Below are 55,975 nucleotides of genomic sequence, written 5' to 3'. Positions count from 1 at the left end.
CTCGGCTGCTGCGGACACTCGCCGGCGACCCCCCTCCCCAGAACAGGGAGGGTTCGTCGACCTCCACACGCGAGAGGGTCCGGGGGCCGCTGTGCGACCTCGGGTGAGGATCGCCGTGCGACGGGCGTCAGCCGTGGACCGCCACGGCGTTCCGGGTACCGCGCGCCGCACGCTCTGCGTCGCGTTTGGCGACCTCTTCCCTGACGATCGGGATCACGTACCGACCGAAGTCGATCGCGTCGTCCAGCAGGTCGTAGCCGCGGGCGGAGAGGATGTCGACGCCGAGGTCGTAGTAGTCCAGCAGGGCCCGGGCGACCGTCTCCGGGGTTCCGACCAGGGCATTGGAGTTGCCCGCGCCTCCGGTCGCGGCGGCGGTGGGGGTCCACAGGGCGCGGTCGTAGCGCTCCCCCGCCTCGGCGATGGCGATCAGCCGTTGCGAGCCGGTGTTCTGGGGCCGGCCACCGACGCTGTGCCGCCTGGTGAGCGGCTCGCCGTTCTCCTGCCGGGCCTTGATCGCACCGACCGTGCGGTGGGCCTTCTCCCAGGCCAGTTCCTCGGTCGGGGCGATGATCGGGCGGAACGCCACCTGGATGCGCGGGACTTCGGCGCGGCCCGCAGCCTTCGCGGCCGCTTTCACCGCCTCGATCTGCTCGGCGGTCTTCTCCAGCGGCTCGCCCCACAGGCAGTAGATGTCGGCCTCGGCGCCTCCGGCGGCGTACGCGGCGGGTGAGGAGCCGCCGAAGGACACGCCAGGACGCGGTTGTTGCACCGGGAACACGTCGCTCACGAAGTCGTGGAAGCGGTAGTGCTCGCCTTCGTGGTCGAAGGGCTCGTGGGTGGTCCAGATCTTCTTGACGATCCGGATGTACTCCCGTGTGCGGGCGTAGCGTTCGTCCTTGGTGAGGGTGTCGCCCTCACGACCCTGTTCGCGGTCGTTGCCGCCGGTGATGAAGTGCACGGTGAGCCGGCCCTCGCTGATCTGGTCGAGGGTGGCGAAGGTCTTCGCGGCGAAGGTCGGGTACGAGACGTTGGGCCGGTGGGCGAGCAGGATCTGGAGCCGGTCCAGCCTGCTCGCGATGTAGGCGGCGGCCGGGGCGGGATCCGGCGATCCGGAACCGTAGGCGAACAGCACCCGGTCCCAGCCGTTGTCCTCGTGCGCCCGCGCGAGCCGGAGCGTGTACTCCTTGTCGAAGGCGGCGCCGGAGCGCGGGGTGGTCTCGGAGCCGTCATGCGTGGCGGCGATGCCAAGGAACTCCACGGGCATGGGAAATGGCCTTTCTGCGGTCCTGTGGGTGTGCCCGGATCCGGGCTCGGGGCGCGTCGGGCGACGGGTGCGCGTGTCAGGTCGCGCGGACCGCCCGTACACGAAGGCGAAGACAAATAAGCAGGCGAAGACGAAGGAGGAACGAAAGGAAGGGCGGCGGGCGGGTTCAGCGCGTGCTCAGCACGCGCTCGCGGCTCGCGGCGATACCGCGAGGAACGAACTCCGCCCGGGACGGGTCACCGAGGGAGGGACGGCCGTTCGGGACGGGTCACCGAGGGAGGGACGGGCCGTTCGGGACGGCCCGCTGTCGCGTCAGGCGCAACAGGCGGCGGACCACACCCGACCGAAGTCGATGTGGTCGCGGGTGACCAGGCGATGCTCCGCGTTCATGCGACTCATTGAGCAATACATCTGGCGTCCCGTCAACTGCGGCCCGCATGCCGGACGACCGGCCTTGGCCGGTACCTTTCGGGCCCGTTCCACCGTCCGTGGGACCGCTCCCGCGGATTTCCTATCGATTTACTAGGAAACCATTGACCGCAGGTCCACGGGATGCGCAGGATGATGTACATGCCCCCCACGCAGCAGCGACTGGTTCGCCGTCGGCACGTCGACTTCGGTCACGTCGCCAGCGCCGTCTGTCGCGCCGCGTAGGACGCCTGGCGCACTCGTCGCGGGTGCCGCCGGGCCTTCGCTCCCCGCGGTGATCCCGCGACACCGCCGCCCGCCCGCCGTCCCGCCCCGACCCCGGGCAGGACCCGGGGGCCACCGCATCCCCGCCGTCCGGCGCACGGGCAACGTCCGCGTGGCGGCCCGGCAGGACATTCCCGACCAGGCGCCCGACCGCCGATTTGAGGACACCATCATCATGGCCGTTGCCACCGCACCGCCCGGAGCCGACTCCGCATCCGACCGGACCGGACCGGACCACGCGCACTGGCTGCGCGCGGCCCGCGAGACGGCCGACGACCTGGCCACGGACGCGGTGGCCAGGGAGCAGGCGGGCAAGACCCCCTTCGACGAGGTGTCCCGGCTGCGCGAGGCGGGACTTCTGACCCTGCTGGTACCGGCCGACGCGGGCGGAGGAGGGGCGGACTGGACGACGGCCTACGCCGTCGTCCGGGAGATCTCCGCCGCGGACGGCGCGATCGGCCAACTGCTGGGCTGTCACTACTTCTTGTCGTGGAGCGCGCTGTCCTTCGCCGACTCCGCCCGCGCCACCGAGGCCGTGCAGCGCTCGTCCAAGAAGCCCTATCTCTGGGGTGGCGGCTTCGCACGTCAGGAACCGTCGCTGAGGCTGGCCAGGAAGGGCGGCGGCTTCGTCCTGGACGGCCGGCAGAGCTATGCCACGGGAGTCCTGGTCGCCGACCGTCTTGCCGTGCGGGGCGAACGGACCGACACCGGTGAGCCCTTCGCCGTCATCGTGGATCCCGCCCATCCCGGCGTACGGATCGAGGGCGATGCGGACGCCTTCGGGCAGCGGCTCGCGGCCGGCGGCAGTGTGGACTTCCACGCCGTGCCGGTCGCCGCCGCCCACGTACTCGGATCGCTGTCCGCGGACGAGGACGTCCTGTCGCCGCTGACGGCCTTCACCTCGCCGGTCGGGCACCTTCTCTCCGTCCAGCTCCTGCTCGGCATCGCCGAGGGGGTGCTCACCGAGGTACGCGAGTACAGCAGGGCGGGCCACCGGCTCCGGAACCCCGCCTGGCCGGACGGCTCCGCCCCCGACCCGCGGACCCTGACCCTGCACGGGGAACTCACCGTCCTCACCCGCTCCGCCGCGGCACTCGCCGAACAGGCGGTACAAGCCGTGCACGACGGACTGGCACGAGGAGAAGACCTCGACTACGACGAGTACGCGGAGATCTCCGTCCTCGTGGCCATGGCCGAGGCCGCCGCGTCCAGGGCCGCGCAGGAGTCCACCACCCGGGCCCTCGACGTCATCGGCGCCCGCTCGGCGTCCACGCGGCTGGGATTCGACCGCTTCTGGCGCAACGCGCGCACCCACACCTTGTACGAGCCGGTCGGTCACCGTCTCCGTGACGTCGGGGACTACTTCCTCAACGGCGCGCACCCTCCGTTCGTCCTGCCCGTCTGAACCGGAGAGCGTGAAACCGAACCGAGCCGTACGGGATAATGCGCACATGCGGATTTCAGCCAGGGCGGACTACGCGGTACGGGCCGCGCTGCAGCTCGCAGCGTCACGGGACGAGCTGCCGTTGAAGGCGGAGGCCATCGCCGAGGCGCAGGACATTCCGCACAAGTTCCTCGAAGGCATCCTGAACGACATGCGCCGGGGCGGACTCGTGCTGAGCCAGCGCGGCGGCAACGGCGGCTATCGTCTGGCCGGACCCGCCGCGTCCATCACCATCGCCGACGTCATACGCGCCGTGGACGGGCCTCTCGTCTCGGTGCGCGGGGTGCGCCCTCCGGACCTGACCTACACCGGGCCCGCCCAGTCGCTGCTCCCCCTGTGGATCGCGCTGCGGTCCAACGTGCGCGAGATCCTCGAAGGCGTCTCGCTCGCCGACGTCGCGTCGGCCCAACTGCCCGCCGAAGTCTGCGCGTTGACCGAGCCCCCGGCAGCCTGGACCAACCCCTGACGCCGAGCGCACGCGTCACTCCCCTGACGTCACGCGCCCTCATGGCCCCCCTGACGCCACGCGCCCTCATGGCCCCCGCGAGGCATTCGGACCGCGCCCTCCTCTGGCCGGATCCGCCCGTGGCCGAAGCCGCCGGGTGGGCCGCACGGTTCAGGCCGACATCGCCGGCGGCGGAACGGCCGACGTTTCCTGGGTGAGTGCCCGGGCACCCGGGCTGCGCTGATCATTCGCCCGCGACTCCGCGCGCCTCCCGGACCCGAAGGAGACACATGCTCTTCCTCGTCGCCGCTTTCCTGCTCCTCGGAGTGGTGGTGGGTGCCGCCGCGCACCTGCCGCTGCCCGTCACCCTCGCCGCGTCCGCCGTCATCGGGTGCTGGCTGCTCGTCTACGGTCTGCGCAAACACCGTCCCGACGGTGACGCGGCACGCAAGGGTGCTTCCTACCGTGGCGAGGAGGCCCGGTGAGCCGGCTCATGACCGACACGGCCCACACGACTTCACGCCGCGACCCGTACGTCCTGGCCGCGGCGTCGTTCGTTCTCGGACTGATCGGACTCCTGGTCTTCAACCTGTTCCTGGGACCGACCGCCATCGTCCTCGGGCTGCTCGCGCTGCACCGCGGCACGACCCACCGTCACCGCGCCTACCTCGGGATACTGCTCGGCGCCGCCGACCTGATCGTCCTGGCCTTGGTCACCGCCGCGGACAACACCGTGACCTGGCACATCTGAGCACCCGGGCAGGCGCGGCGCACTGAGCGCGGGGCCGGGGTGGGGCAGTGGTCGTGAACCGGCTCCAGGCGCCGGCGCGGCGCCGGGCCCGGTTCTCCGCGAGGGCTTCCCCACGGCTCCCGGTCACTGGCACATCTGGCCCCCACACGTCGAAAGCACCAGGTCAGCCGGGCATCCGATGCTTCCTCAAGTGGCGCAACATTCCGGCAACACGGCTTTCCCCATCGGATCGGTAGGGTTCGATCCGTGCCTCCCACCGACCGCATCCGAGACCACGCCGGCCAGGGCGCGACCACCGTCGCCGCCCACCGTGCGCGGCGCCGGCTGCGCGCCGACCGGGCCCGGCAGCTCGCCGATCTCCTCCGCCACCAGCTCCTCACTGGCGGCTTTCCCACGGACACGTTGCCTCACGAGTCGATCCTCGCCGGCGACTACCGCGCCTCCCGCAACACCGTCCGTCAGGCCCTCGACCTGCTGCGCGCCGAAGGGCTCGTCGAACGCCAGCCGGGCGTCGGCACCGTGGTCGTCGCCCGGAAGTACCGTCACGGCCTCGACCGCCTGATGGGCCTCGCCGAAACCCTCCACGAGCACGGCCGCGTCACCAACGAGGTCCGTACGGCGGGCCCCGCGCCGGCGCCGGCCCCGGTCGCCGAACGCCTCCAGGTCCCGCCCGGCACCGACGTCCTCTACATCGAACGCCTGCGCCGCCTGGCCGGTCTCCCGCTCTCCCTCGACCTCACCTACATCCCCCTCGACATCGGCACCGCCCTGCTCGGCGCCGATCTGGAGAACACCGACGTCTTCCGCCTCCTGGAGACCATCACCGGCCGGCCCCTGGGCCACGCCGAGATCACCCTGGAGGCGGTCACCGCGGACGCGCACTCCGCCGCCGTGCTCGAAGCCCCGCGCGGCACCGCCGTCCTCATGCTGGAACGGCTCACGCACCTCGCCGACGGCCGCCCGGTCGACCTGGAGTTCATCCGGTTCCGCGGCGACCGCATCACCATGAGCGGCCTCCTGCACCGCTCGCGCTGAACACAACCACCTTCCTCCGCACGACCTTTCGGGAGACAGCCATGCCCTTGGCGCCCCAGCGGGCCGACGTGCCCGTGACCATCGACCAGTCGAAGTGCATCGACGGCTGCACGCTCTGCGTGGACATGTGCCCGCTGGACTCCCTCGCCATCGACGAGAGCAACGGCAAGGCGTACATGCACGTCGACGAGTGCTGGTACTGCGGCCCGTGCGCGGCCCGCTGTCCCACCGGAGCCGTCACGGTCAACATGCCCTACCTGCTCCGGTGACCGGTCCCGAAAGGTCTCGAACTCCCATGAAGCGCACAGCAGTCGGCGCGGCTCTCCTCCTGCTCCTCCCCCTGACGGCGTGCGGCGGAACCGCGGCGGGAGGTGACGGCTCCACCGTCACCGTCACGGTGGGCTACCAGTCCAAGACCATCAACACCGTCACGGCGGGCACCCTCCTGCGCTCGCTCGGCGACTTCGAGAAGGAGCTCGACGCCCTCCACGACGGCCACACCTACAAGGTCGACTGGCAGGACTACGCCACAGGCGCCCCCATCACCGCCCAGATGACCGCCGGCAAGATCGACATCGGCTCGATGGGCGACTTCCCCCTCCTGATCAACGCGGCCCGGGGCAAGCAGCTCAACCGCCCCACGCGCCTGGTGTCGGTCACCGGCTACAACCTCCGCGGCGGCCTCAACACCATCGTCACGGCCCCCGACTCCACGATCGGCTCGCTCGCGGGCCTCAAGGGCAAGAAGGTCTCGACGAGCATCGGCTCGGCCGCCGACGGCACCCTCATCCGGGCCCTGCGACGCGCCGGCATCGATCCCGACGAGGGCGTCCAGAAGCTCAACCAGCAGCCCGCGGTGGGGGCGTCCGCCCTCTCCGCGGGCAGCGTGGACGCGCTGTCCCAGTTCGTCGCCTGGCCGGGCCTGCTCGCCTACCAGGGCAAGGCGAAGGCCCTGTACGACGGCGCCGAGCTCGACCTGCCGACCTTCCACGGCGTCACCGCCCGCGAGGACTTCGCCGAGAAGCGGCCCGCCGTCCTGGAAGCCTTCCTCAGGGCCCAGGCGGAGGCCACGGACTATCTCGACGCCCACCCCGTCGCCGCGGCCGAGAAGGTGGCCGAGGCCACCGGGCTGCCCGCCGAGGTCGTCTACCTGTACAACGGCGCCCACGGCATCTCCACCTTCGACCCGGCGCTCAAGCCGCGGCTCGTCGACGCGCTGAAGCAGGACGTGACGATCCTCAAGGCCGCCAAGCTCACCGGCGACGTGGACGTCGACGCCTTCGTCGACGACCGGTACGTCAGGAAGGCCCTCGGAGCCGGCTACGCCGAGCACCTGGCCACCCGGCCCGCGGCCCCCGCCGGCGAGGTGTGGCTCAAGGGCGCCGAGCGGACCCGCACCTTCAAGTCCCCGGCCCAACTGCTGAGTTACGTCGCACGGCACAAGGCCACGATCCGCGCCGCGTACGTGCCCGACGCCACCACCGGCACCCTCTGGTTCGCCGACAAGGCGGTCTGGGTGGACGACGGCGGCCGGCTGCTCCCCTTCGTCGCACCGGCGACCGCGAAGGCGTACGTCGCCGGGCACACCGGCGCCCGTGTCATCACGTACGCCGACGCGCTGCGGCGGGCGTCATGAGCCGGGACGCGCCCCGGACGCACCGAGTCCCGCCCGGCGGCGCCGTACAGGGCGCCCCCGTCACGCCCCGGAAGGAACGACGAGACGGACGCCTCACGCTCCGCTATCCGCGCCGGGCGGGCCGGTTCGCCCTGCGGTTCGGCTCACTGGCCGGCGCCCTCGGCGTCTGGCAGGTGCTGACCGGCCTTGACGTCGACCTGTGGCTGCGCTTCTCGCAGTTCCCCACGGTCGCCGACGTGGCCCGCGCCTTCGCCGACCGGCTGTCCGGCCCCGACTACTGGACGGACCTCACCGACAGCCTCACCCGCATCCTCACCGGCTTCCTGCTGGCCGCCGTCCTGGGCGTGGCCACGGGCGTGCTCGTGGCCCGCTCCCGCCTCGCCGAGGACCTGCTCGGCCCGCTGCTCGAAGTCGTCCGGCCCATCCCGGCCATCGCCCTGGTACCCGTGGCGATCCTCCTGTTGCCCTCGAACGAACAGGGCATCGTCTTCATCACCTTCACCGCCGCCTTCTTCCCGGTGCTCGTCTCGACCCGGCACGCCGTGCGCGCCCTGACACCGGTGTGGGAGGAGGCGGTGCGGACGATGGGCGCCGGACGTCTGCGCGTCCTCGGCTCGGTCGTCCTGCCGGGCGCGCTGCCCGGCGTCTTCGGCGGTCTCTCGGTCGGCCTCGGAGTCTCGTGGATCTGTGTCATCTCCGCCGAGATGATCTCCGGCCAGTACGGCGTCGGCTATCGCACCTGGCAGGACTACACGATCGTCAACTACCCAGGCGTGTTCGTGGGGATGGTCACGATCGGCGTCCTCGGCTGGATCACGTCGACGGCCGTGGAGCTCCTGGGCCGTCGCCTCACGCACTGGCTGCCTCGTACGTCGTACGTCCCCGGCGCGCGGGTGCCGCGGGAGGCGCGCGGCGCCACCGTCCCCGTACGGGCCCTGCCCAGGACCGATAAGGACGTGCCCCATGACCAGTTCGTCTGACGTCCGTTCACCGTCGTACACCGGCGCTGCCCTCACCCTGCGCGAGGCCGTCCTCGGCCGGCCGGGAGCGCCCGTGCTGCACGGGGTGGACCTCCAGGTCGCCCCCGGCGGGATCCTCAGCATCGTCGGCCCCTCCGGCTGTGGCAAGTCGACGCTGCTGCGCACCCTCGCCGGGCTGCTGGCGCCCCTCTCCGGAGAGGTCACCCAGGACGGACGCCGGCTCACGGGCCCCTCCGCCGACCGCGCGCTGATCTTCCAGGAGGACGCCCTGCTGCCCTGGCGGTCCCTGCGCGCGAACGTCGAACTGCCCCTCGCCATCAAGGGATTGCCGCGCACCGAACGCCGCACCCGGGCCGAGTCCTGGCTCGCCCGGGTCGGACTCGCCGAGCGGTCCGGTCAGTTGCCCCACCGCGTGTCCGGCGGCCAGCGGCAGCGCGCCCAACTGGCCCGCGCGCTGGCGCCGGAGCCGCGCGCCGTCCTCATGGACGAACCCTTCGGCGCCCTCGACGCCCAGACCCGCGCCGGCATGCAGGATCTGCTGGTGGAGGTGCTGCGCGGGACGGGCGCGACCGTGGTGTTCGTGACCCACGACGTCGACGAGGCCCTGTTCCTCGGCGACCGTGTGGCCTTGTTCGGCTCCGGTCGGCCGGTCGCGCTGCACGACGTGCCCCGTCCACGCGACCGCGCGGCGCACGACGACCCGGCACGCGTGGCGCTGCGACGCGAAGTCCTCTCCTCGCTCGGTACCTGAAAGGCCCTTCGGTGACCACCTCCGTGCACACCCCCCTGGAGATCCCCGCCCTCGCCGACGCCGAGGAGCTGAGCTGCGACGTCCTCGTCATCGGAGGCGGCACCGCCGGCACCATGGCGGCGCTGACGGCGGCCGAACACGGGGCGGACGTCCTGCTGTTGGAGAAGGCCCACGTCCGCCACTCCGGCGCGCTCGCGATGGGCATGGACGGCGTCAACAACGCGGTCGTCCCGGGGCGCGCGGAGCCCGACGACTACGTCGCGGAGATCACCCGCGCCAACGACGGCATCGTCGACCAGTCCACCGTCCGCCAGACCGCCACCCGCGGTTTCGCGATGGTGCGGCGCCTGGAGTCGTACGGGGTGAAGTTCGAGAAGGACGAACACGGCGAGTACGCGGTCCGCCAGGTGCACCGGTCCGGCTCCTACGTGCTGCCGATGCCCGAGGGCAAGGACGTCAAGAAGGTGCTGTACCGGCAGTTGCGGCGGCGGGAGATGCGGGAGCGGATCCGCATCGAGAACCGGGTGATGCCGGTGCGCGTGCTGACGGCGGGCGGCAGGGCCGTTGGCGCGGCCGGGTTCAACACCCGTACGGGGCGGTTCGTCACCGTCCGCGCCGGCGCCGTGATCCTGGCGACCGGCGCCTGCGGCCGGCTCGGCCTGCCCGCCTCCGGGTACCTGTACGGCACGTACGAGAACCCGACCAACGCGGGCGACGGCTACGCGATGGCGTATCACGCGGGCGCCGAGCTCACCGGTATCGAGTGCTTCCAGATCAACCCGCTGATCAAGGACTACAACGGTCCGGCCTGCGCCTACGTGGCGAACCCCTTCGGCGGCTACCAGGTCAACCGGCACGGAGAGCGGTTCGTCGACTCCGACTACTGGTCCGGTCAGATGATGGCCGAGTTCGCCGCCGAGGTGGCGTCCGACCGCGGCCCGGTGTACCTGAAACTGAGCCATCTCCCGGAGGAGTCGGTCGCGGCCCTGGAGACCATCCTGCACTCGACCGAGCGCCCGACGCGGGGCGCCTTCCACTCCGGGCGCGGCCACGACTACCGTACGCACGACGTCGAGATGCACATCTCCGAAATCGGGCTGTGCGGCGGTCATTCGGCCTCCGGGGTCCGGGTGGACGACCACGCCCGTACGACGGTCCCGCGCCTGTACGCCGCCGGCGACCTGGCCTGCGTACCGCACAACTACATGATCGGCGCGTTCGTGTTCGGCGACCTGGCGGGCGCGGACGCCGCCCGGTTCACGCCGTACGAGGGCGAGTTGCCGTCCGGGCAACTGCGCGAGGCCCACGAACTGATCTACCGCCCGCTGCGCAACCCGGACGGCCCCCCGCAGCCCCAGGTCGAGTACAAACTGCGCCGTTTCGTGAACGACTACGTGGCGCCGCCGAAGTCCGGGGCCCGGCTGTCCCTCGCACTGGAGGCGTTCGAGCGGATGCGGGCCGACATCGCCTCGATGGGCGCGCGCACCGCGCACGAGCTGATGCGCTGCGCCGAGGTCACCTTCATCCGTGACTGCGCGGAGATGGCGGCGCGGGCCTCGCTGGCCCGTACGGAGTCCCGCTGGGGCCTCTACCACGACCGCCTCGACCACCCCCGGCGTGACGACGCGTCCTGGTTCCACCACCTGGACCTGTACAAGTCCCCTTCCGGGACGATGGAGTTCACGGCCCGGCCGGTGGCTCCGTACGCGGTGCCGGTTGACGGCTTCCGTCCGGTCGGCGGTCCTTCCCGCCGTCTCGGCGAGGTCCACCCGCAGCAGGTGGCGACGGCCGGGACCCGGGAAGCCGCGCCGGTGGCGAGGGGGTCCGAGCCCACGCCGAGGGATCCGGCCCACCCTCACGGTGCCGCCTCCGAGACGCCTGCCACACCTCGCCTCCTCCAGCTCCTCTCGCTCGCCGACGAGCAACCCGAACTCGCCGCCGTCTCGCCCTACTTGAACGACTCCGATCCCGTCGTCCGCAGGACCGCCGTCACCGTGTTGACGGAGACCGTGCCGACCGGCACCGGACCGGCGCTCGCCGCCGCGCTCGTCGACACGGACGCGGGTGTGCGCGAGGCCGCCGCGGGCTCGCTGCGCGAACTCGTCGAGACGCTGCCGCCCGAGGAAGCCCTGCGGGAGGGCCTCGCCTCCGCCCTGTCCTTCGACGACCCCGTCGTCCGCGCCGCCGCGCTCGACGTCCTGCGCGCCCTTCGCCTCGGTGACGCCGAACTGTTCCGCAGGTCCCTGTCCGACTCCGGCATCGCCGTCCGCATCGAGGCCGTACGGGCGCTCGTGTCGGTCGACGCCACCGAAGAGGTCGCCCGTGCGGCCGGGGACCCGTCCCGCGAGGTCCGCGTCACGATCGCCAGGGCGCTGGGCACCGCCGTCGCCGGGCGGCCCGGCGCCACGACGCCGGAGGCTTCCGGGCCGAGCCGGGCCCGTGCGGTCCTGACCGAGCTCGTGGCCGACCCGGACGCCCTGGTGCGAGCGGCCGCCTTCGAGGCGCTGGCGACCACCGGGTGCCCGGCACCGCTGGACGCCCTCGCCCTGGCCGCCCTGTCCGACCCGGCCTGGCAGGTCCGGGCCGGCGCCGCCAAGGCCCTGTCGGCCGCGGACCCCGGCACGGCGGTCCCCGCCCTCGCCAGGACCCTCGCCGACCCGAACGCCGACGTACGCAAGGCCGCCGTACTCGCGCTGACCCGCCACGGGACCCGCGAGGACGCCCGCGCGGCCCTGGCCGGCGCGACGACGGACCCGGACGCGGACGTACGGGCCTACGCGGCGCGAGCACGGTGAAGACGCCCCGGCTTGAGCAGTGCGGCATTCGCCCCGGATCGCACGAATTGAGCCATTCGTGTGACGATGGCTGAGGGGCAGGGGCCCGCCCCCTCGAGTGTCACGCGAGGTGTCCGCACGGAAGACCGAGGAGGTCCTGATGACGGACCTGACCACCCGCTCAGCGAGCACCAAGAACGAAACGGGCGAGGCCACGGGGATCCGGCGCTCCGGCACCGGTGATCCGGGAGGCAAGGGACGGACCACGATCGCCGACGGCGTGGTGGCCAAGATCGCGGCGGCGTCCGCACGCGAGGTGGTGGGCGTCCACGGCCTCGGCACGGGCATGACCCGGGCCCTCGGGTCCGTCCGCGACCGGGTGCCCGCCGGGCGCCCCGGCCAGACCCGCGGCGTGAGCGTCGAGGTCGGCGAACGGCAGACCGCCGTGGACCTCGACGTCGTCGTCGAGTACGGCTACCCCATCACGGACGTGGTCGCGGACATGCGCGTCGCCGTGATCACCGCCGTCGAGCGCATGACCGGTCTGGAGGTCGTGGAGGTGAACGTCGCCGTCGGCGACGTGCGCCTGCCGGACGAACCGGAAGAGGAACCGCAGGACGGCCCTCGCGTGACGTGATCCGCCGCCCCGGCACCGGAGGCTCGCATCCACGGGCCACCGTGGAAGAACGCTCAGGAGGTGCGTCGCCGTGGACGAGAAGGACCACGCGGACGGTGTCCGTCTCACAGCACGCGAACGAGCCGCGCTGGCGGAGATCGAGGAGGGGCTTCGACAGGACCACGAGCCGGACCACGAGCCGACGCCGCGTCGCCGGTCCGGTGGACGCCGCCTGCCGATAGCGGTCGTCCTGATGCTGATCTGCTCGGTGGTCCTCGCGGTGGTCGGTATCACGACGTCGCAGGCCGCACTCCTCTGGTGCTTCGCGGTGCTGTGGCCGCTGACCGTGCTGCAGCTCGTCCGGCTGCTGGGCCGCTGGATCAGAGCCACGGGCCCTTTCACTCCGTGGTTCTGACCGGTTCTCGGCCGCCGGGTCGGGCGCAGGTCGTCCCGGCTCCCCCGCGCGGACAGGTCGGCCACTCCGCCGTCACCGCCGCGCGGGGCACCGTGCTGCGGGCGGTGGCCCGGGTGAGCCGTGTCTCACAAGGGCGGCGGCGCTTGTCTATGCAACGAGTTGCATAGAAAGCTGTGCACCATGGCGCTCGAACACGCGATCCTCGTCTCCCTGCTGGAAAAGCCGGGGTCCGGCTATGAGCTGGCCCGGCGGTTCGAGCGGTCCATCGGATACTTCTGGACCGCCACGCACCAGCAGATCTACCGCGTGCTCAAGCGCATGGAGAGCGAGGGTGTCCTCGCCGTCCGGGAGGTGCCGCAGCAGGGGCGGCCGGACAAGAAGGTGTACTCCGTCGCCGGCCCCGGGCGTACCGCGCTGTCCCAGTGGCTGCACGAGCCGATCGAACCGGAGAGCATCCGTCACGAACTCGCGGTGAAGATCCGCGGGGCCGCCTTCGACGACCCGGCGGCGCTCGTCGACGAGGTCGAGCGGCACCACCGGATCCACAGCGACCGGCTCGCGCGCTATCTCGCCGGGGAACTGCGCGACTTCACCGGTCCTGACGCCCCCGCGCCGCTCGACGCCGGTCAGCAGCTCCAGCACGTCGTGCTGCGCGGCGGCATCGCGTACGAGCGGATGACGATCGCCTGGCTCGACGACGTCCTCGCCACGCTCCGCACCCTCGGCACGACCGATGTCACCGGCGCCGACCCGCGGAGCTGCCCCGCGCGCAGGCCGGCCTGACGCACCCCGGCTTCCCTCTCTTCCCGTCACGCAGTCCCTACCCCCTCACCCCTCGGAAGGCGAACCTCTGTGACCACCACTCCGTTGCTGTTCAACCCGCACACCTACGACCCGGCGCACTTCGACCCCGAGACGCGCAGGCTGCTGCGCGCCACCGTCGACTGGTTCGAGGAGCGCGGCAAGCGCCGCATCATCGAGGACTACCGCACCCGCGCCTGGCTCGGCGACTTCCTCGCCTTCGCGGCCAAGGAGCGCCTGTTCGCCACGTTCCTCACCCCCGCCTCCGCCGCCACGGACGAGGACCAGCGCTGGGACACCGCCCGGATCGCCGCCCTGAACGAGATTCTCGGCTTCTACGGTCTCGACTATTGGTACGCCTGGCAGGTGACCATCCTCGGTCTCGGACCGGTCTGGCAGAGCGAGAACACCGCGGCCCGCACGCGTGCCGCGGATCTCCTGTCCCAGGGTGAGGTGTTCGCCTTCGGGCTGTCCGAGAAGGCCCACGGCGCCGACATCTACTCCACCGACATGCTGCTGGAGCCCCAGGCCGACGGCGGATTCCTGGCCACCGGCTCCAAGTACTACATCGGCAACGGCAACGCGGCCGGCCTCGTCTCCGTGTTCGGCCGCCGCACCGACGTCGAGGGCCCGGACGGATACGTCTTCTTCGCCGCCGACAGCCGCCACCCGGCGTACCACCTGGTGAAGAACGTCGTCGACTCCTCCAAGTTCGTCAGCGAGTTCCGCCTGGAGAGCTACCCGGTCGCCCCCGAGGACGTCCTCCACACCGGCCGGGCCGCCTTCGACGCCGCCCTCAACACCGTCAACGTCGGCAAGTTCAACCTCTGCACCGCCTCGATCGGCATCTGCGAGCACGCGATGTACGAGGCCGTCACCCACGCGCAGAACCGCGTCCTCTACGGCCGCCCCGTCACCGCGTTCCCTCACGTCCGCCGGGAGTTGGCCGAGGCGTACGTCCGGCTCGTCGGCATGAAGCTGTTCAGCGACCGCGCCGTCGACTACTTCCGTACGGCGGGCCCCGAGGACCGCCGCTACCTCCTCTTCAACCCGATGACGAAGATGAAGGTGACCACGGAGGGCGAGAAGGTCATCGACCTCATGTGGGACGTGATCGCGGCCAAGGGCTTCGAGAAGGACAACTACTTCTCCCAGGCCGCCGTCGAGATCAGGGGCCTGCCCAAGCTGGAGGGCACGGTCCACGTCAACCTCGCGCTGATCCTCAAGTTCATGCGCAACCACCTGCTGGACCCGATCGACGTGCCCGCCGTGCCGACCCGTCTCGACGCGGCCGACGACGACTTCCTCTTCCGGCAGGGACCGGCGCGCGGCCTGGGTTCCGTTCGCTTCCACGACTGGCGCGCCGCCTACGACGCCTACGCGGAGGTCCCGAACGTCGCCCGCTTCCGCGAACAGGCCGACGCGCTCTGCGAGTTCGTGACCACCATGGCCCCCGACGAGGCGCAGAGCCGCGACCTCGACTTCCTCCTCGCGGTGGGGCAGTTGTTCGCGCTGGTGGTGCACGGACAGCTCATCCTGGAGCAGGCGCGTCTGACGGACCTGGACGAGTCGGTGCTCGACGAACTGTTCTCCGTGCTGGTCCGCGACTTCTCCGGACACTGCGTCGAACTGCACGGCAAGGACTCCGCGACCGAGCCGCAGCAGGCCTGGGCCCTCGGCGCGATCCGCCGTCCCGTCGTGGACGAGGCACGTTCGGCCGAGATCTGGAAGCGCGTGGAGGCACTGTCGGGCGCGTACGAGATGTCGCTGTAGCGGCGCCGCCGGAACGAGACGGCCTGTGCGACCGGCGCCGATCCGACGCCGGTCGCACAGACCTTCCACGCGTGCCCCCGCCACGCCCCGAACTCCTCCGGCCCGCCCGGAGTGATGCGCACCTTCGGACCGATGTGATCAGCAACACCCCCAAGTAGGGTGCTCTGCCCCGGATTTCCGGAACGTCGCGGCCATCCCAAACATCCTCAAGAGCGGAAATTCTTGGCCCACACCGTGCCCGCACGGTGTTCGACAGAGCTCGAGGAAGCATGACGAGGCGTAAGTCCGTGCCACGGCGCGGATGGCGGGGGTCCGGGGGACCCGCGCGCTGGATATCGGGAGGGGCCGCTCTGGCCCTGTCCCTCACGGTGCTGGGAAGTGCCGACGCGGTCGTGGCGACGCCCGCACGGGCCGCCGAGGTCGCGGCCGCCGACGTGACCGAGGCCGTGGACATCCCGTCCGCGCGCGCTGCCGCGCGGGCCGCGGGCCACAGGGTGGAGGCGCTCTCCGAGCGGAGCGAGACCTCCACGACCTGGGTGAACGAGGACGGCTCGCTGACCACCGAGGTGTCCGCCGGCCCCATCCGCTTCTACGACCAGGACACCGGGGCCTGGCGCTCGGTGGACGTGAACCTGACCCGGGGCGCCGACGGGACGGTCGAGTCCAAGGCTCACCCGCAGGGGCTGAGACTGGCCGGACGCGGTACGGGCGGCACCGTCCGGCGGGCGTCCCTGACGGGCTCGCGGGCGGTACGGGCCGACGCGGGCCGCGCCTCCGACCTGGTGACGCTCGGCGAGGGGGACGGGCAGATCACCCTGCAGTGGAAGGGCGCCCTGCCCGCGCCCACGCTCAAGGGCAACCGGGCCGAGTACGAGAACGCGCTGCCGGGCGCCGACGTGGTCGTCGAGGCCACCCGCACCGGCTTCGAGCAGTTCGTGGAGATCAAGCAGCGACCGGCGGGAGACTCCTACAGCTACACGCTGCCGCTCAAGGCGCGCGGTCTCACGGTGGCCCAACGACCCGACGGCAGCGTGCTGCTGACCGACCGGCGCAGCGAGAAGACGGCGGTCATGCCGGCGCCCGTGATGTGGGACGCCTCGGTCGACGCGGTCTCCGGTGAGCACACCCGTAGGGTGCCCGCGGCCATGAAGGTCGTCCACGACGGGTCGTCCGTCGACCTCGTGGTGACGCCGGACGCCGCGTTCCTCGCCGACCCGAGGACCACGTACCCGGTGACGGTGGACCCTTCCACCTCCGCGCTGTCGAACGTGATGGACACCTACGTCCAGCAGGGCGAGACCGGGGACCTGTCCACCGACACCGAACTGGACCTGGGCAACCCGGGGACGAAGAACTCGGACGGCACCCCGCGCACCGCGCGTTCCTTCATCACCTGGAACACCGCGCCGATCGCGAACGCCCTCGTCAGCAACGCCCGGCTCAGCCTCTGGAACTTCCACTCGGGCAACACGGACTGCAAGGCGGCGCCGTGGGAGGTGTGGTCCGCCGGAGCCGCCTCGACCGGCACCCGATGGACGTCCCAGCCGGCCTGGAACTCCCGGACGTCCACCTCCACGGAGACGCGCGGCAACTCCGCCTGCACCTCGGCGTCCGACGGATGGATCAACGCCGACGCGACCTCGCTGGTGCAGGGTTGGGCCTCCGCCAAGACCACCCGCGGCACGCTGGGGCTGCGTGCCGCCGACGAGAACGTCGTCGCGCAGTGGAAGCGGGTCAACTCCGCGAACGCGGCGGCCAATCCGCCCAGACTCACCGTGACCTACAACTACCGGCCGCGCACCGGCACGAAGCAGCAGGCCGGTCCCCCCTTCACCCAGGACAGGACGGGAACCTGGCGCGTCGACACGACCACGCCGACCCTGCGCGACACTTTCACCGACCCGGACGGCGACCAGGTCGACGGCACGTTCCAGATCTTCGACGCCGCGACCAACACCCAGGTGGGTGACCTCCTGGTGTCCAAGTTCACGGCGAGCGGCACCCCCGCCGAGGTCGCCGTGCCCGACGGCGTGCTGCGGCACGGCAGGACGTACCGGTTCCGTACCTCGCCGTACGACGGCACGCACTACAACACGGAATGGTCCGCCTGGGCCACCTTCAGCGTCGCCGCGCTCCCGGACACACCGCAGGACCTTCAGGCCGGGGCCGAGCAGACCCTGACGCCGATCATCTCCGCCGTCGTCACGGATCCGGCGCAGGGCCGCGTCAGCGCCGAGTTCGCGGTGAAGGACTCGGCCGGCAACGCCGTACCCGGACTGAACCTCACGCCGGTGTGGACGGACAGCGGCCGGCGAGCCGCCCTCCGGCTTCCCGACCGGGTCCTCACCGACGGCGCCGCGTACCGCTGGACCGCCCGCGGCTGCACCAGCGTGGGCTGCTCACCGTGGTCGGCTCAGCAGACCATGAACGTGCGCGAGAAGCCGCTGCCCGCGGCACCCGACAGCAGGACGCTCACCCTCGCCGACGACAGCCTCGACCAGGTGTCCACCGCGATCGACTGTGCCACCACCCCCTGCCCCATCGCGCCCGACGGGGAACTCCGGATCGGACCGGCCGGCGGACACCAGTGGGCGACCCGTTTCAAGGCGGACCTCTCCGGCCTGCCCAAGGGGGCCCGGGTCACCTCGGCCACGCTGTCGCTGACCCGCTCCGACTGCGCGGCCGACTGCACCGCACAACAGCCCGGCGTGTACGAGTTGTCGTCCGCCTGGACACCCGCCGAGAGCGGCGGAGCGCTCCTCGACGCGGCCGGAACCGACGACTACGCGTCCGGCACACCCCTGCCGGACCTGGACCTCGGCCCGCTGGTGCAGTCCTGGACCGAACGGGGAGAGAACCAGGGGTTCGCCCTGACCGTCCCGGCGGATGCGCACGGGGCGGCCTACCGCTCGCTCACCGCCTCCGACGCGGACACGCGGCCCCGGCTGACGATCCGGTACCTTCCGCCCACGGTTCCCGGAGCGGTCACCGACGTCGTGACGGTCCCCTGTGACTCGGGCGTGCTGGCCACCTGGAACCCGCCGCTCGACCCGGGCGCGGCCGGTGAGCTCCGCTACGCGGTCCAGGTCGAGAAGACCGACGGCACCGTCGTGGCCGAACAGGAGGCCGTCACACCGCGTGCCGTGTTCACGAAGCTCGACAACACCGTCCCGTACCGCGTCTCGGTGCGGGTGAGGAACGTCGTCGGCGACGGACCTGTGTCGCGCTCGGCGCCGGCACAGGGCGCGGCAGTTCGGGGCGGTACCGCCCTGTACCGCGACATCGTCCAGGAGTACCTGGCCGCCCGGGGCAAGATCCTCACCGGCGGCAGCCTCTCCGCGCCCGACGCGGCCGCCGACGCACCGCATGGCGCGGTCTTCGCCGCGCTGCTCGGCGCTCAGGAGCCGAACCTCGTCGACAACAGGCAGGCCCTCGCCGACACCGGCCAGAGCTATGCGGGCGCGTCGGCGGAGATGACGGACGTCCTGGTCGGCAAGGGGGCCACGGCGGATCAGGTCGTCGTACGTGCCACCGTCACGGAGTCGATGACACTGCACGGCGACGGCGGCGACGAACCGACGAAGGGGAGCGCCCTCAAGCGGTACACCTTCGACCTGAACGGGGACACCGCGGTCATGGACGGCGAGGCCGACGACTTCGACGCCGCGCAGACACTGTCCGCGACGGCTGCCGCTCAGTCCCAGGTGGAGACCACCTCCGCGACCGACCCGGAGGCCTCGGACGACGCCTCGGACGACCCCGGCTCGATCGAGCTGGGCGAGAACGGCTTCCCCGACGAGACTCCGCCCGCGACCAACGCCACGGTCACGGCTCTCGGTGCCAGGTCGGTCAGCGGCCACGGCACCGCCAACTGGGCCTACAACCACACCGGCATCGGCTGGGAGTATTCCCAGGACTGCACCAACTTCGTCTCCAAGGCCCTGTACCACGGCGGAGGCATGAAGTTCCGATGGGGCGGCCGCAAGACCGACGGCGCGTGGTGGCAGCAGTACTACCTCTTCGGCTCGATCAAGAACAAGAGCTACACCTGGTCCGGTGCCGACAACCTGCGCCGTCACTTCTCCGGTCACCGTCCCTCGAGCCGCGTCTCCAAGACGTACAACGCGCAGCTCGGCGACATCGTCTTCTTCAAGTGGAAGAAGGAACGGCGCTACAACCACGCGGCGGTGGTCACCTCCAAGGTGCAGGGGCATCTGGGACTGTCCCAGCACGGCATCAAGAACCACACCACGCTCGACGACGTGCTGGCGCGCTACCGCGGCACCAGCAATCCCATCCAACGAGTTCTGATCATCCGACCCAGGAGTGCCAAGTGACGGAAGGGACCGCATCGCGCGCCCCGATGACCGCGGTGCTGGCAGCCGGTGTGCTGCTCGCGACGCTGAGCGGGTGCTCGTCCGCGGGCGACACGGCCGACACCCGCTACGCCGAGGACTACGCGGGCCACGAGCCGCTTCATGTGGTCGGCTACCCCTCGACCGGCTCGCTCGGCGTCACGCAGCAGCTCGTCTGGCGGATCGCGGACGACTCCCCCAGCCGGCTCGCCGAACTCGCCACCGACGACAGTGACAAAGACGCGGCGCGCAGCACGGCCGAGAACTGGATCAAGGCGTTCGGAAAGGGAGCGGGCGGGAAGGTCGCGGCCGACTTCTACGACGAGGGCTCCGAGCGGCAGACCGTCGTCCTGTACTTCCAGAACACCGGGCAGAAGAAGGAGATCAGTGTGCGCCTCGACGGGAACGCGGGTGACAGCGGCTGGCATGTCCTCATGGACGAACCGTCCATGAAGGAGGCCACGGAGAAGCCCACTTGGGCGCCCCGGACCCCCGGCGGCTCCGGCTCCTCCCGCGCCAGCCACTGACGTCACCCCGTGAACCCACGGCGCCCTCGCATCCGTACCGGGGGGCGCCGTGGGTGGTGGGCCGGTCGTGATCACCGGCTTTCCGGGTCCACCGGCTTCCCGGGTCCACCTCGTGATCGCGGTCAGGAGTTGAAGTCCGCGCCCAGTTCGGAGTTGAACTGTTTCGGGGCACCGAGGGTGCTGGGGCCGATGACGGACGAGCCCTTGGGGGTCACCCCGCACGGGGTCGACGGAAAGACCCAGACCGAGCCGCGAGCGCCGTGGGGCGTGCCGTCCGGCGCGAGTTCGCCCCCGGCGAGCAGGTCGGCACGGCCGTCGCCGTCGACATCGACGATCTTGGTCGCGGACCCGAACTGGTCGGCGCCCTGTGCCGTGCCGGGCACGCCCTCGGTGTCCTGGGTGAGGAGTTGCGCGCTCTCGCCGGTCAGCCCGTGCGCGGTGCCCCGCAGCGTGACGACGCTGCCCGCGCCGTCCTCGCCGCCGACGTCCTTCTGCGGTATCCCGGCGGATACGTCCGCGTACCCGTCGCCGTCGATGTCGCCGACCGAGACGCCGGCGCCGAAGCCATCGGTCCCGCCCTCCTCGTCGGCTCCGGAGTCCTCGTGGGCGACGCCGGGTACACCAGGACTGTCCTGGTTGAGCATCGTCATCTTCTCGAGGTCGGGGCCGCTCCTGCCGCCCGGCAGATAGACGACCGCCCCGCTCTTGAGGTGCGGGAGGCGGTACTTCCTGGCGTACTCCCGCTCCTCCACCCCGCTGCCGCCGCTGTCGACCGAGACGAACTTGAAGAAGGCGTTGGTGACGATGTCGGCGTACCCGTCACCGTTCACATCCCCGACGGCCACCGCTCTGCCGGAGTCCTGGGGACCGTGGATCCCGCTCAGGGCGACGCCGGAGGTGAGGCCGTCGTGGGTGCCCTTCCAGTACAGGAGATCGCCGCGACCCGTACCGCCGTTCTCCGCCTCCCCCACGGAGACCAGGTCGGTGATGCCGTCACCGTTCACGTCCCCAGTGGCCAGGTCCCGCATCCCAGCTTTGCCCGGGCCCCTCACGTCGTGCACGCCGCCGGCCGGTGTGCCGTCGTGTCCGAACGGCCCGGACAGGACACGCAGGTCGCCGCCCCGGACCTGGGTCGCCAGATCCGGCGTACCGTCCCCGTCGAAGTCCCCGGCGACGACGAGCGAACCGACCCCGTCGTGGGAGGTCGCGCGGCTGGGCAGCGTGACCGAGCCGGACAGTCCGTGGGGGCCTCCCCAGATGACGGAGAGCGATCCCTGCCAGTGGTACCGGCGGAGTTGCCCGTCCTCGTACCCGCCGTTTCCGTACGCTTCGTCGTGACCGTTCTCGCGGGAGCCGACGATCAGGTCCGCGTACCCGTCCTGGTCGAGGTCCGCGGTGGTCACGGAACTGCCGTAGTAGTCACCCGGTTCGCCGACCCCGGGTATGCCGGGCTTGTCCTGGTCGAAGAGCTGCTTGGACGAGATCCGCAGGCCGTGGGACGAGCCGTACACGACGGCCACATAGCCGGGCTTTCGACGGGCTCTCCCGCCGCTGAGGTCGCCGCGCGGAACGGGGAAGGCCACATCGGAGTAGCCGTCTCCGTTGAAGTCGTCGTGGAGTGCTCCACGGTGGGGCCTGCCGGCACCGGACGAGGCGCTCGGCACGCCGCTCGCACACCAACTGGCCGGCGGGGGGCCGTAAGCCCTGGTCGTGGCACCGTGCCGGGGTTCACCGGGGTCGGCACTCGTGCACGCCGTCACGGACAGTCCGACCGCGATGGTCAGCGCCAAGCCCCGGGCGTGCTTGGTTCGACCTGAGTTCACCGGTGTCCTCCATGTGCCGCGCGCGTGCCCCCGACCTTGGCTCACCCTGCCAGACCCGTCGACCGGGGAGCCCGGCGCCCTGTCCCAGTCAACGGGAGCGTCAGGTGGTGGTGGGCCAGGTCCGGAGTAGTGCGGCGATCTTCCCGGCGGTGCAGGCGGGATCGAGGAGCAGGTCCCTGAGGGCGATGGCGTCCGCGCGGACGGGCTTGACGCCGATCCCGGCGGCTTCGAGGTACATGACACCGCTGGCCGCGGCGACGGCGAGGTTGGAGCGCTCCAGCCAGCGGCACCGGCCCAGGGTGTGCACGAGGGCGGCGGCCTTGGCGTAGGGGCCTTCGTAGACGGGCTGCTCGAACAGTTCGGCGCGGTGACGGGCGACCGCCGAGGCGGGGACGCCGTAGTCGTCCGGCGCCGGATCGTTGGCTCCGGCGGCCTCGGCGACCTGCAGGATCCAGGGGACGTCGATGTGCAGGTCCATCAGGCCGCGTGCGCTCCCCGAGCCGTCTGCTGGGCTTGCTCGACCTCGTCGAACACACTCTGGTGTTCGGTCAGGAAGCGGGCGGCCGCGTCCACCGCCCGGGCGCGCAGGCCGCTGGTGTCGTCCTGCACCAGCCGGGCGAGATAGTCCCCGATGCTCAGCCCCAGGTCAGCGGCTCGCTTCTTCGCGAGGTCCGCGACTTCCTCGTCCACGCGTGCGCCCAACTGTGTCTTCGCCATACCGGCATGGTAACAGTCGTTACCACCCTGAGGAGGGAAGCGGGGAAACCGGCGGCTCCCGCACGTATCGTCCCCTGCCGGGCCGAACGTCCGGCGCGCCCTGTGCGTCACAGGTCTGGTGTCGGTATCGACTCCATTCGACCTCTTCTTCTCGGGGGCATCATGAGGTCCGTCAAAATGCTCGTCACTCTCGGCTTGATCGCCGCCGCTGCCGTCGGATGCGGCGACCACGAGGCACCCGCCGACAACCGTGTCCGCAACGTCGACACGGCCGGGCGCGCCCGCCAGGTCGCCACCGCCTGGGAGGGTTCCGAGGCGGCGCGCGTGTGGCGCCAGGGCTACTACCCGCTCGGCGACGCCGTCCAACTGCCCGACGGAGCCTTCCACAACAACGCCGACAAACGCGCCTACGCCACCCAGAACTTCAAGCTGCGCGCCTCCCTTCCCGACACACCGAAGAAGCAGCCGAAGGTCCGGTGGCACGACGGCGATTCGCTGACCCTCCCCCTCACCTCGGCACGAGCGGCCTACGACAAGCTGGACCGCGGCGAGAACCCCGGCCCGGCACTCACCGTGACCGGTGCCCGGCTCGGCAGCATGACGGTACTGACCAGCAGGGGAAAAGCGACCGTGCCCGCCTGGCTCTTCACGGTCAAGGGCTACGACACCCCGCTCAAACGCGTCGCGGTCACCCCCTCGAAACGGCCCCCCTCCCCGATCGGGTCCGTACAGCAGGAGACGGACGAACTGGTACCGCTCTCCGTGCTGAAGACCGTCGCGCAGGACGGCCGGACGCTCACCGTGCTCGCCAAGCACGGCGCGTGCGACGACGGCTCGGCGGTCGACGTGCTCGAGACCGGGAAGAGCGTGGTGCTCTCGGCCTCGATCCGTGGCACCTCCGACGGACCGTGCACCAGCCAGTCGCTCACCGAGAAGGTGACGGTGAAGCTGCGCCGCCCGGTCGGTGAGCGCATCCTCCTCGACGCGTTCACCGGCAGGCCCGTACCCTACGGGGAGCCCTACTCGGCCTCGCCCAGCTGGCGTTGACCCACCATAACCACGGCAAAGAGCACGTCCGGCTCCGAAACGGCCGCACATGCGGCACTCGTTCGAAGCACGGGGTACGGGTACGGGGCCGCCCCCTGTGAGGGCGGCCCCGCACCGATCGGTGGTGTCCGGCACCTACTCGACGTTGATCCTGAAGGTGCTGGTCGTGTTGCGGACGTCCTGGGCGTTGCCGCTCATCCGCAGGTTGCGGAAGGTGGCTTCGCCGACGGCGGGTCCCTGACCGGGTTCGGGCAACTCGTTGGCCCAGATGCCGAATCCGGACTTGGCGTCGAAGGCGTCCCCGCTCTTCTTGGAGTTGGTGATGGAGATGTCCGTGAAGATGGTGTCCTTGACCGGGAACTGGGGCTGCCCGCCGACGTAGTTGGTCTGGAACATCACGCCTCCGTAGGTGGAGTCGTCGATGTCGACGTCGTTGACCCGGATGCCCTGGAAGACCTTCGAGGCGGAGAACGCCCAGATGGCGGGGAAGACCTGCGAGCCCCAGAAGTGGCCGCCCGTCCGTTCCAGGGACACGTTCTCGATGGTCGTGGGATCGGTCCCGAAGCCGTTCATCGGGTAGCCGAAGTCCAGCGAGGAGATGGTGATGCCGGAGTAGACCAGCGTGTCGGCCACCCGGAGGTTGCGGAAGGTGTTGTTGTAGCCGCCGTAGACGGCGATGCCGGCCGCCCTCCACGTGAGCGTCGACGTCAGGTTCTCGTAGAGGTTGTTCTTCTCGTCGGCGCCCCCGGCGTCGATCGCCGAGAAGAGGGCGAAGCTGTCGTCGCCCGTGGCACGGGCGTCGTTGTTGACGACGTGGTTGTCCGTGGAGCCGTTCGTCATGTTGATGCCGTCGGCGAACGTGTCACGGATACGGGAGTTCTTGATGGTCATGCTGTCGGTGTTGGCACCCCAGTACATGCACACCATGTGCTCGACCCAGATGTTGTCGATGGTGATGTTCGCGACGTTGGCGAAGTCGAACACCTTGCCCGGGCCGTCGATGCGGGACGTGTAGTTGCCGAGGTAGGTGAAGCCGGCGAACGTCGAGCCGTTGGCCGTGGAGTCGGCGCGGAAGCCGACGTCCGTGTTCTCCTGCGAGGAGGGTGCGTGGAAGCGGGTGAACCAGGGGCCCGCTCCGACGACCTTGACCGCCTTGCCGTAGACCTGGAACTTGCTGGAGGTGTCGTAGTCACCGGCGGGCAGGTAGACACCGACGAGCTTGCCGGTGGTGTCCATGCGGACCTTGTCCAGGGCGTTCTGCACGTCCTGGTGGGTGAATCCGGTCGGGACGACGTACGCGGCCGGGTCCGGGTTGGCGACCGCCGTCGCCTGCTCGGTGTTGATGAAGTCGATCGCGTACGTGGAGGAGTTGGCCGTGTCCTTCTGGAGCCGGATCTTGGAGCCGGCCGCGACGGTCCTGCCGAGTTGCAGGCTCGCCTCGTCGTAGATGTGGCGCGGTGCGCCGGCGCCGGGCGAGTTGCCGGGCGCGGTCTCACTGCCGTACAGCCAGGCGTACTTCGAGGTGAGGTCGATCGCCTTGAGGAACTGGCCGTCCACATAGACGTCGAGCGTCGAGTCGGTGCCGTCCGGGATCGAGAAGCGGGTCACCAGGGTGTTGGTGGCCGCCCGGGTGGTCCATTCGACGTACTGTCCGGTCCCGTTGAGGGTCACCGCCTTGCGGCCGCTCGCCTCGCCGGCGACATCGCCGACGGTCCGGTTCGGCCCGACGACCTTGGCGCCGCCCCCGAGGGTGCCGTCCTCCGCCTCGTACATGTCGTACGGCATGTCGGCGCCGCGGCCGACGAACAGGGCCTGGGTGGTGGTGTTGTTGGTCCGCTTGACCGGCAGTTCGTTGGCGTCGTCGGCGATGACGGTCTTGACGGTGTACTTGCCGTTGGCCGCCGTCCACGAGCCGAGGCTGACCGGCGCGGTGGTCTGGCCCGCGGCGATCGCGCCGGTGTAGGAGCCGGTGAGCGTCTTGACGGTGGTGCCGTTGGAGTCCTGGACCGTCAGCGTCACCCCGTGCGCGCCGGAGGCGGACGCCACCGTGCCCTGGTTCTTGATCGCGACGGTGAACTTGACATCGTCGCCCGCCGAAGCGCTGGAGGGCGTCCAGGAGACCGGTGCGGCCAGGAGGTCGGAGCTGGAGACGGGCTTGACGACCAGGGCGTCGGAGCGGGTGAAGGCGTTGTTGGCCTCGTTCTGCTCGATCACCTTGTTGGACGGGTCCACTTCGGCGCCGACCGGATAGCTGCCCGCGTCCCGGGCCCCGATGCTCGCGGTGACGGTCTTGGTCTCACCTGCCGCGAGTGCCGGGACGTCGGCCGTGGCGACCTTGGTGCCGCCGAGGGTGAAGTTGAGGTCGGTGGCCTTGGCCGCCTTGGTCCCGCTGTTGGTGACGGTCGCCGTCAGGCTGATGGCGTCCGACTCGACAGGAGCCGCGGGTGTGTTGGTGATGCCGGTGACCTTGAGGTCGGGGTTGGCCGCCGGTGTGCCGATCACCTGGAACTCGGCCACCTGCGCGCCCGGGGCACCGGAGTTGGACGTGAACTTGAGCTGGATGTCGGCGGCGGCCCCGGTGACCGGGATCGTCACGGTGTTCCCGCCGGCCGGGTTGAAGGTGTAGTCCTTCGCCGCGACGAGGCTGGTGAACGCCGTCGCGTCCTGGTCGCGGCCGAGCACCTGGATGTTCTGGGTGCGGGTCGCCCAGGCGGCGTCCGGGTTGAGCTTGACGACGACCTGGCCGAGGTCGGCGTTGGCCCCCAGCTTGGTGGTCAGGGTGGCCGGGTAGGCTCCGCCGCCGCTCTCCCAGTACGTGCCGATCTGGCCGTCGTTGGCGTTGGCGGCGACGTAGGTGAAGGTGGAGGAGGAGGCCTCGATGGGCTTGCCCTCGGCTAGGTTGGATCCGGAGCCGGTCGAGCCGGTGCGGGTGACGCTGTTGCTCGCCGCCGACACGTTTCCGGCGGCGTCCTTCGCCTTCACGTAGTAGGTGACGGTGGCCGTCGCCGAGGGGGTGTCGGTGTACGTGGTGACGTCGCCGGCGACGGACTTGGCGAGCTGGCCGTTCGCGTAGACGTCGTAACCGGTCACCTTGACGTTGTCGCTCGACGCCTGCCAGGTGAGCTTCACGTCGCTGCCGGACTGCGTGTAGGCGAGGTTGCCGGGGGCCGTCGGCGCCTGGGTGTCCCCGCTCGATCCCTGCCGGGTCACGCTGTTGCTGTTGGAGGAGACGTTGCCCGCGGCGTCCTTGGCGCGTACGAAGTACGTGATGTCGGTGCCGGCCGGCTGGGTGTCGGTGTAGGTGAGCACGTTCCCGGCGACGCTCGCCCGCAGTTGGCCGTTGGCGTAGACGTCGTACCCGGTGACGGCCGTGTCGTCGCTCGCCGCGTTCCAGGTCAGCTTGATCTGGCCGGTGGCCGGCTCGGTGAAGGCAAGGTTCGACGGAGCGGTCGGCGCCTGGGTGTCGCCGGTGGCGGGTCCGTAGACCTCCAGCTCGGACAACTGGCCTGCGGGCCAGCCGGTGTTGGCGGTGACCAGCACGCGCACGTACCGCGTGGTCGTCGTGTCGAGGGCGATGGTGGTCGACTGGTCGTTGGAGCTGTCGAAGGTGTACGCCTTCGAGGCCGTCAGATCGGTGAAGTTCTGGTTGTCGGTGGAGCCCTGGACCTTCAGGGTCTCGCTGCGGCTCGGCCAGCCGCTGGGCAGCCGCAGCGTCACCTGGTTCACCTTGACCGATGAGCCGAGGTCGACCTGGAGCCACTGCGGGAAGGCGTTGTTGGTGCTCTCCCAGTAGGTGTTGCGGTTGCCGTCACCGGCGTTGGCGGCGGGGTACACGTCGGCGTGGCCGCTCTCGGTGAAGGGCTTGCCCTGCGCGAGGTTGGGGGTCGACGCGGCGGTGGTGAGGACCTGCATCTCGGCGAGCTGGGCCGTGGGTGCCACGGAGTTGCCGCTGAAGTCGGCCCGTACGTACCGGGCGAGGGTCGCGGGGAAGGAGACCTTCACCGTGTTGTCGTTGCCGGGGCTGAAGACGTACTGCGCCGACGACTTGAGCGTGGCGAAGCTCTTTCCGTCGGCGCTGCCCTGGAGGGCCAGCGTCTGTCTGCGGGTCTGCCAGTGCTCGGGCAGGCGCAGCACGACCTGGCGGACCCGCTTGGTCCGCCCGAGGTCGGTCTGCACCCACTGGGCCGACTTCTTTCCGGCCTGCCAGTACGTGTCGGCGTCGCCGTCGGTGACATTGACGGCAGCGTGCGCGGCACGGGCGCTGCCGGCCTTGGTGGCCGCGTCCGCGGCGGCGTTGGGACCGCCGGCGGCGTGGGCACCGACGGCGGGCAGGCCCAGAACCATGACGGTGGAGGACAGCGCGGCGATCGCTGCGCGGCGTCTCCAGGATCTCGGCTTGTGTGGAGTCATGCGGGGTTCACTCCCTGCGGAGGTTCGCGCGCCGGAGGGGCGGCGGGGTCGGCTCGTTCCTGGGCAGAGCGGTGGCGCGTGATCACGAACGGCAAGAGGCGGCTGCTCGCACGTGCGACGTCCTCAACGGAGTAACACGCGCAGCTTCTTGCATTGTTTCATCGCAATATTGCAGAGCAGTGCGAGCGCGTCTACCGTCAGGACGCCACAAGTTTCACCATCAACACCCGCGCCTCACCGCCGAAGCGCGATCCGGCACCCCCGCCAGGGCGACATTTGGAGCAATCCATGAGGCTCGAGGCGCCCGTTCAAGCGACACCGCAAGCGACCGCAAGTCACGCAAATTCTTGCGTTGTCGTGCGGTGCCGCGAAAGGCACGCGCACCGCGAAACACGGCTCATCCCCTCGCGGACCTGGCCTGTCGCGGAGCCGCCGTCCCGACAGCGAAAGGGGAGCGACCGAGGTGGGAGGGCGAGGCATACTCGGCGGCATGACCGATCACAGCCCGCACGAAGAACCGACCGTGCCCGTCGCCCCCGACACGGCCGCTTGCGCCGCCGCGCTCGAAGTCGCCACCGCCTACTGCTCCCCCGCGCTGCTCAACCACTCGGTGCGCTCCTACGTATGGGCCTCCGCGTACGCCGCGCAGCGTGGCATCGAGCACGACGCCGAGTTGCTGTACGTGGCCGCGCTGCTCCACGACATCGGCCTGGTCGCGGAGTTCGACAGTCACACGGTCGACTTCGACGTGGCCGGCGGGCACGTGGCCTGGGTGTTCGCGGCGGGTGCCGGATGGCCGGCAGAGCGTCGACGGCGTCTGTCGGAGGTCATCGTCCGGCACATGTGGGACAAGGTGGACGTGCGGGAGGACCCGGAGGGTCATCTGCTGGAGCGGGCCACCGGCGTGGACATCTCCGGGCGGCATCTGGACGATTTCACCGCCGGCTTCCAGGCGGACGTCCTGGCCCGGTACCCGCGCGCGGGACTCGCCGACGAGTTCCTGGCCTGTTTCGGCGACCAGGCGGCCCGTAAGCCGCAGAGCTCACCGGCCGTGTCGGTCCGGGGCGGCCTCGCCGAACGTGTCCGCGCCAACCCGCTGGACCGCCCGGCCGGTTGACCCCTCGGGCGCGTCCGACGGGCACGGCCGCGAGCCGTTCCACCGGGTGGCGATATGACCGGCCCGCCACCGCACCCGCCTGACCGGTCAGGCGGGTGTGAGCACCATCCGGAAGCGGGCGGCTCCGTCGAGCATCTTCTGGAAGGCCTCGCCGGCGTGGTCCAGCGGTGCGGTCTCGGTCATCGGCCGGATGCCGTGCAGGACGCTGAAGGCCATGGTGTCCTCCACGTCCTGCGAGGTGCCGGACGGATGGCCGCGGACGACCCGGCCGCTGAGCAGCAGTTGGGTCGGGGTGATGCTCATCGGTGAGGGATCCGCCCCGATGACCACCAGCTCGCCACGCGGTGTCAGGCCTTCGACGGTCGCGCTGATGGCCTGGGAGTTTCCGGCGGTGGCCAGCACGGTCCTGGCACCGCCGAGGGCCTGCAGCGCCTCCGCGACCGGGACGTCCGAGGTGCTGTCGATGTAGTGGTGGGCCCCCAGTCGCTCGGCGAACTCCGCCTTCTCGGCGCCGCGGGCGATCGCCACCGTCTCGAAACCGAGGGCGAACGCGTACTGGACGCCGAGGTGCCCCAGGCCGCCCAGGCCGAGGACGGCCACGAGGTCTCCGGGCCTGGCAGAACTGCGGCGCAGTCCGTTGAACGTCGTCACACCGGCACAGGCCATGGGTCCCGCGTCGGTCGCCGCGAGATCGTCGGGGATCGCGGCGAGTGCGTCGGCGGGCGCGATCATCTTGTCGCCGAAGCCCCCGTCGTAGGCCCAGCCGGGGACTTTCAGGTTCTCGCAGACGATGAAGTCGCCCTGCCGGCAGCGTACGCAGTGGCCGCAGCTACCGCCGAACCAGCCGACCGCCACCCGGTCGCCCTCCTGCCACCCCCGCTCGCGCACTCCCTCGCCCAGTTCCTCGACGCGCCCGGCGACCTCGTGTCCCGGCACCTCCGGGAACGTGACTCCAGGCAACTGCCCCCCGACGAAACTGGCGTCGCTGTGGCAGACACCGCACGCCTCCACGGCGATTCTGACGTGCCCGGGGCCGGGCTGCGGCACCTCTCGCTCGGCGATCTCGAAAGCGCCGCCCGGGGCGGTCACCTGCGCGACTCGATAGCTGTTCATCGGTCCCTCCGATGGCTGTATGCACGGGCCTGGTTCCAGGGCAACAGGTCTGGGGCGATTGCGCGCGTCGAGTCCTGTCCTCGACGCGACCGCGCTCGGACACGCAGGCGTCGCCACAGGGCCCGCGGACGTGCTCCCCGTGCGCGCACGCCCCCGCCGCCGGATACTCGATGCGGGCTCGATTCCTTCCGCCCTGGCCCAGGCCTTTGAGCACAGCGACCTTCCTTCCATGCCCCGACCGATGAGGAGATGGCGTCATGCGCTCCCACAGGAATCCGCTGACTCCCCTCGAGGCGGTGACGGCCGGCCTGCTGGCGGGGGCGGTGGGAACGGCGTGTCTGGATGCCGTCCACTACCTCAAATACCGGCGCGCGGGCGGGACGGACAGCCCGCTCGCCTGGGAATTCGCGCCGGTCGAGAGCTGGGAGAAGGCCCCTGATCCGGGGCAGGTGGCGAAGCGGGTGATCGAGGGCTTCACCCAGCGCCGGCTTCCTGACGGCGCCGCCTGGATCACGAGCACCGTCGCCCACTGGGCCTACGGATCCGCGGCGGGCGCGGCCTACGGCATCGTCGCCGGATCGCTGCCCAGACACTCCCCCATGTACGGCGTGCCGTTCGGTGTCGCGGTGTTCGCCGGTGACTACGTCGCGTTGCCGGTGGCGGGGCTCTACAAACCGATCTGGCAGTACGACGCCGAGGTCCTGGGCTGGGATCTCGGCGCGCACATCGCCTACGGCACCGGCACCGCGGTCGCCTTCTGGCTGCTCAGCCGGCTCGGCATCGGCGCCGGCCGCGCACACACCGTCATGTCGGCATCGTGAACGAGCGCAGGAAGTGTCAGTCATGGACATGAAACTCGAAGTCGTCGTAGTACCGGTGTCCGACGTCGACCGGGCCAAGAGCTTCTACACGCGCTTGGGCTGGCGGCTGGACGCGGACATCGCCCCGGACGACACCTTCCGGGTGGTGCAGATGACGCCGCCGGGCTCGCCGGCGTCGGTCATCTTCGGCACCTCGGTCACGTCCCAGGCCCCGGGTTCGGCTCAGGGGCTCCAACTGATCGTGGACGACATCGAGGCCGCGTACGACGAGCTCAAGCAACTCGGCGCCGAGCCGAGCGAGGTGTTCCACGACGCCGGCGGCGTCTTCCACCACGCCGGAACGGACGCCCGGCTGCCGGGGCCGGACCCGCGGCGCACGAGCTACGGCTCGTTCCTGTCCTTCAGCGACCCGGACGGCAACGGCTGGCTCCTGCAGGAGATCACCACCCGGCTCCCGGGACGCGTCGACCCCGCGACCACGGTGTTCGCCTCCTCGCAGGACCTGGCGGGCGCGCTGCGCCGCGCCGCGGCCGCGCACGGGGAGCACGAGGCACGTATCGGTGCGGAGGACCCGAACTGGCCGGACTGGTACGCGCAGTACATGGTCAGTGAGCAGGCCGGGACCGAACTACCGTCGTGACACGATCCCCCGCGTGCACGCCAGGACCGAAGCGCCGTCGTGCCACGGCGCACGCGTGCAGGCAAGGATTCTGCTGGTGCGCGGTGCTCGGCGCGGGTGCATCCTGAAAGGTGCGGGTTCCTGTCAGTGATCCCGCCTGCCCGGCGGGCCCTCGGGAGACCTCGGCGGGGCCGGGGTTCGACCCGGGTCGGCGCTGCGAGCCAGGCGCCCGCGCCTTGCCCACCGATGACCGCCGGTGGACGACGGTCGTCTCGAACAGGGAGTAGGTCATGCCGTCCCTCCACTTCCACGTGAACTCCTCGATGAGCCCGGGGGAGGTGATGGGCGTGCTGACGAACTTCAGCCCTTCCCGTGTCGAGGAGTGGCCCTCCATCGATGCCGAGCACTTCCAGGTCCACGAGCGGGGCGACACCTGGGCGGAGGTGACCGAGGGCAACGACAAGTCGTGGGAGCGTGCACGCTACGAATGGGACCCGGCGGCGAACCGGGTCACGGTCACCACCCGGGACTCGGTGCCCTTCGGCTCGGGAGGCTGGCAGTTCCAGATGACGCCCACGGACGACGGCACCCGCGTCGACGTCAGACTGGAACGGCACCCCACCTCGTTCGCGTCCAAGGTGAAGTCCTCGATCATTCCCTTCGCCGGCCCGGTGTTCCGCAAGTCCTTCAAGGAACCGCTGCACACCGCGTAGTCGCGCGGATGCGACCGGCTCCGGCGTGGCCACGGTTCAGGTCCCGGGCGGAGCGACGCACGCGTACAGGCGCAGGGGCTTCATGCCGTGGCGGGTCTTCATGGGCTCGTTGCTGCGGCCGCCCTCCACCCAGCGCTTGCGCCACTGGATGGCCGTCCGGATCTCCGTGGCCCACAGGAGGTAGTTGGGGCTGAATCCGTCGAGCGTGGCGTGGCTGGTGCCGCCCGCCCACATGTGCAGGCGTTCCTCGTCCAGCAGGACGACCGCGGCGGCCACCGTCAGATCTCCACGGTCGACGCGCACCACGCGGGCGTGGTCGCCCAGGGCCATGACGAAGTCGGTGAAGGCGCTCTCGGGATACATTCCGGCGCTGCCGTACTTGGCCGCCGTACGGCGGGTGAGGTCGCCGACCGTGCGGAGGACGTCGGGCCGGGGTGCTTCCACGGCGGTGGTGACCCCCGCCTCCGCCGCGCGCCGCAGGTACTGGCGGATCGTACGCCGGGTGCGGGCGCCGAGGGTCGCGAGATAGGAGTCGTACGAGTCGAAGGCGTCTCCGTCAGCACCGTGCAGCGGGAGTTGGAAGCGGGTGACGATCGGCGCCACCCGCCAGCCCTTGTCCCGGGCGACGTCGAGGACCGGGTCGCCGTCGGGGACGCTGACGAGTCCCGCGGTCAAGGCACCGTCGGCGGCGGCCTGTTCGCGCAGCGCGTCCAGCACCGCGCCGAGAACACGGGCCCGTTGCGCGGGGTCCGTCGCCCGAACCGGTACACGGGTGTCGTAGCAGTACCAGTTGTGCCCGAGGAGCGCCGGGCCGTCGGTGTCCTCGATGCCGACGGCGCGCAGGAAGCCGTACGGGTCGCCCTCCTTCTGGAGGTAGCAGGGCAGCACCGCGAGAGTGCGGTCCCCGTCGGCGACGGTGAGGTAGCGGGCCGCGAGAAACGGGCTCAACGGGCTTGTCTGATAGGCCCGCAGATACGCGGGGGTGTAGTGCACGGGCGCGGTGTCCGCCGCGGCGATCCGCCGCCACTGGACGGTGTCCACGTCGTCGATGGAGTCGGTGACGCTCACGGTGACGTGCGGCGTGCTCACTTCCCCGTCCCTCCCTCTGCCCGGTCCCCTGCCGCCTCTCCTTTCTTCTCGTCAGCCCCTTCCTTCACCCAGCCCGCGCCGGCCATCGCGGCCAGGATCCGTTCCCCGAAGCCCGGCTCCCACCGGATTTCCGCGTCGAGCTGGGCGGTTCGGACCACGTCCGCCGTGCCGGACACTCCGTCGACGCTCTGAGCCAGGGCCATCGCGGACGCGTAGAACCGGCCCCGGTCCTCGGCGAGGCGGCGGGTGAACCAGTGCCGGTCGGACTCGTTCACGGCTCCCATCAGGGCACGGAAGTTGAAGGGGCCCGGCCAGGCCCGGCGCAGGGGCGGACCCCCGAGGCGCTTCACGGGTGCGTGGTCCCAGGCCGCCGCGAGGGTGTGCTGCAGACCGTCGAGGAGGGCCGCCTGCCGTTCGAGGACGCCGGAGTCGGCACCGAAGGGCCGCAGGGTTTCCAGTGCGTCCCGTCCGTACCGCACGAGGCGGGCCGGCGAGGTCGCGGCGAGCGGGTCGTCCTCGGGCGGGAGGCAGGCGGTCATCCGGCGCGCCGTCCAGCGGGTGACGAGTTGGGCGAGCCGGTCGGCCTCCGGGGCACCCGCCGTCGCGACGACGGCGGCGGCGGAGGCGGCGATCGCGGCGGACCTGCGCAGTTCCTGCGGGTCGACCTTGTCCAGCGTGTCGGCGCCGGAGTGGTTGAACCGGTCGGGCCAGTGGCCCAGTTGGACGGAGGGACAGCCGATCGCCCGGTCGGCGAGGACCGCGTGATCGGAGGCGCCGACGTACGGAGTCGTACGCCAGGCCCACACGTCGCAGCCGACGGCTCCGCTGTAGGAGCGGGCGGCGGCCGGCAGGGCACGCACACAGGCCTCGACCAGGGCGTTGGCGAAGTGCGGGAGGTACTCCGGGCTGCGTTCGACGATCAGCGGGCCTCCGCAGCGCCGTTGGTCCTGGCCCACCATGTCGAGGTCGACGGCCATCGTGGGCAGCGGCCCTCCGCCCTCCTCCACGATCCGGTGGACGTAGGCGGCGAGTCCCACGAACTCGGGGGCCCAGACGAACCGCACGGGGCGGCGCAGCGGACGTGCCGCGAGGACGCGCCCCGCCGCGAGGGCGGCCGCGACTCCGGAGGCGTTGTCGTTGGCGCCGGGGGCGGGGTGGCACAGATGTGCGGTGATCAGGCAGGCGTCGGGCGACAGCGGCGGCAGACAGGCGTCTCGCGCCGGGGTTCGGGCGACGACCACCGGCATCCGGGCGGGGCTCGTGTCGACGTCGACGACCACGCGGGCACGCTCGCCCCGCCCATGGGCGCGGTGCAGCACGTCCATCTGACCGGGCACCACGCTGAACCCGAACAGGGCGCTGCCGCCGGGCAGTTCGACCCGGCCCGCGCCCTCCTGCCGGGACGGGTCGGTGGTGACACAGAAGCCGATCGCCCGTTCGCGGCGCATCCGGGCGTGGAGCCTCGCGTCGAGTCGCGCGGCCGACGGGACCAGGACCACCGCGCCCGGCGGCCACCCGTCGTCCCCCGCGCGCACGAGAGGACCTTCGGTGTACGCGGCGGCCGAGTGGGCGGCGAGGGTGTACGGCTGGGCGGGATAGTCGATCAGCGCGGGCCGGCCGGGGACCGACAGATGCGCGGCACGTGGGGTCCAGGAGGACGGCGCGGTGAACGTCCACCAGGTGGTGCGGTCGTCGGCGGGGAAGTTCAGGACCTCCACCCCGGCGAGTCCGGCGCGCTCGGCCTCGCCCGCCACGAAGTCGGCCGCGGCGGCGATGCCCGCCGACCCCTGGTAGCGGTCCCACTCGGTGAGCCGGGCGACCCAGCACATCGCCTCGTCGGCGTCGATCTCATGATGGACCCCGGCGACGAGGTCGGCGAGGCTACCGGGCATCGGCGAACGCGTCGAGGAAGGCGGTCAGACGGGCTTCGGAGAGCGGCACGGCGATCTTGTACAGGAGACCGTCACGAAGGCCGGGGCCACCGGGGCCACCGGAGCGTCCGGGGCCACCGGGGCCACCGGGGCCACCGGGGCCACCGGGGCCACCGGGGCCAGGATCCTCCCCCGGCCTCCCGCCGAACGCTGCCCCGGCGGGACCGTCCGCACCGTCGGCACCGCGGGCGAACTCCACCGGACCGATCTCCTTCACCCGCACCCCACGCTTCTCGAAGACCACGCTCGCGGCATCCCGTTCCGCGTCCACCACCGTCACCCACGGCAGGCAGCCGGCCCCCTCGGTGACCCGCAGTCCGGCCCGCCGCAGCGTTCTCGCCACGACCGGCTTCGCCTCCGCGATCCGGGACCGCAGCGCGCCGAACACGTCGCCCTGTGCGAGGAGGCGGAGGGCGACGTCGAGACCCGCCCCGCCTGCCCCGAGGGGCGGCGTGACCTCGCGCAGCCGCCGCGTCGACTCAGGTGCCGCGAAGGCGAATCCGACCCGGAGGCCGCCGCAGCAGTACCCCTTCGACATGCTGCGCAGCACGATCAGGTTCGGGTGTTCGGAGACCGCCGGGACGCAGCTCGCACCGGGCCCCGCGTAGACGGCGTACGCCTCGTCGAGGACCACGGTCGTGCCGCAGGCGCGGGCGGTGTCGGCGATCTCCTCCAGCCGCCCCCTCCCGAAGAGGTCTCCGGTGATCGTGGGCCGGTCCAGCACCAGGATCGAGGGAGTGTGCCGGTGGAGATCGGCGGCGAGGTGTTCGAACCGGGTGGTGATCGTCTCGGCGCCGAGGCGTGCGGCCCAGCGGGGCAGGTCCGGGTGGCCACCGGCCAGGCGCAGCACCGGTCCGGGCACGGCCAGCGCCGCGCACGCGTGCAGCAGACCGGTGGCGCCCGCCCCGACGGTCACCATGTCGGGCCCGAGGTCCAGTCCGAAGTGCCGGGACAGGACGGGTGCGGCCATCTCTGCGGAGTAGGGGTCGGACAGGGGGTAGGCGCGCGAGAGTTCGGCGAGCCCGCCGTCGTCGTACGCGCTCTTGAAGGCGGCGTCGACCCACGGTCGTACGAACTCGAACTCGTCCGGCGACCAGCGCAGGTCCAGGGTGGAGGCACGGGACCGGTCCTGCGCGAAGGGGCCGGTCCCGCTCTCGGTGAAGGGGCGGGCCTCGCCCCGAGTGGAGGCGCGGGTGTCGCCCCCCGTGGAGACGCGGGTGTTGCCCCGCGTGGAGACGCGGGTGTCCCCCCGTGTGGAGGCGCGGGTGTCGCGCCCCCCTTGCCATGCGGTGATCGCCGCCGGGGTGTCCGCCCGCCTCCGGGCGACGAACTGGACGTAGCGCGTCGTCGGGGTGGGCTCCCCGCCGACGGCGAAGTCCGCGTCGACGCGCTCGACGGTGAAGCCGGCGCGGGTCAGCAGGTCCCGCACCTCTGCCGGTTGATACATCCGTACGTCGTCGTGGATGACGACGGGCTCCGCGTCGCCCCGTCGTACCTCGATCTCACCGGTGCTGCGGCCGGAGGCCATCCGGTACGTACGGCGGAAGTCGGCGCGCAGCCCCTCGGTCTCGAATGTGGCCTCCGGCACGTAGTTCCCGGCGATGGCCAGCACGTTGGAGTGGTCGAGGACCAGCAGTCCGCCCGGGACGAGCACCCGGCGGACCTCCTGGAGCAGCCGGAGTTGCCGGGCATCGCTCCCCCAACCGAACGACTGGACGCAGACGACGGCATCGAACTCGTCGACGGGCCAGGGCAGTTCGCGCAGCAGGTCGATGCGCAGCCAGTCGACCCGGACACCCGCCGCCTCGGCGGCGGCCTCGGCACGCCCGAGCGCCCATGCCCCGGAGTCGACCCCGGTGACGCCGAACCCCCGTGCGGCGAGCGCGACGGCGTGGCGGCCGGTGCCGCAGCCCAGGTCGAGGACGCGGCGGCCGGGGGCCGAGGTGTCGAGGACGGCCGCGAGGTATCCCGCCTCGGCCGCGGTGCGTTCGGGGGTGTACTCGTGCTCCGCGACGGCCCAGAAGTCCTCCCCGAAGAAGGTGAGATACCAGGGAGGATCGTCCGGACGACGGGGATCGCTCATACGGCGTCCGCCCGCAACGCCTCCTGGCGGTGCAGGAATCCGCACACGTCGCACAGTCCGGCGGGGTTGGCCACGCCCTCCTGGAGCACGTACCGGCCCCCGCAGACCCGGCACAGGTCGTCGACCAGGGGAAGCAGGGTGCGCTGGACGTTCTCGAAGGCGTTGAAGAGGTAGTAGTCGATGCCCGGCCACAGGTCGTAGAGGTGGTCGGCCACGGCGTAGGCGAGGGAGCGTTCGTCGGAGCCGGTGGTGAACCGGCCCGGCGCTCCCTGGCGGTTGAGGCCCGGCGCGACGAGCTCCAGGTAGAGGGTGAGTTCCTTCTTGGTGATGCGGTACAGCGGGAACACGTAGCGCAGGGAGCCGAGTTCACGGACCGGGATGCCGCCCATCCGGTAGCCGGTGGTGAACCAGGTGACCATGCTGGCCACCAGGTCGTCGGCGTTGAACCCGAACGCGACGACCGGGGCGCCCCGGCGCTCGGCTTCCTGTTCCAGCATGCGGCGCAGCACCTGATGGCCGATGACCATGTTCATGTTGCGGTGCTCGCCGGCGACGACCTTGTTCATGACGTCGACGAACGGCTCGCGCAGCTTGAACACCTCGGCCACGTCGTCGGCGGTGACGATGACATGGTCCACGCCGAGCCCCGCGCAGGCGTCCAACGCGGTGCGGAACGTGGCGGGTTCGTCCCAGTCGGGCAGTCCGGTGATGGTCACCGCGGTCATGTCGACCTCGGGCCAGCGGCCGCGGGTGCGTTCGAGGAGCTTGAGGTAGGCGACGCTGTCCCGGCCGCCGGAGAGCCCGATGACGACCCGGTCCCCGGCCCGCATGGTGGCGGCCGCGGCGATGCTCTGGACGAAGGCCTCCTCGACGTACGTCACGAAGGTCTCGGCGGTGAACTGCTCGGTGCGCCGTTCCAGGGTGCCGCCGTGGTCGAAGAGAACGGACTTGGTGTAGACGGGGTCCGGTGCGGCGTAGACGTGTTCCTTGGGCCGGCGCAGTACGTCGAGGTCGTAGTGGCGTACTTGGCGGACCTCGATGACGTCGTCGGTGCCGACGACGGCCGTCGCCTCGGGGATCACCTGCCCGTCGCGATGGGCGAGCACGGCGTTCGCCGGGATTCCGTGGAGGCGCAGCACGTCCAGGAGGGGCTGTCCCGGTGTCGCGTGCAGGGTCTCCGAACCACCGGTCTTGTTGCGGAACACGACCGTGCTCACGGGGTCTCCTATCGTGTCGTGTGGTTCCGGGCGGTCAGGGCAGGGCGGGGGCGGGTTCCTGTACGGCGTTCCAGGCGGCCAGGGGTACGAGCGTCTCGCCGTCGGAGACGGATCCGTGCTCCCAGGCGACCGTGGGGTCGGGGACCGGGAAAGAGGGGGAGGTGGCCAGGGCGACCACTTCTCCGATGCGGGCGCGGACGACGGGTGTCGCGGGCAGCAGTCCCCGGTCGTCGAGCTCGTCCGGGGTGAGGACGAGGGCGTGGTCTCCCAGCGCGTCGCGCAACGCGTCGGCCACGGTGTCCTCGTGCCCGGGGAGCGGATGGAGCCAGCGGACGCGACCGGCTCCGCCACCGGGCATGCGGCAGTGGGAGGGGGCGTCGAGGCGTTCCCACGCTTCGACGAGGGCCGGGTCGGGGGTCACCTCCACCTGGCCGTGGTCGGCGTGGGCGAGGACGCTCCAGCCGGTGTCGGCCCAGCGGGCGGCGGCCGTGTCGAGCAGCGACAGCGCCTCGCGCAGCCGGGAGTCGTAGCCGGACCGGTGGATGTGGTCGTCGAGGTTCACGTAGGCCCACACCAGGGGCGGGGCGTCGTGGGAGTGCGCGAGGACGGCCTCGACCTCGCGCACGGTCCGCTCGGCCACGCGCACCGGGTCGATGGTGAGGGTCGCGGCAGCGGCCGGTGACGGCACGAGCCGGGCGCCGTGCAGCAACGCGTCCACCCATGGGCCGGTCAGCCGCTCCAGTTCAGCGCCGATCGCGAGGGCGGGCCGCCCGGAAGCGGCCGCGCGGTCGAAGAGCGTCGGTCCCGGGTGCGGCAGCGGACTGCCGGGGGTGCGACAGGCGCCGAAGGAGTACGTGTCCCCGGTGACGAGGTGGGTGACGCAGTCGGCTCCTGGTGCGCGGTGGACCATGCCGACAGCGCCGTGGACGCCGGGATCAGTGCCGGTGACCGCGGTGAGCCAGGCTGTCGTCGACGTGCTCGGGAAGGTGGAGCGCAGTGGCCGGATGTGCGCGTGGTGGAACGCGGACTCGGCCACTTCGAGCGACAGGCCGTCGACCGCCAGGACGCACAGCCCCCGAGGAGCGACGCGCAGGGTGCCCGCGACGACTTCGGTGATCACGCGCAGGTCGGCGGACGCTGTCGACTGTCCGCCGACGCGCGACGCCGTGCTCAGAAGTTCGGCACGCAGTCGGTGCAGGTGGTGCGGAACTTGACGATGTGCGCGGCCTGCCGGTCCGTGATCATGCGCTCGACCAGGCGGGGCAGCAGCATGACGGGCGCCGGGGTCGACGTCCGCGGTGCCTCGGTGGGGGCTTTCGCGGTGGGAAGTGGAGCTGTTTGCATGGATTCCTCCTGCCGGGAACGGTGCCAGAGAAACGTGCCAAACAACTTGCCAATTTTGCATGCACAGGTCAGCACACCGCGAGCGCGCATGTCAACGTCATGCCGGGAATCCACCGTCGACTCGCTTTTTGTTTCCCGCATTTGACGGAACGAGAAATTCCGTCGCCGGATCAGGCCCTTGAGCAGACCCCTATGGATCAGTGGACTTGCGAATCGACGAACACCTTGCCGATCAATTGACGAAGATCAGTTTCTCCGCCTCCACGACGATCTTTTCCGGATCGGGCGCTGCCATCAGCGTGTCCGCGTAGCGGTCCGCGTCCGGGTCGGCGACGCGGTGGGCACGCGCGACGGCGTCGTCGACGTCGTAGCGCGTGGTCCTGAGCCGGACGTCGGGACCCAGCAACGCCCAGTAGGCGGTGCCCGGTTCGCCCCTGTGGTACGGGAGTCCGACGCTGCCGGGGTTCACGCTGCGCAGGCCCGCCACGGAGCGGTCGAACTGGAGATGCGAGTGTCCGGTGACCAGGACCCGCGCGTCGATGGCCGCCGACAGTTCGGCGAACCGCTCCGGCGGTGTCCCCGGCGTGACCAGCTCGTGGTCACTGCGCGGCGAACCGTGGCAGAAGTGCACCGGTCCGAGCCCGTCGATCTCGACGACGAGCCCGAAGGGGAGGCGGTCGAGGAAGGCGATGGCCTCGGGCGAGTGCTGTGCGGCGATCCACGACTGACGCGGGGTGTCGGCGGTCCGCGCAGCCGTGCCGATCTGCGCGGCGTAGCGGTCGGCGTTCCCCCGCAGGCACAGGGCGCGTTCCCCCAGCCCGACGATCCGTTCGTACGTCTCCTGCGGCTGCGGCCCCCACGTCAGATCGCCGCACAGGACGACGAAGTCGGCCTCGGCGACGTCCGGTTCGGCGAGCACCGCGTCGAAGGCGGGGATGTTGGCGTGCACATCGGAGAGCACGGCGACGCGGCTCGCCGGCCCGTACCTCTGAGGCGGCCCCTCCCCGGTCGCGGGACCGTGCAGTTCGACGTCGGCGTCGGTCATCGGGGTCGTTCCTCCTGGCGACTGGGGGCTTCTCGGTCGGGCGAGCTGTGCGTCCAGGCCGGGGGCCGGGACCGTTGCGTTCGGCCGCCGGGCGGTGGCCCGCGTGCTCAGTGGTCCACCGCGGCAGCGGCAGGGGGCCCGGCGGGCCGGACGGTGCGGGGATGACCGAGGCGGGTGCCGGGCGGTGGCCCGATCAGCGCCCGGCCCTCGGAGGGAAGGCCCTCCACCAGCTCCGCGGCGATCACGATGCGGTCCCACAGCGGTGGCCCGTCCGTTTCCTGGGCGAGCCGTTCCACCCGCGCCAGCAGCGATCCCGGGTCGGCCGGGCGGCGCGAGGTGTCCCCTGCGGGCTCGTGCCGGTTGGACGTACCGGAAGGCGCCGACCGGGTGAGGGGGTGGGCCGGGTGAATCGCGTACAACTCGCCGGCCAGGGCGACCGGTTCGGCCGCCCGGACCGGCGACACGTCGGCGGCCAGGAGGGCGAGTGCCTGTTCCCGCCGGCGAGGCAGCAGGACGCCCACCTCGCGGATCAGGTCGGCGGGATCATCGGGCGCGTGCAGGAAGTTCAGGCACATCAGCTCGCATCCGAGCGCCCCGCGCAGTGAACCGCTCTCCACCGAGCGGTTCTTGGACGATCCCTTCAGCTCGGCGAGCCGTTCCGCCGCGCTCGTCCCGGTGCGGTCGGGATCCCGGGTGTCGCGGAGTGCGACGAAGAGGCAGGGCGGTCCCGACTCGAGAATCATGTCCACGGCCCGGATGACCGCCAGGGGCGCCGCGTTGATCTGGTAGCGCCACAGCTCCCGGCACACCCGCGCGTCGACCCGTACGGTGAGAGCGCCGAGGGGTTCAAAGCCGTGCGCCGCCAGGAAGGCCAGGGCGGGCTCGACCCGCCGCCCGACGACGGCGTCGGGCTTGAACATCACGAAGGTCGACCGCAGCAGTGCCCGGTCGGCCGTTCGCGTCTCCCAGCCGTCCAGCAATGCCGCCATTTCCCGGAAATAGACGTCGTCGGGATAGGTGCGGCGCCTTGTCGGATCATGAGTGAGGGGAGCCCTCAACCACGTGTGGACCGTCATGCTCCTCCGGCATTCCGCTCGTGCGCCGGGCCCGGGACGGCACCCGTACGGCTCGCCAAGTCGGCTGTATGCAAAGCAAGTTGCATCATTGTCATGCACCATTCGAGAGCAATACGCTGAGGCTACTTTCCATGACCGACCACATCAAGGAGGGTCCCATGAGTGTCGCCTTCAAGCAGGTCAAGGTCCGCCCGAAGCCGGGCAAGTAGTCGTCCGTCGAATGCGATCGGGATCCGGATCCGGGCCTGTTCGCCCTCCAGCGGTCCTGATCGCATTCCTCCTCGACCTCGGCGGAGTACCCCGGCTCGGGGGCCCCGTCCACCTTCGTGCACCGAGGCGGAGCCGGCGTTGACAGACGCACCGACCGGAACGGCGACGAACGTCGAGGTATCGGCCGCGACGGTCCTCGCCCTGCTCGGCGCCGGGCCCAGGGCTGAGCGCGACTCCGTGCTGGAAACCGCGCGCGACAGCCGTCACAAGCTCGCCGCGACCCTGCTGAGCCTGTGGGCGGAGAACGGCGAAGCCCTCACCGAGGCGGAGACGGCGGAACTGCGCCTGCACCAGGAACGCATCGATCACTACCGCGGCGTCTGGTCGCGCCTGCGGACGGCGGCGCCCGGGGCCTCCCTGCTGAAGGGCACGACGATCGCCGCCCTCTATCCGCCGGGAGTGCTCCGCGCGGCCGGTGATCTCGATGTCCTCTGTCCCGGCCACACGGAAGTGTGGGACTGCGCCCGCCACCTCGCCGCGACGGGATGGGAGCTGGGGGCCTTTACCGTGAGCCCCGCCAGGGCCGGCGACTCCGTACCGCTGCACCTTGGAGCCGAGTTCCTCAGCCCGGCCCCCGAACCGTCTCCCGACCCCTACGCCGTCGGGCTGTTCACCGCGGAGATCGTGACCGAGGTGCGCGCCCCGGCGTGGCAGCTCACCCGCCCCTCCCCCTCCCCCCTGGCCGCCTCCGCGGTCACCCTGGTGGCGGAACGCTGGGAGCGGCCCTTCCGCAGCCGCGACCTCCTCGACCTGGCCCTGCTGCTCCAGCACCTCGACGACACCGGCATACGGCAGTTGCGTACCGACCTCACCAGAACAGGTCTGTGGCCGGAGTGGCGGGAAGCCCTGCGCGCCGTGGCCCGGCTGGGCTGGCGGCCCGCCGTGACACTGCCGCACACCCGCGGGGCCGCAGCACGCGCCCGGCTGCGGCGGGCGGTCCACGCGACGGCCCGCTGGAGCAGCCCGGTCCGCGCGCCCGCGCTGATCGCCCAGTCGAGCATCGAGGGCGACGGCGGCCCCCTCACGTACCTCGCCTCCGAGTTCGCCCACCGCGCCATCGGTGCCAGGCGGCTGCTCGGCGCGGGGCTGCCCCTGTTCGGCGTACCTCTGGAGGACGAACCGACGGACCGGCTGCGCCTGGACGACGTCGGGCGTCATCTCGTCGCACGGACCCCGCTCGGCTCGTTCCTGCTCGTGTCCGGACCCGCCCGGCAGGAGTGGCTGGACGAGGTGGCCGCCGGCGGTAGGGCCACCGAGGAGTCCGGCTCGGCCCCGGCAGGGCCCGGCACGTGATCCTTCCGCGCCGGTCGGCGGACACCGGTCCGACGACCCCCCACGAGAACGGGAGCGTGATGACGGACAGCGGAAACGGCGGAGGTGACGTCGCCCGTCCGGGCGACGGCGAACCGGCTGTGGAGACGTACGGGTTGCGGCGGGAGTACCGCACACGGCGTGGCCCCGCCGTCGTCGCGCTCGACGACGTCTCCGTCACCGTGGAGCGGGGTGAGGTGCACGGTCTGCTCGGCCCCAACGGGGCGGGCAAGAGCACCCTGATGAAGATCCTCTCCACGGTACTGCTGCCGACCTCGGGCACCGGCCGCGTGCTCGGTTTCGATCTGGCGACCGAACACCGTCGGATCCGGCCCCTGCTCGGCATCGTGTTCGGCGGTGAACGCGGCCTCTATCCACGCCTGACGGCACGTCAAAATCTGCGCTACTGGGCCGCTCTGTACGGCCTGACCACCCGGGACGGCGTCGCCCGGACCGACGCGCTGCTCGACGAACTCGGTCTCGCCGAGCGCGCCGACGACCGGGTGGAGACCTTCTCCGTGGGCATGCGCCAACGGCTCCACCTCGCGCGCGGCATCATCGGCGACCCCCGCGTCCTGCTCCTCGACGAGCCCACCAACGGCCTGGACCCGCTGGCCGCACGGCAGTTGCGCGAACTCGTCCGGCGGCTCGCGGGCGAGGGACGGACCGTACTGCTCGCCACGCACGACCTGTCCGAGGCCGAAGTGCTCTGCGACCGCGTCACCATGATCAACCACGGGCGGGTGGTCGCCGCGGAGGCGCCGAGGACGCTCGCCCGCCTCGTCGCGCGCCAGGATCGGGTACGCATCCGGGCCGAGGAAGCCCTCGTCGCCGAGGTGCGCGCGCTCCCGGGGATTCTCGGCACGGAACCCGCCGACGACGGGACCACGCTCGTCACGGTGGAGGACAAGGAAGCCGTGGGCCGTGTGCTCGCCTTCGTCGTCGAGCGGGGTGTGACCGAGGTCCGCACCGAACTGCCCGGCCTCGAGGAGGTCTACCTCCATCTCGTACACCGCAACGAGACGCGCAGCGTGGTGAACCGGTGAGCCTGCTCGCGGCGGCAGGCCGGTTCCAGGGACGCCTGGTGCTCACCCACCGCGACTACCTCATCGATCTGGTGCGTACACCGCTGCTCGCCGCCGTGTTCCTGCTCCTGATCCGGCACAACGAGCGCCCCGACCTCCTCGCCAACGGTCTGCTCGCCCCCGTGCTGATGGGTGTGTGGAGCATGGCCATGCTGATCTCCGGGGAGGTCGTGGACAACGACCGCTGGCTCGGCACGCTGGAGCTCCAGATCGCCGCGCCGGTCGACTTCGCCCGGGTCGTCCTCAGCCGGGTCTGGGTGAGCACCGCGATCAGCCTCCTGACGGTGCTGGAGGTCGCGGCCGTCGCGGTCCTCGGCTTCGGCACCGTCCCCCACGTACCGCATCCCGGCGTGTTCGCCGTGGCGCTTCTGGCCACCGCCGTCGCCACCGCGGGCACCGCCACCCTGATGGCCGCCCTGTTCGTCGCGACCCGGACGGCCCGCACCTTCCAGAACTCCCTGAGCTACCCCGTCCTGCTGCTCGGCGGCGTGTTCACGCCGCTCGACCGGCTGCCGGAGTGGACCCATCCCGTCGGCCGCCTCATCTATCTCTCCTGGAGCTCCGACCTGCTGCGCGACGCACTCGGCCCGGCGGCGGTCACCTCCGTCGCCTGGCGCACCGGCGTCGTCCTCGGCCTCGGCCTCCTCACCGGCGCCGGTGGATGGCTCCTGCTCGGCAGGGTCGTACGGCTCGTACGCGAGAACGGGACGGTGGGGCTGCGATGAGCCGCACCGCCGACACCGTCCTGGCGGGCCGCCGCACACGGGTGCTGGGCTGGGCGGCGCGCGCCGGTGCCGCCGACTACGGCACCGTGTTCACCTGGAAGACCTGGCTGCTCGGCTGGTTCGTCCGGATGCTCGCCCAGGTCCTGTTCTTCGCCACCATCGGCAACCTCCTCGGACCGGGGCAGGCCCGGTACCTCCTGGTCGGCAACGCGGTGGCACTCGTCGCGCTGCACGGCATGTTCGCGACCGCGTCCACCACCTGGGAACTCCAGAACGGCACCCTGCCGCTGCTGGTCGCCTCGCCCAGCAGCCCCGCGCTCGTCCTGGTCGGACGCAGTCTCTTCTGGCTTCCGGACGGGGTGGCCTGCGGACTGGGCGCCGTCGTTCTCCTCGGTCCGGTGGCGGGGCTGAGCCTGAGCGTCACATCGGTGGCTCTCCTCTCCGCCCTGCTGATCCTCGTCGCGGTGACGAGTTACTGCCTGGGCCTCTTCCTCGGGTCCCTGGTGCTGACCGCCGTCGACCTGCGCAATGTCGTGTCCAACGCGGCGTTCACGGTGATGCTGATCGTGTGCGGACCGGAGGTGCCCTCGGACGCCGTCGGGCCCGCCCTCGCCGGGTTCGGCCAAGTGCTCCCCCTCACCCACGGCTTGCTGGCGATCCGGGAGGTACTGGACGGTGAGGCCGGCGCGCACACCGCCGCGCTGGCCGGCTGGGAGACACTGATCGGCGCGTGCTGGCTGGCGGCGGCGCTGACCGTACTGGCTCTGCGGGCGCGGAGGAGCAGGCGGGACGGGGCGGCGTTGTTCCTGAGCTGAGGAGCCGCGCGTACGGCGCAGAGCGTGGCCCCTCCGCGCCCGGCCGTACCCAACCGTGCCCGGCCGTGCCCAACCGTGCCCGACCGTGCCCAGCCCGCCCTGGCAGCCACGGCACGGCTCCGACGCGCGCGGAACGGCTCCTTCCATCAGTTGGGCGGGGTGGCTGCTTAGCGTGACCCCATGACCACTGTCCAAGCCCCGCCCGCCCCCGACCAACGGCGGTGGAAGGCGCTCGCCGTCTGTCTGACGGCGGGCTTCATCTCCCTGCTCGACACCTCGATCGTGAATGTGGCGCTGCCCTCGATGGAGCACGGGCTCGCCGCCTCGGAGGCCGCCCAGTCCTGGGTGGTCTCCGGCTACGCGCTGACGTTCGGGCTGGTGCTCGTCCCGGCGGGCCGGCTGGGCGACATGCGGGGGCGACGCCAGGCGTTCCTGGCCGGGCTGGCCCTGTTCACGCTGTCCTCGTGGGCGTGCGGCCTCGCTCCCAGCGCCTCCTGGCTGGTGGTGTTCCGGCTCGTCCAGGGCGCGGCGGCGGGCATGGTCGCCCCCCAGACCTCGGGGCTGATCCAGCAGATGTTCCAGGGCGCGGAACGGGCCAAGGCGTTCGGCCTGCTGGGCAGTGTCATCGGGGTCTCGACGGCGGCCGGCCCGCTCGTGGGCGGTGTGCTGATCGACGCCGTGGGCACCGACGACGGATGGCGCTGGGTGTTCTTCGTCAATCTGCCGATCGGAGTGGCCGCGTTCGTCGCGGGCCTGCGGCTGCTGCCCCGGTTCCCGGCGACGGGCAGGCGGGAGGAGTTCGACCCCTTCGGTGTGCTGCTCCTCGGCACGGCCGTGCTCGCGCTCATGCTGCCACTGGTCCAGGAGCAGCAGTGGACCGGGCGACTGAAGTGGGCTCTGCTGCCGGTGGGCGCGCTGCTGCTGATCGCGTTCTGGGCGTGGGAACGGCGCCAGAAGCTGCGCGGGCGGGCGCCGCTGGTCGATCTGGACCTGTTCGCCCTGCGCTCCTTCACGCTGGGTTCCCTGATCAGCCTCACCTATTTCGCGGGCTTCACCACGGTCTTCTTCGTCTACTCCCTGTTCCTGCAGAACACGGCGGGGTACAGCGCGCTGGCGGCCGGTGTCTCGGTGCTGCCCTTCGCGGCGGCGTCCGCGGTCGGTGCGGCCATCGGGGGCCGGCTGGTGATGCGGCACGGCCGCAAGCTGGTCGTCTTCGGCCTGCTCCTGGTGGTCGTGGGGCTGCTCGGGGTGGTCGTGGCGGTGCAGTTGGTGCCGCTGGAGAGTGTCGGGTGGGCGACGGCCCTGCCCATGGTCGTCGGCGGGATCGGCTCGGGCCTCACGGTGTCCCCGAACACGACGCTGACGCTCACCCGCGTCCCCGTGCAGCGCGCCGGTGCGGCGGGCGGGGTGCTCCAGACGGGCCAGCGCATCGGCTCGGCGGCCGGGATCGCCGTGGTCGGCGCGGTGTACTTCGCCCACCAGGCCAGCCACGGGCGTTCGGTGACGGCGATTCAGCTAGGGCTGCTGACCGCGGTCGGAATGAGCGCGATCGCCCTCCTGCTGGCCATCGCCGACCAACGCGTACGCCGGGCCCACCCGGAACCGGAACGGACGGCACCGACCGCCGGGAGGGGTTTCGAGGAGGGCGACGCGGAGGAGGTGGCCCGGCGCGGCTGAAGCACCTGACAGGGCCGACCGGTCTTGACTCCCGGCGTGCGCCGGGCTTCGTGGGTACTACGTAATGTGCGGTCCCCGCGCCACTGTCCGGCGCGCGGACCGTACGGGCGCCACGGCGAGGACCTCATGCCCGACCACCTGGCCGCCGTGATGGCGATGCTCGGCCCGACCCGCGACCGCTACGCGAAACCGACCAAGCCGCACCGCTGTCGGCACGGGTGCGATCCTGGACGAATGTACGAGACAGCCGCGGCACGGGCGGCCGCACGGTGGCCCCTCGCCGAGTCGCAAGAGGCCGATTGGCTGCGCGAGCTGACCGCCGACGACGGCCTCACCGGGTTCATGCCGCCGGCGTCGCCCGACGCGGCCTGGGTACTGCACTCGATGCACGAGCACGAGCTCGGGCCGGTCGACATGTCGTTCGCCGAGTATCACCGGGCCGCGCTGATGGGCCAGAGGGACATCATCCCGGGCCTCGACCCGGCCGACGTACTCGACGGTGTCGCGGGTGAGCACCCCGGACCGCGTTGGCACAGGCTTCGATGGCACGAACTCGCATCGCGGATCGGTGATCCGGTGGTGCCCGAGGGGCGCTTTCCGTGTCACACATCCTTCCCCGCCATCAAGTCGGGGAGCTGGGCGGTCACGATCCAGGCGCCGTCCGAAGGCTGTCTGGACCGAGCCGACTGGAACCGACTGATCGATGTCCTCACCGCGCACAGCCCGCTGGGCGCCGACACACCCTGCTTCGCCTACTACAGCCCGCTGCTGCACGGGGCCGAGGACCTCGAGAACCTGCGCATCCGCACCGGGACGCTCGAGGACGCGAAAGTGCTGTACGACCACCCCGAGGAAGATCACTGGAGCCCGTCCAATCTCTGGTCCCGGGACCGGTCCTGGATCGTCTGCACGGACTACGACCTGTGGGCCACCAAGGTGGCCGGGCCCGTGGAACTCGTCGAAGCGCTCCTCGACGACACGGATCTCGAGGCCGTACGACTGCCTTGGGCCACCTGAGAATTCGCGCTCGCGCAAAGCTCGTCGGGGTGAGGCCGTGGCACAATGCCGGCATGGTTCTGATCCGAAAGGGCGATGCCGCGTAGGCGTCCCAAGGCCGTCCGTGACGAGCGGTGGCGGCCGGCCCGGCACGTGTCCGTCCTCCGAATCCCCGGCGTGTCCGCTCGGACTCGGGCCGCCGTGCGACGCGTTGAGGCCCTCTACCTGCACCCGGACGCCGTGGCCGTCGCTCTCGATCGGTTCGAGCGGGCGTTCAAGCAGCCGGGACGGTATCTGACCGGACCCGGTGAGAGTCCCGGCATCGAGATCGAGGACGGCCGGGACGACCTGGAAGTGGCCCTGCGGTATCTGCCGAAGGGGGCCCGGGCCGATCTCGGCCGGCTGGTGGCGCGGATCGACGCGGAGTTCGAGCGACGCACCGTTCCGGATCCGGGCCCGGCCTGCGCGTGGACGGCCGGACGCTGGTGGTGGTGGCGCATCCGGGAACGGTGACGCAGAGGGCCGACGGCTCGCGGACGACTCAGTCCCGGAAAACTCTATGGCCCCGGTGTCAGTGAGTCCGCTTATGCTGCACCGGACGATCATGAAGGACCAGGGGAGGGTGCGGCATGTGGGGCAAGCTGTTCGGCAAGGACGCGGAGAGACCGGCGACGGATCCGCACGCGCTTCCGGTGTCGCGCAGGGGCAAGAACGGGATGTACACGCTGCGCGCGCTCGGGGACGTACGGGTGCTCGCGCTGGTGGAGGCGGCCGACGCGGGTGACTGGGAGGCGGTCAAGGCCGCGCTGGCCCCGTTCGATCCCGGCCGCGACCACATGGTGCTCGCCGAGCTCGCCGAGCTGGACGGTGTGCAGGACTGGATCGTCCGGGCCGTCGAGGAGGACAAGGAGCACCGGGCGACGGCCCTGCTGATATCCGGGACGCGCCACATAGCCTGGGGCTGGGAGGCACGGACGAGTGCGCGCGCCGTGAACGTGACGCAGGAGCAGTGGCGTGTCTTCCGCGAGCGGCTCCTGATCGGCGAGGAGCATCTGCTGGAGGCCGCCGAGCTGCGGCCGGAGTGGATCACCCCGTGGCGCCGTCTGCTCACCTCCGCGCGCGGCATGTCCTTGCCGTCGAGCGTGAAGGAGACCCGGCTCGACGCCGCTCTGCGCCGCGACCCGCTGGATCTGGCGACACACGTCGAGTGGGTGTCCCAGTTGCAGCCCCGCTGGGGCGGCGAACCGGTCCAGGCCCTGGCGTTCGCCCGGGAGGCGCTCGGCCGCGCACCGCAGGGGCACCCCCTCGGCTGTGTGATCGCCATGGCGCACATCGAGGACTGGGTCGAGTCGGAGCGCGCGGACTGTCTCGAAACCGCGGCGATCCAGGCCGAGCTGCGCAAGGCGGCCGACCACAGCATCCTCCACCCGGCATACGTGCGACACCCGGGCTGGCAGCAGGACTTCAACATGTTCGCGATGGCCCTGTCGCTGGCCGGTGAGCGTCACACGGTCCGCCGCGTCTTCCAGGCCCTCGACGGCGCCTACACGAGCTGGCCGTGGGCGTACTTCGGGGATCCCGAGAAGCAGTTCGCCCGCCACCATCGCCGCGCCTGAGCGACCGGCGCTCCCACCGTCACGGCCGCGCCCGAGCGCCCGGCACGCCGGTCACCGCCGCCGTGCCCGAGCCCGCACCACCAGCGCCATCACCGCCGCGTGAGCACACACGACGCCTGCCGTCACCGCCGTACCCGCGCGCACGCCGGTCCCGACACCCCGTTTCTACTCCCCCTCCGGACTGCCCGATGACACTGCCCGACACCGCCGCGACCCCGGCGGGCGACGACCGCACCTTCCAAGTGGATCTGCGGGGCCTCGTCGACCTCCTCTCCCACCACCTCTACTCCAGCCCCCGCGTCTATCTGCGTGAACTCCTCCAGAACGCGGTGGACGCGCTGACCGCCCGGCACACCCTCGAACCGGGCGCCTCCACCGACGCCTTCGGCATCCGTCTGTACGCCGACGGTTCGGTCGTACGTGTCGAGGACGACGGTGTCGGTCTGACCGAGGCCGATGTGCACACCTTCCTCGCCACGATCGGCCGCAGCAGCAAGCGCGCCGAGAAGATCGCCGAGCAGCGCGGTGATTTCATCGGTCAGTTCGGCATCGGGCTGCTGTCCTGCTTCCTGGTCGCGGACGAGATCCATGTTCTCAGCCGCTCCGCCCGTACCCCGGACGCGCCCGCCGTGGAGTGGCGGGGCCGCGGCGACGGCAGCTACACCGTCCGTACGCTGCCCGCCTCCGCCCGCCCGCGGCCCGGCACCACCGTCACCCTCACGCCGCGTGCCGACGCCGGCGAGTGGACCCGGCCGCTCCAGGTCCAGGCGCTGGCCCGGCACTTCGGCTCGCTGCTGCGCCACCCGGTGACGTTCACCGACACGACGGGCGGCACACCCGCGCCGGTCAACCCCGACCCCGCGCCCTGGGCGGTCACGTACCCCACGCCGGGAGCCCGTTCGCGTGCCCTGGCCGCGTACGGCGAGGACGTCCTCGGCTTCAAGCCGCTGGACACGATCGAGCTGGACCTGCCGGCCGTGGGCCTGAAGGGCATCGCCTGCGTGCTGCCCGAGACGGTGCCGGCCGGGCGCCGCCACGGCCACCGCGTGCACGTCAAGGGCATGCTGCTGTCCGAGCAGGCCGAGGAGATCCTGCCCGAGTGGGCGTTCTTCGTCCGCTGTGTCGTGGACGCCGAGAGCCTGCGCCCGACGGCGTCCCGCGAGTCCCTGTACGAGGACGACACCCTCGCCGCCGTCCGCGACGCGCTCGCCGAACGGCTGCGGGACTGGATCGCGCGAGCCGCCGCCAGCGACCCGGATCTGCTCGCCCGCTTCCTCCAGGTGCATCACCTGGCCGTCAAGTCGCTCGCGGTGCACGACGACGAGATCCTGCGGATGCTGCTGCCCTGGCTGCCGTTCGAGACCACCGACGGGCACGCCACACTCGACGAGTTCGCCCGCACCCACCGTACGGTGCTCGTGACGTCGAGTGTGGAGGAGTTCCGGCAGGTCGCCGCGATCGCCTCGGCCGCCGGGCTCGGGGTCGTCAACGGCGGCTACACCTACGACCGTGAACTCGTGCACCGGCTGCCGGAGATCAGGCCCGAGGCGAGTGTCGCGGACCTCGACCCGGCAACCCTGACCGCGCACCTCGACCCCGTCGACCGGGAGACGGAACTGGCCGCCGCGGCCTACCTCGCCCAGGCCCGCGACGCCCTCGCCGTCTTCGACTGCGACGTCGCCCTGCGCGCCTTCCAGCCCGCCTCCGCCCCCGCCCTCCTCGTCGACAGCCGCGAGGCCCGGCACGAGCGCACCCGCTCCCAGCTCGCCCGTGAACAGGAGGGCGGCGTGTGGGGCGACATCCTCGGCGCCCTGCGCCAGGAGGCTCCGCGGGCCCAGCTCATCCTCAATCAGCTCAACCCGCTGGTGCGTACGGCCGTCACGATCACCGAGCCCGAACTGGCCCGCACCAGCGCCGAGGCCCTCTACGGTCAGGCCGCGATGCTGTCCCGACGTCCGCTCAGGCCCGCCGAGTCGAGCCTCATCAACCGTTCCTTCCTCGACCTCCTCGCCCACGCCCTCCGCAAGGACAGCTGACGATGCCGACCACACCTCAGAACACCGACGAGCTGCTCCAAGCGCTCCAGGAGAACGACCGCCGCCCCTACGGCCGCACCCGCACCGTCACGGCCGAGGAACTCGTCGAGGCGGCCGAGCAGTTCGCCGAGCCCGTACCGCTCATTCGCGCACTCCTCGAACTCCAGGAGGCGTACACCTACGGCTCCGAGCCCCGGAAGTCGCCCGTCGTCTTCGCCCGCCTGCTCACCCTGTTCGACGAGCAGCCCGACGTCTTCGACGAGCGCCTGCGCCACCTGCTGTTCTGGCGGTTCAAGTGGGTGGCCAACGCGCTGCTCGCGCTGCCCGAGATACCGCTGGCCAGCCTGCGTCAGTGGCAGACGGAGATGCGCGACAGGTACGAGAAGGCCGGCCTCGGTCTCCAGCCCTACTACGGGCAGGCGTACCAACTCGCGGCGCACACCGGTGAGGACACCGCGCTCGCCTTCGAACTGTGGGCGGGGCGCCCCCGTACCCGGCTCAGCGACTGCGAGGCCTGCGAGATCTGCGAACGCGCCCTCCACCACCTCGCGGCGGGCGACGACGAGCGGGCCCTGCGCGTCTGGGAGCCCGTCCTGGCCGGGAAGGACTCCTGCCAGGAGGAGCCGGCGCGTTCCATCTCGCACGCCCTGCTGCCCCTGCTGCGCACCGGCGCCACCGACCGGGCCGTCGAACTGCACCTCGCGGGCTACCGCGCCTGCCGCCGCAACCCCTCGATGGCCGGGGAGGTCGGCCGTCACCTCGAGTTCTGCGCGCTGACCGGCAACGAGGCGCGCGGTCTGGAACTGCTCGCCGAGAACCGGGGCCTTTTCGACGAGGTGGAGTCGCCGCGCGACATGCTCGACTTCCTCACCGGCGTGGAGGTGCTCCTCCGTCGGGTCGAGCACCTGGGCCACGGCGAGCTGCCCGCCGCCGGATACGCGGGCCGCGCCTGGACGGTGGCCGGCCTGCGCGCCGAAGTGGCGGACCGCGCCGACGACCTCGCCGCCCGATTCGACGCCCGCAACGGAACCTCCGCCCACGGCGACCGCCGTAAGGTCCGCGTCGAACGCGCCCCGCTCCTGGACGCGTTGGAGCTGACGCTGCGCCCGCGCAGCCTCGACGACCTGGCCACGGCCGTCCCGGTCGCCGCGCCCCCGGCCCGTACGACCGCCGCCGTACCCGAATCGGTCGGTGAACTGATCATCCGGGCACGGGAGTTGGACGACCTGGGTCACCCGGACTCATCCGCCGTCTGGGCCCGGCTGCGCACGCTCGCGGCCGCCCACGACTACGTCCACCCCGAGGATCCGGAGGTGGGTTCCCTCGTACGGCTGCGCGCGGACCTGCTGGACGACGAGGCGAGCCGAGCGGGCGACAAGGACGATTTCGCCACCGCCCAGACGCTGTACGAGGAGGCCACCGGCCTGTACGAGGACGCCGGTGCGCCGGATCGAGCGGCACTCGCCCGCGCCTGCGCCCTGCTCGCCGCGGCGGGCGGTGTCGACGACGGGGCCGAGGCGAAGGCCGCCGCGCTGACCGCCGCCCACGCGTCCATCGTCGCCCTGCACGAGGCGACCAGCGGTCTCAAGCCGGTGCACGAGGCCCGTCTGCTGCGGCTTCGGGCCACCGTGCTCGGGCTGCGCCTGCAGACCTCGGGGAACCCGGAGGACGCCGCGCCGGTCTTCGCCGAGGCGGACCTGCTGCTGGCGTTCGCCACACGGCACGACATCGTCGGGCAGATCTCCGGCGGACTGCTGCTGAAGGCCGGCACGCACGCCCTCGCCGGCGACCTGCCCACCGCGGCCGCCGGAGTCGACGACCTCCTCGGCCGGCTGAAGGCCCACGGCCCCGCCTGGCACCTGCCCCGCGCACTCGGCCTGCGGGCCCGGCTCCACCTCGGCCTGCGGGACGCGGAAGCCGCGTACGCGAGCCTGACGGAGGGGCTGCGACTGGCCGCCGACTGGCCGGCCGCGGCGGTCGACACCAGCCGCCTCCAGGGTGACCTGGCCGAGGTGTGCATGCACCTGGGCCGGCCCGACGAGGCACTGCGCCATCTGACGCGGTCGGCGGAGCTGGACCTCCGTGACGGCAGCCGCACGGAGGCGTTCTGCACCTACAGCAACGCGGCCCAGCTCAGCCTCGACATGGGCCGTGTCGAGGACTGCATCGCCCTGCTCGACTCCCTGTTGTCCGAACCGGACGTCAAGGCGGGCGAGTTGGACGACCGGCTGCTGGCCCAGCTCCGTCTGACCCGGGCCCGGGCCCTGCACGCGGGTGAGGACCTCAAGGCCGCCATGGCCGAACTCGTCGCGCTCGCGGCCGAGTCGGCCGACTGGGAGGACGACCCGGGGAGTCACGCCATGATCGCCGCCGAGGCGGCCGTACTGCTGGGCGAGTCCGGCGAGTTCGGCCGGGCCCGCGAAGCCGTGGACCAGGCGCTGGCCGCTCACGCGCGGGCACCCCGTTACGAGCAGCTCAGCAGTTGTCTGCGCGAACTCGCCCGCCAGCAGGCTCAGCAGCACGGGGAGGAGGGCCTGACCGACGCCCTCGTCTTCCTCGCCGACGCCGGCCGGATCGCGGAGGAGGCCCGCGAGGCCGAGTACGAGACCCGGGGACGTTCCCTGGACTCGGCCCTGGCCTACGAACACGGTCGGGTCAACGCGTACGCGGGTGAGTACGAGGACGCCCTGGCCGCGCTGGAGAAGGCCCTCGCCCTCCTCGGCGAGCCCGGACCGGAGGACGACCGGGCCGGAGAGTGGGCCGAGTGCGTCCGCTTCGCGGGTGCCGTGGAGGGCCTCTACCTGGAACGCGTCTCCCCCGCCCTCACCCGCCTCGACAAGGCCGTGTCCCTGCTGACCCGCCTGGGCCACAAGGAGGAGACCGAACCACTGACGACACTGGCCTCCCGCCTGCGCGACGAGTCCTGACACACCGACCGCGGGGGGGGGGGGGGGGGGGGGGGGGGAGTTGGGGGGGGGGGGGGGGGGGGAGGGGGGGGGGGGGGGGGAGGGGTGGGGGG

The 55,975-nt window shown here is 71.5% G+C and carries 45 protein-coding genes and 1 pseudogene; 32 read left to right on the top strand and 14 right to left on the bottom strand.

The features are described from left to right. Nucleotides 1–127: 127 nt before the first annotated feature. Nucleotides 128–1,264: an LLM class flavin-dependent oxidoreductase gene (locus tag ACZ4TO_RS37815; RefSeq protein WP_382778436.1), complete on the bottom strand. Its 1,137-nt coding sequence runs from the start codon at nucleotides 1,262–1,264 to the stop codon at nucleotides 128–130. A gap of 868 nt (nucleotides 1,265–2,132) precedes the next feature. Here ACZ4TO_RS37815 and ACZ4TO_RS37810 point away from each other — a divergent pair. The 17 genes and pseudogenes from ACZ4TO_RS37810 (at nucleotide 2,133) to ACZ4TO_RS37730 (ending at nucleotide 20,260) form a co-directional block, all read left to right on the top strand. Beyond that, on the top strand, nucleotides 2,133–3,362 hold the full coding sequence (locus ACZ4TO_RS37810) for an acyl-CoA dehydrogenase family protein (protein ID WP_468026579.1): 1,230 nt from the start codon (nucleotides 2,133–2,135) through the stop codon (nucleotides 3,360–3,362). A gap of 46 nt (nucleotides 3,363–3,408) precedes the next feature. Continuing rightward, on the top strand, nucleotides 3,409–3,867 hold the full coding sequence (locus ACZ4TO_RS37805) for an RrF2 family transcriptional regulator (RefSeq protein WP_468026578.1): 459 nt from the start codon (nucleotides 3,409–3,411) through the stop codon (nucleotides 3,865–3,867). 269 nt (nucleotides 3,868–4,136) lie between these two features. Continuing rightward, nucleotides 4,137–4,331, top strand: a complete 195-nt coding sequence (locus tag ACZ4TO_RS37800) for a DUF8015 family protein (protein WP_382778439.1) — start codon at nucleotides 4,137–4,139, stop codon at nucleotides 4,329–4,331. Then, entirely contained in the window at nucleotides 4,328–4,597 is a 270-nt protein-coding gene (locus ACZ4TO_RS37795; protein WP_382778440.1) for a DUF4190 domain-containing protein, read from the top strand. The genes ACZ4TO_RS37800 and ACZ4TO_RS37795 overlap by 4 nt, the downstream gene beginning before the upstream one ends. Before the next feature lie 246 nt (nucleotides 4,598–4,843). After that, nucleotides 4,844–5,632, top strand: a complete 789-nt coding sequence (locus ACZ4TO_RS37790) for a GntR family transcriptional regulator (protein ID WP_382778441.1) — start codon at nucleotides 4,844–4,846, stop codon at nucleotides 5,630–5,632. A gap of 41 nt (nucleotides 5,633–5,673) precedes the next feature. After that, nucleotides 5,674–5,901, top strand: a complete 228-nt coding sequence (locus ACZ4TO_RS37785) for a 4Fe-4S dicluster domain-containing protein (protein ID WP_351693958.1) — start codon at nucleotides 5,674–5,676, stop codon at nucleotides 5,899–5,901. A 26-nt stretch (nucleotides 5,902–5,927) separates the two neighbouring features. Then, nucleotides 5,928–7,268, top strand: a complete 1,341-nt coding sequence (locus tag ACZ4TO_RS37780) for an ABC transporter substrate-binding protein (RefSeq protein WP_468026577.1) — start codon at nucleotides 5,928–5,930, stop codon at nucleotides 7,266–7,268. Beyond that, nucleotides 7,265–8,248 (top strand): ABC transporter permease, encoded by a 984-nt coding sequence (locus ACZ4TO_RS37775; protein ID WP_468026576.1) that lies wholly within the window; start codon nucleotides 7,265–7,267, stop codon nucleotides 8,246–8,248. Before ACZ4TO_RS37780 ends, ACZ4TO_RS37775 begins: the two co-directional genes overlap by 4 nt. After that, complete coding sequence (locus ACZ4TO_RS37770; protein WP_468026575.1) at nucleotides 8,232–8,999, top strand: ABC transporter ATP-binding protein; 768 nt, start codon at nucleotides 8,232–8,234, stop codon at nucleotides 8,997–8,999. The genes ACZ4TO_RS37775 and ACZ4TO_RS37770 overlap by 17 nt, the downstream gene beginning before the upstream one ends. Nucleotides 9,000–9,010: 11 nt before the next feature. After that, a complete protein-coding gene (locus ACZ4TO_RS37765; protein WP_468026574.1) occupies nucleotides 9,011–11,794 on the top strand; it encodes a fumarate reductase/succinate dehydrogenase flavoprotein subunit in 2,784 nt (927 codons plus the stop codon). 139 nt (nucleotides 11,795–11,933) lie between these two features. After that, nucleotides 11,934–12,410, top strand: coding sequence for an Asp23/Gls24 family envelope stress response protein (locus tag ACZ4TO_RS37760; RefSeq protein ID WP_382778446.1), 477 nt, complete (start codon nucleotides 11,934–11,936; stop codon nucleotides 12,408–12,410). Between the two features lie 70 nt (nucleotides 12,411–12,480). After that, nucleotides 12,481–12,804, top strand: a complete 324-nt coding sequence (locus ACZ4TO_RS37755; protein WP_385041740.1) for a DUF3040 domain-containing protein — start codon at nucleotides 12,481–12,483, stop codon at nucleotides 12,802–12,804. 180 nt (nucleotides 12,805–12,984) lie between these two features. Then, complete coding sequence (locus ACZ4TO_RS37750; protein WP_468026573.1) at nucleotides 12,985–13,587, top strand: PadR family transcriptional regulator; 603 nt, start codon at nucleotides 12,985–12,987, stop codon at nucleotides 13,585–13,587. A 69-nt stretch (nucleotides 13,588–13,656) separates the two neighbouring features. Next, nucleotides 13,657–15,378, top strand: coding sequence for an acyl-CoA dehydrogenase family protein (locus tag ACZ4TO_RS37745; protein ID WP_468026572.1), 1,722 nt, complete (start codon nucleotides 13,657–13,659; stop codon nucleotides 15,376–15,378). 356 nt (nucleotides 15,379–15,734) lie between these two features. Beyond that, nucleotides 15,735–17,504 (top strand): annotated as a pseudogene (locus ACZ4TO_RS37740) (DNRLRE domain-containing protein); the annotation flags it as partial. A gap of 297 nt (nucleotides 17,505–17,801) precedes the next feature. Continuing rightward, on the top strand, nucleotides 17,802–19,715 hold the full coding sequence (locus tag ACZ4TO_RS37735; protein ID WP_468026681.1) for an amidase domain-containing protein: 1,914 nt from the start codon (nucleotides 17,802–17,804) through the stop codon (nucleotides 19,713–19,715). Beyond that, entirely contained in the window at nucleotides 19,712–20,260 is a 549-nt protein-coding gene (locus ACZ4TO_RS37730) for a hypothetical protein (RefSeq protein WP_468026571.1), read from the top strand. Before ACZ4TO_RS37735 ends, ACZ4TO_RS37730 begins: the two co-directional genes overlap by 4 nt. 122 nt (nucleotides 20,261–20,382) lie before the next feature. On the opposite strand, the gene ACZ4TO_RS37725 is transcribed toward ACZ4TO_RS37730, so the two are convergent. From ACZ4TO_RS37725 to ACZ4TO_RS37715, 3 genes are all read right to left on the bottom strand, one after another. Continuing rightward, a complete protein-coding gene (locus ACZ4TO_RS37725) occupies nucleotides 20,383–22,083 on the bottom strand; it encodes an FG-GAP and VCBS repeat-containing protein (protein WP_468026570.1) in 1,701 nt (566 codons plus the stop codon). 100 nt (nucleotides 22,084–22,183) lie between these two features. Then, on the bottom strand, nucleotides 22,184–22,561 hold the full coding sequence (locus ACZ4TO_RS37720; RefSeq protein WP_361689083.1) for a fic family toxin-antitoxin system, toxin component: 378 nt from the start codon (nucleotides 22,559–22,561) through the stop codon (nucleotides 22,184–22,186). Next, entirely contained in the window at nucleotides 22,561–22,800 is a 240-nt protein-coding gene (locus ACZ4TO_RS37715) for a hypothetical protein (protein ID WP_382778452.1), read from the bottom strand. The genes ACZ4TO_RS37720 and ACZ4TO_RS37715 overlap by 1 nt, the downstream gene beginning before the upstream one ends. A 177-nt stretch (nucleotides 22,801–22,977) precedes the next feature. On the opposite strand from ACZ4TO_RS37715, the gene ACZ4TO_RS37710 reads away from it, so the two are divergent. Continuing rightward, nucleotides 22,978–23,847: a hypothetical protein gene (locus ACZ4TO_RS37710; protein WP_468026569.1), complete on the top strand. Its 870-nt coding sequence runs from the start codon at nucleotides 22,978–22,980 to the stop codon at nucleotides 23,845–23,847. A 135-nt stretch (nucleotides 23,848–23,982) separates the two neighbouring features. Here the strand turns inward: ACZ4TO_RS37710 and ACZ4TO_RS37705 are convergent, their stop codons facing one another. After that, on the bottom strand, nucleotides 23,983–28,257 hold the full coding sequence (locus ACZ4TO_RS37705) for a discoidin domain-containing protein (protein WP_468026568.1): 4,275 nt from the start codon (nucleotides 28,255–28,257) through the stop codon (nucleotides 23,983–23,985). 490 nt (nucleotides 28,258–28,747) lie between these two features. Between ACZ4TO_RS37705 and ACZ4TO_RS37700 the strand changes: the two genes are divergently transcribed. After that, entirely contained in the window at nucleotides 28,748–29,374 is a 627-nt protein-coding gene (locus tag ACZ4TO_RS37700; protein WP_451075609.1) for an HD domain-containing protein, read from the top strand. A gap of 87 nt (nucleotides 29,375–29,461) precedes the next feature. Here the strand turns inward: ACZ4TO_RS37700 and ACZ4TO_RS37695 are convergent, their stop codons facing one another. Beyond that, on the bottom strand, nucleotides 29,462–30,487 hold the full coding sequence (locus tag ACZ4TO_RS37695; protein WP_468026567.1) for an alcohol dehydrogenase catalytic domain-containing protein: 1,026 nt from the start codon (nucleotides 30,485–30,487) through the stop codon (nucleotides 29,462–29,464). Nucleotides 30,488–30,744: 257 nt separating this feature from the next. On the opposite strand from ACZ4TO_RS37695, the gene ACZ4TO_RS37690 reads away from it, so the two are divergent. From ACZ4TO_RS37690 to ACZ4TO_RS37680, 3 genes are all read left to right on the top strand, one after another. Next, nucleotides 30,745–31,308, top strand: coding sequence for a hypothetical protein (locus tag ACZ4TO_RS37690; protein WP_468026566.1), 564 nt, complete (start codon nucleotides 30,745–30,747; stop codon nucleotides 31,306–31,308). Between the two features lie 22 nt (nucleotides 31,309–31,330). After that, nucleotides 31,331–31,948 (top strand): VOC family protein, encoded by a 618-nt coding sequence (locus tag ACZ4TO_RS37685; protein ID WP_468026565.1) that lies wholly within the window; start codon nucleotides 31,331–31,333, stop codon nucleotides 31,946–31,948. 269 nt (nucleotides 31,949–32,217) lie between these two features. Then, entirely contained in the window at nucleotides 32,218–32,640 is a 423-nt protein-coding gene (locus ACZ4TO_RS37680) for an SRPBCC family protein (RefSeq protein ID WP_385041718.1), read from the top strand. Nucleotides 32,641–32,676: 36 nt separating this feature from the next. Here ACZ4TO_RS37680 and ACZ4TO_RS37675 read toward each other — a convergent pair whose 3' ends face one another. From ACZ4TO_RS37675 to ACZ4TO_RS37640, 8 genes are all read right to left on the bottom strand, one after another. Continuing rightward, entirely contained in the window at nucleotides 32,677–33,729 is a 1,053-nt protein-coding gene (locus ACZ4TO_RS37675) for a GNAT family N-acetyltransferase (protein WP_468026564.1), read from the bottom strand. Further along, complete coding sequence (locus tag ACZ4TO_RS37670; protein WP_468026563.1) at nucleotides 33,726–35,621, bottom strand: DUF4910 domain-containing protein; 1,896 nt, start codon at nucleotides 35,619–35,621, stop codon at nucleotides 33,726–33,728. The genes ACZ4TO_RS37675 and ACZ4TO_RS37670 overlap by 4 nt, the downstream gene beginning before the upstream one ends. Next, nucleotides 35,611–37,743: an aminotransferase class I/II-fold pyridoxal phosphate-dependent enzyme gene (locus ACZ4TO_RS37665; protein ID WP_468026562.1), complete on the bottom strand. Its 2,133-nt coding sequence runs from the start codon at nucleotides 37,741–37,743 to the stop codon at nucleotides 35,611–35,613. The genes ACZ4TO_RS37670 and ACZ4TO_RS37665 overlap by 11 nt, the downstream gene beginning before the upstream one ends. Further along, nucleotides 37,740–38,960 (bottom strand): tRNA lysidine(34) synthetase, encoded by a 1,221-nt coding sequence (locus tag ACZ4TO_RS37660; RefSeq protein WP_382778463.1) that lies wholly within the window; start codon nucleotides 38,958–38,960, stop codon nucleotides 37,740–37,742. Before ACZ4TO_RS37660 ends, ACZ4TO_RS37665 begins: the two co-directional genes overlap by 4 nt. A gap of 34 nt (nucleotides 38,961–38,994) precedes the next feature. Beyond that, nucleotides 38,995–40,080: an alkaline phosphatase family protein gene (locus tag ACZ4TO_RS37655; RefSeq protein ID WP_468026561.1), complete on the bottom strand. Its 1,086-nt coding sequence runs from the start codon at nucleotides 40,078–40,080 to the stop codon at nucleotides 38,995–38,997. Between the two features lie 50 nt (nucleotides 40,081–40,130). Continuing rightward, nucleotides 40,131–40,304, bottom strand: coding sequence for a hypothetical protein (locus tag ACZ4TO_RS37650; RefSeq protein WP_355775162.1), 174 nt, complete (start codon nucleotides 40,302–40,304; stop codon nucleotides 40,131–40,133). A 232-nt stretch (nucleotides 40,305–40,536) separates the two neighbouring features. Then, entirely contained in the window at nucleotides 40,537–41,349 is an 813-nt protein-coding gene (locus ACZ4TO_RS37645) for a metallophosphoesterase family protein (protein WP_468026560.1), read from the bottom strand. Between the two features lie 107 nt (nucleotides 41,350–41,456). Then, on the bottom strand, nucleotides 41,457–42,338 hold the full coding sequence (locus ACZ4TO_RS37640; RefSeq protein ID WP_468026559.1) for a nucleoside-diphosphate kinase: 882 nt from the start codon (nucleotides 42,336–42,338) through the stop codon (nucleotides 41,457–41,459). Nucleotides 42,339–42,773: 435 nt separating this feature from the next. On the opposite strand from ACZ4TO_RS37640, the gene ACZ4TO_RS37635 reads away from it, so the two are divergent. From ACZ4TO_RS37635 to ACZ4TO_RS37590, 10 genes are all read left to right on the top strand, one after another. After that, nucleotides 42,774–43,988 carry a hypothetical protein gene (locus tag ACZ4TO_RS37635; protein ID WP_468026558.1) on the top strand — a complete coding sequence of 405 codons (1,215 nt, stop codon included), beginning with the start codon at nucleotides 42,774–42,776 and terminating at the stop codon, nucleotides 43,986–43,988. 59 nt (nucleotides 43,989–44,047) lie between these two features. Next, a complete protein-coding gene (locus ACZ4TO_RS37630) occupies nucleotides 44,048–45,052 on the top strand; it encodes an ABC transporter ATP-binding protein (RefSeq protein ID WP_468026557.1) in 1,005 nt (334 codons plus the stop codon). Then, the gene (locus ACZ4TO_RS37625) at nucleotides 45,049–45,816 is read left to right on the top strand and encodes an ABC transporter permease (protein WP_385041699.1); all 768 of its coding nucleotides are present in this window, start codon (nucleotides 45,049–45,051) and stop codon (nucleotides 45,814–45,816) included. The genes ACZ4TO_RS37630 and ACZ4TO_RS37625 overlap by 4 nt, the downstream gene beginning before the upstream one ends. Beyond that, nucleotides 45,813–46,631 carry an ABC transporter permease gene (locus ACZ4TO_RS37620; protein ID WP_468026556.1) on the top strand — a complete coding sequence of 273 codons (819 nt, stop codon included), beginning with the start codon at nucleotides 45,813–45,815 and terminating at the stop codon, nucleotides 46,629–46,631. The genes ACZ4TO_RS37625 and ACZ4TO_RS37620 overlap by 4 nt, the downstream gene beginning before the upstream one ends. A 180-nt stretch (nucleotides 46,632–46,811) precedes the next feature. After that, entirely contained in the window at nucleotides 46,812–48,308 is a 1,497-nt protein-coding gene (locus ACZ4TO_RS37615) for an MFS transporter (protein WP_468026555.1), read from the top strand. A 234-nt stretch (nucleotides 48,309–48,542) separates the two neighbouring features. Further along, entirely contained in the window at nucleotides 48,543–49,325 is a 783-nt protein-coding gene (locus ACZ4TO_RS37610; RefSeq protein WP_468026554.1) for a hypothetical protein, read from the top strand. A gap of 180 nt (nucleotides 49,326–49,505) precedes the next feature. Further along, on the top strand, nucleotides 49,506–49,817 hold the full coding sequence (locus ACZ4TO_RS37605) for a hypothetical protein (protein ID WP_382778473.1): 312 nt from the start codon (nucleotides 49,506–49,508) through the stop codon (nucleotides 49,815–49,817). A gap of 116 nt (nucleotides 49,818–49,933) precedes the next feature. Beyond that, complete coding sequence (locus ACZ4TO_RS37600; protein WP_468026553.1) at nucleotides 49,934–50,920, top strand: hypothetical protein; 987 nt, start codon at nucleotides 49,934–49,936, stop codon at nucleotides 50,918–50,920. A 188-nt stretch (nucleotides 50,921–51,108) separates the two neighbouring features. After that, nucleotides 51,109–52,956 (top strand): HSP90 family protein, encoded by a 1,848-nt coding sequence (locus ACZ4TO_RS37595; protein ID WP_468026552.1) that lies wholly within the window; start codon nucleotides 51,109–51,111, stop codon nucleotides 52,954–52,956. A 2-nt stretch (nucleotides 52,957–52,958) separates the two neighbouring features. After that, nucleotides 52,959–55,883, top strand: coding sequence for a tetratricopeptide repeat protein (locus tag ACZ4TO_RS37590; RefSeq protein ID WP_468026551.1), 2,925 nt, complete (start codon nucleotides 52,959–52,961; stop codon nucleotides 55,881–55,883). Nucleotides 55,884–55,975: the final 92 nt, after the last annotated feature.

The organism is Streptomyces sp. NPDC028298, assembly GCF_055565895.1.
This window is presented reverse-complemented; position numbering and strand designations above follow the sequence as displayed.

Bases quoted from the DNA above. Each gene is read 5' to 3' on its own strand.
- ACZ4TO_RS37815 (WP_382778436.1), bottom strand. From the start codon at position 1,264: ATGCCCGTGGAGTTCCTTGGCATCGCCGCCACGCATGACGGCTCCGAG.
- ACZ4TO_RS37810 (WP_468026579.1), top strand. From the start codon at position 2,133: ATGGCCGTTGCCACCGCACCGCCCGGAGCCGACTCCGCATCCGACCGG.
- ACZ4TO_RS37805 (WP_468026578.1), top strand. From the start codon at position 3,409: ATGCGGATTTCAGCCAGGGCGGACTACGCGGTACGGGCCGCGCTGCAG.
- ACZ4TO_RS37800 (WP_382778439.1), top strand. From the start codon at position 4,137: ATGCTCTTCCTCGTCGCCGCTTTCCTGCTCCTCGGAGTGGTGGTGGGT.
- ACZ4TO_RS37785 (WP_351693958.1), top strand. From the start codon at position 5,674: ATGCCCTTGGCGCCCCAGCGGGCCGACGTGCCCGTGACCATCGACCAG.
- ACZ4TO_RS37780 (WP_468026577.1), top strand. From the start codon at position 5,928: ATGAAGCGCACAGCAGTCGGCGCGGCTCTCCTCCTGCTCCTCCCCCTG.
- ACZ4TO_RS37775 (WP_468026576.1), top strand. From the start codon at position 7,265: ATGAGCCGGGACGCGCCCCGGACGCACCGAGTCCCGCCCGGCGGCGCC.
- ACZ4TO_RS37770 (WP_468026575.1), top strand. From the start codon at position 8,232: ATGACCAGTTCGTCTGACGTCCGTTCACCGTCGTACACCGGCGCTGCC.
- ACZ4TO_RS37760 (WP_382778446.1), top strand. From the start codon at position 11,934: ATGACGGACCTGACCACCCGCTCAGCGAGCACCAAGAACGAAACGGGC.
- ACZ4TO_RS37750 (WP_468026573.1), top strand. From the start codon at position 12,985: ATGGCGCTCGAACACGCGATCCTCGTCTCCCTGCTGGAAAAGCCGGGG.
- ACZ4TO_RS37735 (WP_468026681.1), top strand. From the start codon at position 17,802: ATGAACGTGCGCGAGAAGCCGCTGCCCGCGGCACCCGACAGCAGGACG.
- ACZ4TO_RS37720 (WP_361689083.1), bottom strand. From the start codon at position 22,561: ATGGACCTGCACATCGACGTCCCCTGGATCCTGCAGGTCGCCGAGGCC.
- ACZ4TO_RS37715 (WP_382778452.1), bottom strand. From the start codon at position 22,800: ATGGCGAAGACACAGTTGGGCGCACGCGTGGACGAGGAAGTCGCGGAC.
- ACZ4TO_RS37710 (WP_468026569.1), top strand. From the start codon at position 22,978: ATGCTCGTCACTCTCGGCTTGATCGCCGCCGCTGCCGTCGGATGCGGC.
- ACZ4TO_RS37705 (WP_468026568.1), bottom strand. From the start codon at position 28,257: ATGACTCCACACAAGCCGAGATCCTGGAGACGCCGCGCAGCGATCGCC.
- ACZ4TO_RS37700 (WP_451075609.1), top strand. From the start codon at position 28,748: ATGACCGATCACAGCCCGCACGAAGAACCGACCGTGCCCGTCGCCCCC.
- ACZ4TO_RS37695 (WP_468026567.1), bottom strand. From the start codon at position 30,487: ATGAACAGCTATCGAGTCGCGCAGGTGACCGCCCCGGGCGGCGCTTTC.
- ACZ4TO_RS37690 (WP_468026566.1), top strand. From the start codon at position 30,745: ATGCGCTCCCACAGGAATCCGCTGACTCCCCTCGAGGCGGTGACGGCC.
- ACZ4TO_RS37685 (WP_468026565.1), top strand. From the start codon at position 31,331: ATGGACATGAAACTCGAAGTCGTCGTAGTACCGGTGTCCGACGTCGAC.
- ACZ4TO_RS37680 (WP_385041718.1), top strand. From the start codon at position 32,218: ATGCCGTCCCTCCACTTCCACGTGAACTCCTCGATGAGCCCGGGGGAG.
- ACZ4TO_RS37670 (WP_468026563.1), bottom strand. From the start codon at position 35,621: ATGCCCGGTAGCCTCGCCGACCTCGTCGCCGGGGTCCATCATGAGATC.
- ACZ4TO_RS37665 (WP_468026562.1), bottom strand. From the start codon at position 37,743: ATGAGCGATCCCCGTCGTCCGGACGATCCTCCCTGGTATCTCACCTTC.
- ACZ4TO_RS37650 (WP_355775162.1), bottom strand. From the start codon at position 40,304: ATGCAAACAGCTCCACTTCCCACCGCGAAAGCCCCCACCGAGGCACCG.
- ACZ4TO_RS37645 (WP_468026560.1), bottom strand. From the start codon at position 41,349: ATGACCGACGCCGACGTCGAACTGCACGGTCCCGCGACCGGGGAGGGG.
- ACZ4TO_RS37640 (WP_468026559.1), bottom strand. From the start codon at position 42,338: ATGGCGGCATTGCTGGACGGCTGGGAGACGCGAACGGCCGACCGGGCA.
- ACZ4TO_RS37630 (WP_468026557.1), top strand. From the start codon at position 44,048: ATGACGGACAGCGGAAACGGCGGAGGTGACGTCGCCCGTCCGGGCGAC.
- ACZ4TO_RS37620 (WP_468026556.1), top strand. From the start codon at position 45,813: ATGAGCCGCACCGCCGACACCGTCCTGGCGGGCCGCCGCACACGGGTG.
- ACZ4TO_RS37615 (WP_468026555.1), top strand. From the start codon at position 46,812: ATGACCACTGTCCAAGCCCCGCCCGCCCCCGACCAACGGCGGTGGAAG.
- ACZ4TO_RS37610 (WP_468026554.1), top strand. From the start codon at position 48,543: ATGTACGAGACAGCCGCGGCACGGGCGGCCGCACGGTGGCCCCTCGCC.
- ACZ4TO_RS37600 (WP_468026553.1), top strand. From the start codon at position 49,934: ATGTGGGGCAAGCTGTTCGGCAAGGACGCGGAGAGACCGGCGACGGAT.
- ACZ4TO_RS37595 (WP_468026552.1), top strand. From the start codon at position 51,109: ATGACACTGCCCGACACCGCCGCGACCCCGGCGGGCGACGACCGCACC.
- ACZ4TO_RS37590 (WP_468026551.1), top strand. From the start codon at position 52,959: ATGCCGACCACACCTCAGAACACCGACGAGCTGCTCCAAGCGCTCCAG.